Below are 55202 nucleotides of genomic sequence, written 5' to 3' on the forward strand. Positions count from 1 at the left end.
CGAGGAGACGACCAGCTGCTTGATGTTGAGGATCAGGTCGGTGACGTCCTCCTTGACGCCCGGCACGGTGGTGAACTCGTGCAGGACACCGTCGACCCGGATGCTGGTGACAGCAGCACCGGGGATCGACGACAGGAGGGTGCGGCGGAGGGAGTTGCCGAGGGTGTAGCCGAAGCCCGGCTCCAGCGGCTCGATCACGAACCGGGAGCGGAATTCGTCGACGACCTCTTCGGTCAACGAGGGACGCTGAGCAATCAGCACGAGGTATTGCCTCCAGTCTCTGGCGCCCGCTATCTGACGCCGTGGTCCCCGAAGGGTACGGGGGGTACGGCATCCTACGAAGCCGAACCGCCCGGCCTCGCCCGTCTGCAGCCCACCAAGACGGTTCGTAGGCGCATACTGGGGGCAATGACAAAGCCTGCTGCACCGAAGCGTCATCTGCCCACCAGCCCCTTCAAGGCCCCGGTCGAGCCGACTCCCAAGCACTTCGCCGTCGGCGACCAGGTCACCCATGACGTGTACGGCCTCGGCCGGGTGATCGGCGTCGAGGACGGAATCGCGGCACTCGTGGATTTCGGCTCCGCGCAGATGCGGATCTTGAGCCCGTACGCCAAGATGACCAAGTTGTAGGACCGCCGTGCCCGGTCACGGCACGCCAGGCCCCTTCCGGGACCTGAAACGAAAGCGAGACCTCTCATCGAACCGACGTCACTGTTCTCCGCGCTGGAGGGGCAGCCCCGCTCTGCCGCTCCCGTGTCGCCGCCTCCGGCGACAAACCCCTTCCAGGCCCCGGACTTCGGGGAGGACGAGGCTTTCCTGCCCGAGGACGTACAGGAGCCCGTCCGGGGCGCTCGTGCGGCGTGACCTGGGGCCGGCTCCCCGCGTCGGCGGTGAGCCGGGGCGCTCAGGCGCGGATCACTCGCCGATCTCGGTCTTGTAGCCGGCGGCGTCGAGGAGGCTGTCGAACTCCGACTTGTCGGACGGCTTGAGCCTGAAGATCCAGTTGTCGTAGGGCTCCTCGTTGAGGAGCTCAGGGCTGTCGGCCAGCTCCTCGTTGACCGCGATCACCTCGCCGCCGACCGGTGTGTAGACGTCCGTGGCGGCCTTCACCGACTCCAGGACACCGGCCGGCTCGTGCGCCTCGAAGACCTTGCCGACGCTGACCAGTTCCACGAACACCACGTCGCCGAGTGCTTTCTGGGCGTGATCGGTGATGCCCACCGTGATCGTGCCGTCCGATTCCCTGCGCGCCCACTCGTGCGTATCGGCGTACCGAAGCTCAGCCGGAATGTACGACATACGTGCTCCCCTGAAGCCGTAGGTGATCAACACGGCCATCCATGCCCGGGACCGGAGGGTGCGGGACGTCGTTTCCCCCGCATGGCCCACAAAGCCGGCACGCGGCCCGGCTGGGGCTCAGCCGGCCGTGCGGCCCGGGGCGGGCTGCATGTCGGCCGTCATCGGCGGTACGCGGTCGCCGCGACGGCGGGCAGGACGGCCAGGGCCAGGACACCGCCGGTGAGGGCCAGGGCTGGGTAGCCGGCCGCGGTCGCGATGACGCCGGAGCTGATGCCGCCGGTGGCACCGGCGATCGCTATGGAGACGTCCACCATGCCCTGGGTCCTGGCGCGGGTGGCGAGCGGAACCGTGTCGGTGATGATCGCCGTGCCCGACACCAGGCCGAAGTTCCAGCCGAGTCCCAGCAGGGCCAGGGCGAGCGCCAGCAGCGCGACGGAGTCGGCGGGGGCCAGGGCGGCGAGGACGCCGGCGGCCAGGAGGGTGAGACCGGAGGCGGCGGCGATCTTCATGCGGCCGTAGCGGTCCACCAGGCGCCCCGTGAGCGGTGACGGCAGGTACATGGCGCCGATGTGGATGGCGATGACGAGACCCGAGGCGGCGGTGCCATGGCCGTGGTCGTGCATGTGGACGGGCGTCATCGTCATGATCGCCACCATGACGAGCTGGGTGAGCACCATGACGAGTGCGCCCAGGACCACACCGCCGCGGCCCTCCTGCACGGAGGCCGCGGGCGCCTTCGCCCGGTCGGCCTGCTCGGTGGCGGCGAGGGCACGGGCCGTGAGCAGTGGGTCGGGACGCAGGCTGGTGGCCAGGACCACGGCCGCGAGAGCGTAGGCCGCTCCGGACAGCAGGAAGGGGCCGGCCAGGTTCGGAATGCCCAGGGTCTCGGCGAAGTCGCCGGTGGGTGCGGCGAGGTTGGGGCCGGCCACGCCGCCGAGGGTGGTGGCGACCAGGACCGTGGAGACGGCGCGGGCGCGGTGGGCGGGGTCGGCCAGGTCGGCTCCGGCGTAGCGGGCCTGGAGGTTGGTGGCGGTGCCGGCGCCGTAGACGAACAGGGCGAGGAACAGCAGCACGGGGCTGTCGAGTACGGCGGCCGTGATGACGCCGGCGCTGCCGACGGCTCCGGTGAGGTAGCCGATGGCCAGGCCGGGGCGGCGGCCGCGGGCCTGGGAGATACGGCCCACGGCGACGGCGGTGAGCGCGGATCCGGCGGTGAACAGGGCGCTGGGCAGTCCGGCGAGGCTGGTGGTGCCGAGCATGTCCTGGGCGAGCAGGGCGCCTACGGTGACACCGGCGGCGAGACCGGCACCGCTGAGGATCTGGGAGGCGACCAGGACGCGCAGGATGCGGCGTTGTGCCCGGGCGGCGTCGGGTATGCCGGGCAGGGAGGCAGCGGCGGCGGGCTCGGCTCGGGTCATGTCTCTCTTCCGGTGGCGGTGGGTGGCGTCAGGGAACCGTGGTGGCGCTGCACTCCAGGTGGACCGGCACCGCGGCTGTCACGCCAAGTCCCCGGCGTCGACAGGCAGTTCGGCCAGGCGCCACTCCAGCATCCCGTCGTCGAGGCGGATCGCGCGGCGCCCGCGGTCGGTCAGGAGCCGTACCGCGTCATGGGCGAGCACGCAGTACTCGCCGCGGCAGTACACGACGATCTCCGTCTCCTCGGGCAACTCGCTGATCCGGTCGGCCAGTTCGTCGACCGGGATGGAGTGGGCGCCGGGGATGTGCCCGGCCCGGTACTCCTCCACCGGCCGTACGTCCAGCACCACCACGTCGCCCGCCGCCACACGGGCGCGCAGCTCCTCGCGGCTGACCTGTGCCGCGGTGTCCTCGCCGAGGTAGGCGTCGCGGGCCGCGGGGACGGCGGCCTGGTGGGCTTCGGCGACCTTGCGCAGCAGCGCGAACAGCTGGGCCACGTCGTCGCCGGCGAGCCGGTAGTGGATGCGCACGCCTTCGCGGCGGGTGGCGACGAAACCGGCCAGCTTGAGCGTCTGGAGATGCGCCGAGGCCGTCGTCAGGTTGAGCCCCGCCGCCTTGGCCAGGGCGTCGACGGTGCGCTCGCCCTGGGCGAGCAGATCGAGCAGTTCCAGTCGCTTTCCGCTGGCCAGCGCCTTGCCGCTGGCTGCGAACGCGTCGTACAGCTGAGCCTTCGTACCGGCCGTCGTCTTTCCCATACCAGCATCCTCCACAAATCCATGGAATAGCGTATGGGAAGCCGGGAGCCATGGCCACACACGTGACAGGTCTGCGGGAGAACTGACGCTGTTCCTCGGCCTCGGCGCCTACGGCCGCCGGCGGACACCCCGCCGAGGACCGGCCGAAGTCTCCGTCAGCCGCTGGACCCCGGCCGTGAGCGCCGCCGTCACCGTCGGCGGCGGCACGTCCGGGGCTCCGGGGGTTTTCCGGGTGCCCTGGGTCCGGGCGCTCAGGGGGAGTTCGACCTGGACCCCGCCGGACGGGGTCAGGTTCACCGGGTTGCGGGGGCCGAGGCCGCGCAGGCCGGGCGGGATGTGGTCCAGGTCGGTGACGGACTCGAAGGCCGGGGCGAGGAGGGTGAGGCTGTGGGCCAGGGTGTCGGCCGCCGCACGGTTGGCGCCGCCCAGGAAGATCGCCCGGGGGGTCTCGGGTCTCAGGTGGCCGTGCAGGGAGACCGTCAAGGTCACGTGGGACAGGAAGTGCTGCAGGGCCGCGCAGGTGGGGACGGACATGCGGTGCGAGGGGATGTGGACCGGGTCGCCTGCGGGCTGGGTGAAGACCAGGCAGCTGGCGCCCGTGCGGGCAGCGACCTCGTGGGCCAGTTCCGCCGTGCCGCCCTCCCTGCTGCCGTGCAGGGCCAGCAGGCCGATGTCCGACCGGAGGGTCAGTGCGGCGGCGAACTCCACGCCCTCGATCAGCACGCGCTCGGTCGCCACCGCTAGCGCACCACCCGCACGGCCTTCGACACCGTCACCTGGTCCACCTCCGACACCCGCACCGTCACCTTCATCGTCCACGTTCCCGGGATCGGCAGGTTGAAGGCGTCGGCGGCCCAGTAGCCGCCCCGGTCGGTGACCTTGGTGTCCAGAGGGCCGATCCGCTGGGCCGGGAGGGTGAAGGTGATGCGCAGTTCGGGGACCGCGGAGAGGCCGCCGTCGGGGCCGTAGACCACCGCCTGGACGGAGTTCGTGCCGACCCGCCCGGGGTCCAGGGTGATCTGCACCTTGCCGTGGCCGCCGGGGGTGCCGACGTCGAAGGGGACCGTGGTGACCGAGGCCGCCCGGATGCCGTCCGGCGCCGGTGCCGACTCCGCCGCCTCGGCCGCCGCCCGGCCCGGCAGCGTGTTCGTCAGGAGGGTCGTCAGGACGAGGACCAGGGTGCCCACGGCCATCTCGGTCAGCACCCAGCGGCGGAGGCTGTGGGGGTGCGGGGCGGGGGCCGGTGCGGGGGCCGGTGCGGGGTCCGGCCCCGGGGGGAGCGGGGGGCCGCCGGCCGGCTGTGGGACTCGGGCCTGTTCCCGTGCCGCGGGCCGGGCCGCCAGGCGGGTCGTCCAGCGGCGGGAGCGGGACGCGGCCGCGAGCAGGAGGGCGACCGCCGCCAGCTTGGCCAGCAGGAGGCGGCCGTACGTCGTGTCGGTGAGCGCCTGCCAGGAGCCGAGGCCCCGCCAGGACTGGTAGACGCCGGTCGCCACCAGCACCGTCACCGAGGCGAAGGCCAGGCGGGAGAAGCGGGTGACGGCCTGGACCAGCGGGGCGGCCGGTTCCGGTGAGGCGCGGCGCAGCGTCAGCGCCAGGGCCGTCAGGCCGCCCAGCCAGGCAGCCATCGCCAGCAGGTGGAGGGTGGCGGAGGTGATCGCCGGCGGGACCTGGAGGCCCGCCGAGGCGTGTTCCGAGGCCGCCCAGGTCAGGGCGAGGGCGACGGAGAGGGCCGCGGCGGTCGCGAGGGCGGCCCGGCGGGGGATCCGGCGGCGCCATCTGCGCAGGGCCAGTGCGCAGGCTCCGGCCAGGAGCAGCAGGGCCAGACGGGTGAGGAGGAGTTCGCCGGGCCGGGTCGAGGCCGTACGGGTGAGGGAGGAGAGGGCGAACGCCGTCGTCGGGGCGGTGCCCTCCTCGTACGGGGTTCTCAGGAGGAAGAGGACCATGGTCGAGGCGAACAGGGCGCCCCAGGCGGCCGCCACCGGTGTGCGCAGGTGGGCGGGCCTCGGCGGGCGGCAGTACGCCACGAACGCCGCCGGACCCAGCAGGAGCGCCACGGCGAGGTAGGCGATGTAGCGCGCGATGTTGTAGAGGCTGGTCGTCGCCGGGTTCTCCGCACGGTCCGCGAGCACGCTCGTCGCCGTCGCCGTGCGTTTGCCGACCGAGAAGGTGAGCGCGCCGGACACCGGGTGGCTGTCGGCCGACACCACCCGCCAGGCCACCGTGTAGGTGCCGGTGCCCAGCCCGGCGGGCAGGGAGACCCGGACGGTGTCGGAGCGGCCGGCCGCGTGGTCCGCCTCGCTGGTGCGGACGCGATGGTTCTCGGGGTCGTAGACGCGCAGGGAGTCGGTCAGCAGGCCGACCGACTCCGTGAAGGCCAGGGTGACCTCGCGCGGCGCCGACTTGAGGACGCTCCCGTCGGCGGGGTCCGTCCCGCGCAGGGCCGCGTGCGCCGAGGCGGGCGCGGTCGTGCCGAGGAGGAGCAGGAGCAGGCCCGCGCCGAGGACGGTCAGCCGTCGCAGCCACCGGTGTTCGTCGCGCACCTCACCCCTCCGCCCCACTGCCCCTCCGTACAGATACGGAAGGATCGGCCGCCGCGCTCACCAGGTCGGCCGCACCGGCACCCCCGCCGTCCACCACCAGATCATGGCTCGTGATCCAGGAGCGGGGGCGGGGCGGGGAACACGCAGCCTCTCATGCCCTGAGGGCGATGGGGGGGGGAGGGCGACCGGCTCGTCAGGCGCGGTCACCCGGGAACGCTGCCTCCCGCTCCAGAAAGGCCAGTTGGGCACGCTTCTCGGGCAGGTACACGTCCGGGATGTCGACCTCCGGGAGGACCACCTCGGGGCCTCGCTCGAATCCCTGGCGTTCGAAGCGGGCGATCGCCCTGGTGTTGCGCACGTCCGGGTCGACCACGACCCGGCGGTGGTCCAGCTCCAGCAGGACGTACGACGTCATCGCGGTCAGCAGGGCCGCGCTCCAGCCGGGGCGCGGGCCGTCCGCGGCGGCGGGCGCGAGGAGGAGGTGGACGCCGATGTCGCCCGGGCGGACCTCGTAGCACTCACCGACCCGGTCGGCCTCGGGCTCGTAGGTCTGGAGCAGGGCGGCCGGTTCGCCGTCCTTGGAGACGAGGAGGGCGTGGTGGGTGTCGAGGCCGGCCATGTGGGCGTAGATCTCGGCCACCTGGTCCCGGGTGAGGCCGGTCATGCCCCAGAACGCGGCGCGCTCGTCGCTCACCCAGGCGTGGACCACCTCCGCGTCGGCCGCCGGGTCGAGGGGGCGGATGCGGACGGTGCCGTAGCCGTCGATCACCTGTTCATGGACGTGCGGGTCAGACATCGGTCTCCTTCTCCAGGCGGTCCCAGTCGGTGACGACGGGAGCGAGCTCTCCCCCGAGCCACAGGGGGAGTTGGTCACGGTGGTGCGGTGAGCCGGGGACGCCGGACGCGCCGAAGGGCACCACCCACCGGCTGTCCTCGCGGCGGGCCAGGTCCCAGACGTAACGGGCCGCCGGGCCCCGGGCGGCCAGGTCGGTCAGGCCGGCCACGGCGGAGGTGCACAGCACGCAGTCGTGGTCGCCGGACAGGCCCGGTTCGTCGTACGGCTGCTCGTCGGGCAGCGCCCGCCAGGGCGCGAGGCGGTGGGTGGCGCCCCACGGGCCCGCCGGAGTTCCGGCGGCGGCCTCCTCGACGGCGGCGCGTACGGCGGCGCGCCGGTCGACGCCGTACAACTCCTCGGCGCTCAGCAGGTGTTCCAGGGCGAAGGCGATGCGCGGAAGGAGGGCGAGCCAGGGGAGGAGGACCTCCGGGTAGGCGGGCACCTCGGTCAGCGCGGCGAACGCCGGGTGTGCGGCGAGGTGCCGTACGACCGCGCCGCGCACCGCCGCGTACGCCGCCGCGTCGGCGCTGTCCGCGTCCATGCGGCGGTTCCAGGCCAGGAGGCGGTCCCTGAGCCGGGCGGCCCCGGGGGTGAGGTCGTCGAGGCCGGCCAGGTGGTCCAGGAGGGGTGTGGCGGAGGCGAGGTGGGTGTCCGTGTGGATCGCGTGCAGGTCGGCGGCGGACCAGGCGGGGCGCTCGTCGAGGAGGGTGCGGATGCGGGTGGCGCGGTGCGGTGGCGCGAACTCGGTGCCGAGATGGGTGGCCGGGCCGCGCTGGTTGGCCATCACCGCGATGCCGTCGGTGAGTCCGGCCCGGGGCATCTCGTGCCATCCGTGCCACTCGTGGCCGGGCTGCCAGGCGGGAACCAGGCGGGTGCGGTTGGCCTCCGAGCGGAGGGGGACGCGGCCCGCGACCCGGTGCAGGGTGGCGCCCTCGGTGTCGGCTGCCTGTACGACGTTGACGGGCTCGGCCCAGGTGTCGAAGGCCGCGTCGATGTCGGTGACGCGGCGGGCCCGGAGGAGGGGGAGGAGGCTGCTGAAGCCGAGGTCTTCCGTGACACGGGGTGGATAGCGCAGGGCCAGGGCCGTCTCGGCGGCCGCCTCCGGCTGCGGCTGTGGATCCGCCTCGGCCTCGCCTCCGGCGACGACCCGGTTCCCGCCCGCGCCACCCGTGCAGCTCTCGTCGTCGGGTGCGGGCGGCCCCTGCTGGGCGTCTGCCCCGTCGGCGGCTCGCGGCCCGTCGTTCGCGGGCTCCGCCTCGGCTTCGCCGTCGTCGGACCGTCGTGGTTCCGTGGTTCCCAGGCCCTCCGGGCCTCCGGCTATCACCGGGCCCCGGTCCGTCTCGATGATCTCGATCTCCAGGGGGTGCTCCCCCGCGATCTCCACGGTCTCCGTGTGGCGTCGGGCGCGGTGCCAGGTGCCGTCGGGGCCGAGGGCTTCGACGCCCGCGCCCGTGCGGCGGAGGCGTTCGCGGTAGACGTCCTGGTAGTCGGCCATGGCGTTGGTGATGGACCAGGCGACCGTGCCGGTGTGGCCGAAGTGGGCGATGCCAGGGACGCCGGGGACGGCCAGGCCGACGACGTCGAACTCGGGGCAGGAGAGACGGATCTGCTGGTAGACGCCGGGGGCCTCGATGAAGCGGTGCGGGTCGCCGGCGAGAAGCGGCAGGCCCGTGAGGGTGCGCTCGCCCGAGAGGAGCCAGCCGTTGCTGCCCGCCGTGCCGGGGCCGTCGGTGGCGAACAGGCCGACCGCTTCCGGGCCGAGGTGCCGTATCGCCTCCTCGCGCCACAGCTTGGCCGGGAAGCCCGCGAAGAGGATGTGCGTGCCGAGCCAGATGCCCAGCGGGTTCCACGGCTGCCAGGGGGTGGGGGTGAGGCCCGTCCGGGTGAACTCGGGTGCGCGGCGGGCCCCTTCGGCCAGGCCCTCGTTGACGCCGTCCACGTACGCCCGGACCCAGTCCGCCGTCTCCGGGTCCCGGCTCTCCAGCGCGGTGAAACAGCGTCTCGCGGTGTCGTCGAGGCGGGCGCGGCGGGCGAAGACGTCCCAGGAGAGGGCGGCCGCGCCGAGGAAGGCTGCCGACGTGCCCTGGGAGCGGTGCCGTTCGACCTCCAACTGCCAGGCGCGGTCCAGGGCGGTGACACGGCCCTGGGCGTGGGCGAGGGCACGGACGCCGGAAGCGCGTAGGTGGGGGATGCCCCAGGCGTCGCGGTAGGTCTCGGTGGTCACCCTGGACACCTCTTCGCTTTAGGTTAGCCTTGCCTAAGTTTTCGTCAGGAATCGTACGCGAGGGGTGGAGACGCGATGGGGCAGGGGCGGGGCTGGGAGGGAGCGGTCCTACGACTGCTGCGCGCCAGGGACTTCGTGTGCACGGTCACCGAGGCCGAGGACGTCACCCCGCGCTACCGGCGGCTGCGGCTGACCGACGGCGGGCTGCTCGCCGTGACCGGCGTCCACCCCACGATGTGGGTACGCCTGTGGTTCTCCGACGCCGGCCGCCCGCACCAGCGGGCCTACACCCTGGTCGACCCGGACCCCGCGACCGGCACCTTCGGCCTGGAGTTCGCCCTGCATGACGGACGCGCCGCCGACTGGGCGCGGGCCGCGCGGCCCGGGGACACCATCGAGGCGACCGTCCAGGGCACCGGGTTCCAGCGTCCCGACCCCGCGCCCTCGCACATCGTCGCCATCGGGGACCCGGCCTCGCTGCCCGCGATCAACTCCCTGCTGGATGCCCTGCCTTCCGCCCCGGCGACGATCTGGTTCGAGGGCACCCTGGACGGCCTCCCCTGCCACGCCGACCCGGCCCGCCACGAGATCCGCGAGGTGCCCCGCCGCGACGCGGGCGCCCGGCTCACCGACCGGGTCCGCGCCGAGCTGCCCGTCGTGCTCGACGGCACCCCCGACCCGTACGTCTGGATCGCCTGCGACACGGCCACCACCCGCACGCTGGCCGCGTACGTGCGCAGGGAACTGGGCCTGCCGAGGACCCGGGTGCACGCCCAGGGGTACTGGCGCGCGTCCTGACACGCGAGGCGCGATCATCGACCCATGGACGTCACTCTGCACCTCGCCCAGGACCCCGAGGCCGACGCGCTGCTCGGGCGCAGCCCGCTCGCCGCGCTGACCGGCATGCTGCTCGACCAGCAGGTTCCGATGGAGTGGGCGTTCAAGGGGCCGGCGACCATCGCGCGGCGGATGGGCGCCGAGGACCTCGACGCGCACGAGATCGCCGTCATGGACCCGGAGGCGTTCGCCGCACTGCTCTCCGAGAAGCCCGCCGTGCATCGCTACCCGGGCTCGATGGCCAAGCGGGTCCAGCAGCTGTGCCAGTACCTCGTCGAGCACTACGACGGAGACGCCGAGCTGGTCTGGAAGGGCGTCACGGACGGGAAGGAGCTGCTGAAGCGGCTCCAGGACCTGCCCGGGTTCGGCAAGCAGAAGGCACAGATCTTCCTCGCTCTGCTCGGCAAGCAGCTGGGCGTCGCACCGACGGGGTGGCGGGAGGCCGCCGGGGCCTACGGCGAGGCGAAGTCCTTCCGGTCCGTCGCCGACATCACCGGGCCCGAGTCGCTGGCCAAGGTGCGCTACCACAAGCAGGAGATGAAGGCGGCGGCCAGGGCCGCGAAGGCCGCCGGGAAGTAGGGCCCGGCCGGGTGGCGGCGGCCCGCGCGGGCGGCGGCGGCTCAGCCACCTGGCCCACCCGGGTGGCCGGACGAGCCCGGGCGGTCCAAGCATGGAGCATGACCGAGGCACCCAGCGGTGACCCCTCCTGGGGTCGCGAGTACGACGACCGCAACATCCACGCGGGAGGGACCCCACAGGCGCACCACGAGCCCGAGCCACCCTTCGAGGGCCCCCTGCACGCCCTGTCCCGGGCCGCCTGGCAGGTCGTCCTGCTCACCGGCGTCGCCTCGCTGGTCCTCGGCGTCCTGGTGCTGGTCTGGCCGGGCCCCTCCCTCGTCGCCGTGGGTGTCCTGTTCGGCGTCTACCTCCTCGTCAGCGGCGTCTTCCAGCTGGTCTCCGCCTTCGGCACCCACAAGACGACCTCGCTGCGCGTGCTCGCCTTCATCAGCGGCGCCCTGTCGATCGTGCTGGGCCTGTTCTGCTTCCGCGGGCCCATGCAGTCGATCCTGCTGCTCGCCCTGTGGATCGGCATCAGCTGGGTGATCCGCGGGATCACCCAGACCCTGGCCGCCATCTCCGACAAGCGCATGCCGGCGCGGGGTTGGCAGATCTTCCTCGGGATCGTCACGTTCGCCGCCGGGATCGTGCTGATCGACTCGCCGTTCAGGTCGGTCGCCGTGCTGACCCTGGTCGGCGGGTGGTGGCTGGTGGTCGTCGGCGTCGTGGAGATCGTCACCGGGTTCCGCGTCCGCGGCCGCGCCCGGCAGGTTCCGCGCACGGTCTGATCCCCGTGGTACGACACGGTGCGACCTCTCCGGTGGGCCGAGCGGGCGAATCTCGCGGGCCGCGCGATGCGGTACGGCTGCCGGGCGGGCATGCAACCGCCGTGAGCAGGACCCCGAGCCCCACCCGGAGCCGTACCTGGCTGCGGGTGCTCGTGCTGCTCCTCGCCCTGTGGGTGCCCGGCGCCCATCTGCAGGCCCAGGCGGCGCCCGCCCCGGCCGCGTCCGCCGAGAGCGCCGAACACGACGTCCTGGACACGCTGCTACGGCCGCCCGCACGCGCCCTCCACCAGACCGACGCGCCCGAGCGCACCGCACCCGTGCCCGACCCGCCGGCGCCGGTCCGTCCGGCGCTGCGTCCGTGCCCCGCCGTACCCCGGCCGCCGTACGCCGTGCCGCTGCTCCGGACGGTGGTCCTGCGCTGCTGACCGTGCCCTGCCCCCAGGACAGTCAGCCCGACGCAAGGAACCGACCATGCCCACAGACCCGTACGCGGTCCTGCGCGCCCTGCTGCGCGCGGAGGCCAGACGCAGCGCACCGGCCGAGCCGGAGCGGAAGAGCCCGCAACCGCGGCAGCCGGCGGCCAAGGAGGACGGCCGCTGAGTCCCCGGCGGAGGCGGACCACCGCCTCCGCCGAACCACCGCGTGCGCCGGGCCACCACCTGTGCCAGGTCACCGCCTGCGCGGGATCACCGCCCGCGCCGGGTCACCGCCTGCGCCGGGCCGTGCCGAAGAGGGAGCGGGTGATCTCGCGGCCGATCCGGGTGCCGACCGAGCGGGCCAGGGACTTGACCATGCTGCTGCCGACGACCTGCTCGACGAGGGACGGCTCCTCCTCGGGAGCCTGCGCCGCCTTCCCGGCCCTCTCGGCCTTCCCGGCCCCCTCAGCCGCCTCGGCCCGAGGAGCCCGCGGCCGCTCGGCGCTCAGCTTCTCGTACGCCGACTCGCGATCCACAGCCTGTGCATAACGCCCGTGGACGCGGACTCCCGCACCGCACGGTCCAGCTCGGCCCCGTCGACCGGGCCCATCAGGGACTCCGGCGCGCGCAGCCGGGTGGCGGCGACCGGGGTGGGTGCGCCCGTCTCGCCGAGCGCGGTCACCACGGCCTCGCCCGTGCCCAGTCCGGTGAGGAGTTCCTGAGGAGGGCGCCGAGGTCGAGCGGGGGACCGGAGAAGGCGTACCCCGCCGCGATCTGCCGGGCCTCGGCGGGGAGTGTTTCGCTGTCACTCATCTCCGGCCCCTGTTCCCGATAGATGCCGCTATGATCCGTTTCGCCACGGCTTTTCCAGCGGCGCACTCCGCCGCCTTGGCTGCGCCCGGAACGTCTTGACCGGTAGGCTTTCCGTGTGATCTTCAAGCGCATCGGAAACGGCCGGCCGTACCCCGACCACGGCCGGGAAAGCACCCGGCAGTGGGCGGACGTCGCGCCGCGCCCGGTCCGCCTCGATCAGCTCGTGACGACCAAGGGGCAGCTCGACCTGGAGACCCTGCTGGCCGAGGACTCGACGTTCTACGGCGACCTCTTCGCGCACGTCGTGAAGTGGCAGGGCGATCTGTACCTGGAGGACGGCCTCCACCGCGCGGTCCGCGCCGCCCTCCAGCAGCGCCAGGTACTGCACGCGCGCGTACTCGAACTCGACTGACCGCGGCACGACACGGCGTTGACCCTTTCGGGTTCCGCTGAGCGGCGTCTACTGATCATCTAATAGGCATCGCCGCCCAGGCGCACTACGCTGCGCTCATGAGCATGCTGACTCCCCCCGGCATGGGCGGCCAGTACCGGATCACGGGGGACAAATACCCTCGGATGCGCCCTCCGCGGCGACGCGGCAGGCTCGTGTTCGCCGTAGTGGCGTCCGTCGCCGCGCTCGGCCTGATCGGCTGGGGCACGCTGCAGCTCATCGACGTCTTCACCGGCGGCGACAAGAAGACCTCGGCGTCCGGCACCAAGTCCCACTGCCGCACGAAGGCGAGCACCACCGCCGCCCGGGTGAAGGTGCCGCCCAAGCCCGGTGAGATCACCGTGAACGTCTACAACGCCACCGCGCACACCGGGCTCGCCAAGGACACCGCGGACGAGCTGAAGAAGCGCGGCTTCAAGATCGGTGACGTGGGCAACGCGTCCAAGGAGTTCGACAAGAAGATCAAGGGCGCCGGGGTGCTCCTCGGCCCCGCCTCCGCGCTGAACACCTCGCTGCCGGTGCTCGCCACCCAACTGCCCGCCGCCGAGCACCGCACCGACGCGGCTCGCAAGGGCGCCGATCTCGACCTGATCATCGGTGACGGCTTCAAGACCCTCACCCAGCGGACGGCCGCCGACCGGGCCCTGGCCGAACTGGCCAACCCGGAGCCGGCGGCCGCGACGAAGAAGAGCTGCTGAGGAACGAAGAGCCGCTGAGGAACGCCCGGAAAGGGCGCGGGGCCGTGTTCGACACGCGGCCCCGCCGCGCGTGACTACTCGGCCGCGCCGTAGAGCCGGTCCCCCGCGTCCCCGAGCCCGGGCACGATGTACCCGTGCTCGTTGAGGTGGTCGTCGACAGCCGCCGTGACGACCGTCACCGGCGTCCCCGCCAGCTCGCGCTCCATGACCGCGACGCCCTCGGGCGCGGCGAGCAGGACCACCGCGGTCACGTCGTCCGCACCGCGCTTGATCAGCTCCTGGATGGCGGCGACCAGCGTGCCGCCGGTGGCCAGCATCGGGTCCAGCACGTACACCTGGCGGCCCGAGAGGTCCTCGGGCATGCGCGAGGCGTACGTGGAGGCCTGCAGCGTCTCCTCGTTGCGGATCATGCCGAGGAAGCCCACCTCGGCGGTCGGCAGCAGCCGGACCATGCCGTCCAGCATGCCGAGACCGGCGCGCAGGATCGGCACGACCAGCGGACGCGGCCGGGCGAGCTTGACGCCGGTGGTCCGTGCGACCGGCGTCTGGATGTCGACCTGTTCGGTGCGCACGTCCCGCGTGGCCTCGTAGGCGAGCAGGGTGACCAGTTCGTCGGCGAGTCGCCGGAAGGTCGCGGAGTCGGTGCGCTGGTCGCGCAGCGTGGTGAGCTTGTGGGCGACCAGGGGGTGGTCGACGACGTGGAGACGCATGTCCCTAACAGTAACCGCGCTCGGTGGCCCCTGGCCCTGGCATCAAACCGCCCGTCCGAGGGAAAGTGGGAGGGACGGACCGGGGGTGGTGTGACTGTGCCAGACCTGCCTGACCGCAAGACCGACGCCGCCGAGGGCGCCGTGGGGCCGCAGCAGCCCGAGACGGACGCCCAGCGCCGGCGCCGCCGCGCCCAGTTCCTGCGCGAACTCGCCGAAGCCCGCGCGCTGCGCGAACGCGTCCAGCCCCGACGCGCCAAGGCCGCCCGACTGCGCCACGCCATGCGTATGCGGACTTTCCGCTGGTAGGCGGAGCCCGGTGAACGTGCGACGTCAAGGTGAGATCCAGGTGAGGAAGATCCTTGCCCGCTCCGGTGTTTGGGCGGTGGGCGTGCGTGGGTGCCGGGAAAAGCCGCGTACGATCCGCAGGTGGCGGCAACGAGTGCGCTGGTGAGTCCTTTTCCCCCGGGATGCGGACACACGATCAAAACAGCCAGACACAGGGAGCCGAAGACGTCCCCTGAACGCCTTGTTTCTGCCACGATTCCGAGTGGGTGGGGCTCGGAGCACAGCTCTCTCCGCCCAGAACCTCCGCCGGGGGGACCCCCAACCGGCACGCCTAAGACCAGTGGGAGAGTCACGGTGTACTTCGCCGCACTGCTCGCGCGCACCGAAGACGGGTGGGAAGCGAGCGACACAGAGCTCGACGATGTGGAGACCCTGTCGGATCTGGCCGACCTGGCCCGGGAAGCCACTGCCGACGAGGACACGGTGTTCGTCCTGATCGAACAGGAGGACTCCTGGTTCGGTCTCGTCCGCGTGGACGGCGAGGAGGACCCTCGCATCTTCGTCTCCGACGCGGCCGCCGCCGCCCGCAGCGCCTACGGTGAGCTGCTGCTCACCGACGAGCTGCTCGGCCGGGAGCCCGGCGCCGACGACGGCCCCGACCTGGACTCCCTGGACCTCGACGGCACCGAGGACGGCGAGTCCGAGGACGAGAACGAGGACGACGACGAGACCGCAGCCGGCGGGGTGCCGCACGGCCCGGTGGGCGACGGCAGCATCCTCGACGACCTGGGCGTCAGCGAGAAGGAACTGCGCGGCCTGGACCCGAACGAGGCGCTGGCCGAGATCGCCGAGGCCCTGGGCGCCTCGGAGGTGCTGGAGACCGTCCGCTGAGCGCTTCGCACACGGAAGGCGCACCGGACCCGGTACGCGACCGCTGGCGGGCCGCCATGCGGCTCGCCCTGGACGAGGCCGAGCTGGCCGTCCGGGGCGGGGACGTCCCCGTCGGAGCCGTCGTGCTGTCCCCGGACGGTACGACGGTGCTCGGGGCCGGGCACAACGAGCGCGAGGCCACCGGCGACCCCACGGCCCACGCGGAGGTCCTCGCCATCCGGCGGGCCGCAGCCAGGCTCGGGGAGTGGCGGCTGACCGGCTGCACGCTGGTGGTCACCCTGGAGCCCTGCACGATGTGCGCGGGCGCGCTCGTGCAGTCCCGGGTGGACCGGGTGGTCTACGGCGCCCGCGACGACAAGGCGGGAGCGGCCGGCTCCCTCTGGGACGTCGTACGCGACCGGCGGCTCAACCACCGGCCCGAGGTGATCGAGGGCGTCCTGGCCGAGGACTGCGCCCGGATGCTCACGGAGTTTTTCCGGGGCCGCTGAATACCGATTTCAAACCATGCCCCACCTTGCTGTAGGGTCTCCCTCGGTAGCGTGTCCGAGCGGCCGAAGGAGCTCGCCTCGAAAGCGAGTGTGGCGCAAGTCACCGAGGGTTCAAATCCCTCCGCTACCGCTGTAGAAGGGCCCCGTCGCGAGACGGGGCCCTTCGTGCATGACCGGACCGGGATCCGGCAAAGAACCCCGGCGGGCGGGCCGTTGGCCCCCGCGGGGGGCGTGAAGGTTACACTCGCGGCCGGCAACAGGGGTCCCACGGGGCACACAGGCACAGGGGAGGCCGCGGTGACGGTGAACGCCAAGAAGATCGCCGTGTACGTGCTCGTGGTCTTCGCGCTGTACGTGATCATCACGGATCCGGCGAAGGCGGCCGACTACGTCCAGATAGCCTTCGAGGGCATATCGGACGCGGCCAAGGCCATAGGCGACTTCATGACCTGGATCGCCGACGGAGCAAAGAACTGAGCGGAAAGCCGAGAGAGCTGAGGTACGCCCCATGATCCGCCACCTGGTCCTCTTCAAGCTCAACGAGGGCGTCGAGCGCGACGATCCGCAGGTCGTCGAGGGTGTCGCCGCCTTCCGGGCGCTCGGCGGCCAGATCGAGGAGCTGCGCTTCTGGGAGTGCGCCTGGAACATCAGCGACCGGCCGATCGCCTACGACTTCGCGATCAACTCGGCGGTCGAGGACACGGACGCCCTGAAGCGCTACCTGGAGCACCCGGCCCATCAGGCGGGTGTCGCACTGTGGCGGGAGTTCGCCACGTGGGTGATCGCCGACTACGAGTTCTGAGCCCCTCGCTCCGGGAGCCCTCCGCCGGGAACGGCGGGGGGCTTTCGTGCGTCTCGTGACCCAACTTGGCGCTGTCTGGCCACAACACGGTGTTATCCGGTGCTTGCACACAGTGCACATGTCTTGTGATGCTATGACCGCTTTTGACGGATGATTGACCGATGAAGAGGTGGCGTTGACCGTGTCGGCCAGTACTGCGCCGCCCCAGGACGAGGCGCCCGCCCCAGCCCCCGCCGCCGCTCCCCCCGGCCCCGCCACGGCCCCTCCCGCCCCCGAGAAGCGGCGCGGCGCCGACACCCGCGCCCTGACCCAGGTGCTCTTCGGCGAGCTGAAGGACCTCAGGCCGGGCACCCCGGAGCACAACCGCGTGCGCGGGGCGCTCATCGAGGCCAACCTCCCGCTCGTGCGCTATGCGGCCGCCCGCTTCCGCTCGCGCAACGAGCCGATGGAGGACGTCATCCAGGTCGGCACCATCGGCCTGATCAACGCCATCGACCGCTTCGATCCCGACCGGGGCGTCCAGTTCCCGACCTTCGCGATGCCGACCGTCGTCGGCGAGATCAAGCGGTACTTCCGGGACAACGTCCGCACGGTCCACGTACCGCGCCGGCTGCACGAACTGTGGGTGCAGGTCAACAGCGCCACCGAGGACCTCACCACGGCCTTCGGGCGCCAGCCGTCGACCGCCGAGATCGCCGAGCGCCTGCGGATCAGCGAGGACGAGGTGCTCTCCTGCATCGAGGCCGGGCGGTCGTACCACGCGACCTCCCTGGAGGCCGCACAGGAGGGTGACGGGCTGCCGGGCCTGCTGGACCGCATCGGCTACGAGGACCCGGCCCTGGACGGTGTGGAACACCGCGACCTGGTCCGCCATCTCCTCGTCCAACTCCCCGAACGCGAACAGAGAATCCTTCTTCTGCGCTACTACAGCAATCTCACCCAGTCTCAGATCAGCGCGGAACTCGGTGTGTCCCAGATGCATGTCTCTCGACTACTCGCGCGTAGCTTCCAGCGGCTGCGTTCCGCGAATCGGATCGAGGCATAACCGGCGCACGGGAGCACAGCTCGGAACACACCAGCTCGCACCCGTTCGCAAGCAGGATCGATCGGTAACCGGCGAGAGCTAATCGCTCACCAGGGCGGTTCCCGACAGTTGTGCGCCGAAAAACCGTCAGACCCCTTCTTTCCAGGGCCGATTCACATCTCCCATGTCGACATGTCACTACAGCGTGTTGCCGACATGTGACATTCTGCGGGAAGCGCGTTTGCCGGACCTCCGGCTCCGGTATTCAGGTGAAGGCTGCGTTGCTCGAAAGGCATCGCCGCCGCGACCGTCCCGCGACCCAAAGGGGGTGGCATGTCCGCAGACCAGGGCAGCTCGAAGGTGCTCACGCCCACGAGCGAGGCAGCGCCCAAGCAGCTCGACGCCATCGACGTGCTCGACGACGTCACGTCACTCGAGACCGTGCCGGCCCCGCCCGCCCAGGCTCCCGAGACCGCCCAGGCCGCCCCGGCCACGGCGGACATCGACACCCGCACCCTGTCCCGCTCCCTGTTCCTGCGGCTCGCCGCACTCGACGAGAACAGCCCCGAGCGCGCCTACGTCCGGGACACCCTGATCGAGCTGAACCTCCCGCTCGTGCGCTACGCGGCGGCCCGCTTCCGCTCGCGCAACGAGCCGATGGAGGACATCGTCCAGGTCGGCACCATCGGCCTGATCAAGGCGATCGACCGCTTCGACTGCGAACGGGGCGTGGAGTTCCCGACGTTCGCGATGCCGACGGTCGTGGGCGAGATCAAGCGCTTCTTCCGCGACACCTCGTGGTCGGTGCGCGTCCCGCGCCGGCTCCAGGAGCTGCGGCTGGCCCTCACCAAGGCCAGTGACGAGCTGTCCCAGAAACTGGACCGCTCCCCGACGGTGACCGAACTGGCCGCGGTCCTCGGCGTCTCCGAGGAGGACGTGGTCGACGGCCTCGCGGTCGGCAACGCCTACACCGCCTCCTCGCTCGACTCCCCGGCCCCCGAGGACGACGGCGGCGAGGGCTCCCTGGCCGACCGCCTCGGCTACGAGGACACCGCGCTGGAGGGTGTGGAGTACCGCGAGTCCCTCAAGCCCCTGCTGGCCAAGCTCCCGCCCCGGGAGCGCCGGATCATCATGCTGCGCTTCTTCGCCAACATGACCCAGTCCCAGATCGGCGAGGAGGTCGGCATCTCCCAGATGCACGTCTCCCGCCTGCTGACCCGGACCCTGGCCCAGCTGCGCGAGGGGCTCATCTCCGACTGAGGCTTCCCATCTGACGGAGCGTCAGTCACCATGGCCGGATGCTTCGCACCCGGACGCTTCGCGCGACGACATGGACACAGGGCCGCCGAGGCGCCGTCACGGCAGCGTCGGCGGCCGTCGTGTGCCTGGGTGTGACCCTGGCCGCGTGCGGAGGCGGGGGCCGGGACGGATACGTGGCGGTGGGCGGCGTACCGAGCCCGGCAGGTTCGCCGGGGGCGCCGACGGGAGCGGTGCGGATGGTCCCGCTGGACGGGTCGGCCGCACCCTCCGACTCACCGTCGGGCGCGGCTTCTTCGGATCCGCACCCCGACGCGACCGGGCCGGGCACCCCGTCGGCCGACGAGAGCACCGCACCCGGCCCCGCAGGCGCCTCGCCCGGCACCACCGGCAAGGGCACGACCGCTCCCTCTCCGGAGCAGCCGTCGTCCCCCGCCCCGGCGCCCAGCCGCACCGGGCCTCCCGCACCCGCCGACCTCGACTGGGGCGCCCCCTCGCGGGGGGACACGGACAGACGCTGGTGCGAGAAGGTGACCGTCGGCTTTCACAACTCCGGCGGGACAGCGGTGCGTTCGGGCACGGTGACGTTCGGCACACACATCATCGGTGCGCTCGGCATCGACTGGGGGACGGTCGACTCGACCGTGGACCTCCCGGCACCGATCGGACCGAGGGCGCGCACGAACCACACCTGGACGGTGTGCGTCGACGCCTGGCGCGTCCCGCTGGGCATGCACATCGAGACGCGGGACGTGTCCGTCCGGTGGAGCGAGTGACCCCGGGCCGGGGTCGCGCCCTTACTTGAGCGCCAGCCAGGCCACCGCCGCGACGACCGCCACGGCGACGACGACGCCGATGATCAGGCCGATGCGCGGGCCGGAGGAGGCCGCCTCCTGCTGCCGGGCCCCCTGCGGAGCCTCGTCGACGAACGCGCGGAACATCTGGGTGCTGCCGGCGGGGTCGTAGTTGCCCTGGGGGCCCTGGGTGTTAGCCATGGCCCGAGACACTAGCGAATCCAGGTGGCCTACCCAAGTGCGGGGCCACCGGGACAGAGGGGGGCAGGCCCCCCGCCCTCACCTGCACATTTACGATTGCAATACTTGCCTTTGCCAAGTTTTTGCGCCAGCCCACCCCGATTTGTTTGCCTGCAGCAACCAACAGATCTATGGTTGCCCCAAGCAACGAATGCGGGAGGTGTGATGGCCGAGCAGGCGCAGTTCGAAGAGCTGGCGCGTCAGCTCAGTGCCGTCGGAGCCGTGAAACGGGACATGGGGCGGATCCTGCCGCACGAGTGTCCGGCCGGCTCGGCCGCCGTGCTGACCCTGCTCGGTCGCCACGGCGACATGCGCATGAGCAAGCTCGCCGAGCTGCTCGCCGTGGACATGTCGGTCACCAGCCGGCATGTCGCGCACGTCGCCGCGCGCGGCTGGATCGAGCGGTCACCGGACCCCGCGGACAAGCGCTCGCGCATCCTGCGCCTGACGCCCACGGGCCTGGAGCAGCTCGACGAGCTGTCCCGGCGGACCACCCATCTGCTCGCCGACCGGCTGAGCGACTGGACCGACGAGGAGGTCGGCCAGCTCATCCGGCTGATGACGCGCCTGCGCGCCAGCTTCGGCGACTGCCGGTCCGCCCCGCCTCGGCTGCCCGCACCCGTAGTCGAAGAGACCACCCGTACACCCGCTCACACGTAAGAAAAGGAAGCCCATGGCAACGACCACACCAGCCGGTGTGCGGGCTCACGCCAAGCACGGGGGAGGCGCGCAAGGCGTCTCCGGGCACGCCCCGATGTCCCACCGGCAGATCATGGAGGCGCTCTCCGGGCTGCTGCTCGGCATGTTCGCCGCCATCCTGTCGTCCACCATCGTCTCCAACGCCCTGCCCGAGATCATCCAGGACCTCGGCGGCGGACAGAGCGCCTACACCTGGGTCGTCACGGCCGCGCTGCTGGCGATGACCGCCTCCACCCCGCTCTGGGGCAAGCTCGCCGACCTGGTCAGCAAGAAGGCGCTCGTCCAGATAGCCCTGGTCATCTACATAGCGGGCTCGGTCGTCGCCGGTCTGGCGCAGAACCCGGGCATGCTGATCGGCGCCCGGGTCATCCAGGGCCTCGGCGCCGGCGGTCTGACCGCGCTGGCCCAGATCATCATGGCCGCGATGATCTCCCCGCGTGAGCGCGGCCGGTACTCCGGCTACCTCGGCGCGACCTTCGCCGTCGCCACCGTCGGCGGCCCGCTCGTCGGCGGTGTCATCACCGACACCGACTGGCTCGGCTGGCGCTACTGCCTGTTCGTCGGTATCCCCTTCGCGCTGATCGCGCTGTTCGTGCTGCAGAAGACGCTGCACCTGCCGGAGACCAGGCGCAAGGTCAAGGTCGACTGGGCCGGCGCCTTCTTCATCACCGCCGCCGTCAGCCTGCTGCTGGTCTGGGTCACCTTCGCCGACGACAAGTACGACTGGCTGTCCTGGCAGACCTACACGATGGTCGGCGGCGCGCTGCTGCTCGCCCTGATCTTCCTCTTCGTCGAGACGAAGGCCAGCGAGCCGATCATCCCGCTGCGCCTCTTCAAGAACCGCACCATCGCGCTGGCCTCGGTCGCCTCCCTCTTCGTCGGCATCGCGATGTTCGCCGGCACGGTGTTCTTCAGCCAGTACTTCCAGCTGGCGCGCGACAAGTCCCCGACGATGTCCGGTGTCATGACGATCCCGATGATCGCCGGTCTGTTCGTCTCCTCCACCGTCTCCGGCCAGGTCATCACCAAGACCGGCAAGTGGAAGGCCTGGCTGGTCACCGGCGGTGTGCTGCTGACCGCCGGTCTGGGTCTGCTCGGCACCATGCGGTACGACACCGACTACTGGAAGATCGCGATCTTCATGGCGGTCATGGGCCTCGGCATCGGCATGATGATGCAGAACCTGGTCCTGTCCACCCAGAACCAGGTCGCCCCGCACGAACTCGGCGCCGCCAGCTCCGTCGTCACCTTCTTCCGCTCCCTCGGCGGCGCGGTGGGCGTCTCGGCGCTCGGCTCCGTGATGTCGACCCGGATCACCCACTACGCCAAGGACACCATCGGCCAGCTGACCCCCAAGGAGCAGCTGGCGGCCGCCAAGGCCAGCGGCTCCGGTCAGCTGCCGGACATGGACCTGCTGCCCGCGCACATCCGCGCCTGGCTGGAGGGCGCCTACGGGCACGGCATCGCCGACATCTTCCTGTACATCGCGCCGATCGCCTTCCTCGCCTTCCTGGTCACCCTGTTCATCAAGGAGGTCCCGCTGCGCACGACCGGCGCCCTGGCCCAGGCCGCGGAGGCCGGCAGGGCCGAGGCTCCGGCCGCCGCCACCGTCGCGCAGACCGCCCCCGCCGAGGAGAACGTGCCCAGCTGGGCCGCCCCGGTCGTGAGCACGCAGGACGGTACGGAGGCCGCCCCCACCGATCAGTTCACCGCCGTCGCCACCCTGCCCGCCCCCGACGAGCGCGCCTCCGGCGGCACCCCGGTCCACGGCTTCGTCCGCGGCGCCGAGAGCGCCCCGGTCCCGCAGGCCGCGGTCACCCTGATCTCCCTCGGCGGCCGCCAGCTGGGCCGCGCGGTCGCCCACGCCGACGGCTCCTACGGGCTGAGCGCACCGGGCACGGGGTCGTACGTGCTCATCGCCTCCGCCGACGGCTACCAGCCGCAGGCCTCCACGATCGTGGTGGGCGAGGACCCGCTGTCGTACGACATCCTGCTCAGCGGCACCAGCGGGCTGAGCGGTGTGGTCCGGGCGTCCGGGAGCGCGCTGCCGGTCAAGGACGCGATGGTGATCGTCACCGATGTGCGCGGGGACCTGCTGGCCACCGCGGCCAGCGGTGAGCAGGGCGAGTTCGCCTTCACCGAGCTGGTGCCGGGTGTGGTGACCGTCGCGGTGAACGCGGCCGGATTCCGTCCGCGCGCCCTGCCGGTCGAGATCGGTGCCACCGGCGTCACCCGGATCGAGCTGAACCTGGACGCCGGCGCCCAGCTGCAGGGTGTCGTCCGGGCCCCGCACGGCCCGCTGGCCGACGCCCGCGTGACCCTCGTGGACGCGGCGGGCAACGTGATCGGCACCGCCACCACCGGGACGGACGGCGCGTACGCCTTCGCCGACCTGGACAACGGCGAGTACACCGTCATCGCGACGGGCTACCCGCTGGCGGCCACCGCCCTGACCGTCTCCGGCACCGGAGTCGACGGCCACGACATCGAACTCGCTCACCCCGGCGAGTAGTCCGGCCCCGGCCCGTGGTGCGCGCACCGCCATGCGCGCGCCACGGGCCGGTTTCATTCGACCATTTTGTAAGCCTTTGTAATTCCTTGCAGGGAGAAAACGGGATGGGACTGACCGCGAGGATCCGCACCCGGGACGGATGGGCCGTGTCGCACGCGGTCGTCACGGTGACCGACATGACCGGTGCGCAGGTGCTGCGGGCCGAGGCGGACGCCGAGGGTGCCGTACGGGACGCCACCGGGCTGGCGCCGGGGGCGTACACGGTGATCGTGACCGCCGTCGGGTACGCGCCCGCCGCCTCCAGCGCGATCGTCACCGCGAGCGGCCGGGCCGAGGTCGGCACCGTGACCCTGGCCCGGCAGGGCGGCACCGAACTGCCGCCGCCCGGCCCGTGGACCATCGACCCGGTGCACTCCTCCGTCGCCGCCGTCGCCCAGCACCTGGGCATCTCCAGCGTGCACGGCCGGTTCACGGAGTTCGGCGGAGCCATCGAGATCGCCCCCGACGACGTCACCAAGTCCCGTGTGGAAGCGGTGATCCGGGCGGCTTCCGTCGACACCGGCAACGGGATGCGCGACACCCACCTGCGGTCCGCCGACTTCCTCGACGTCGAGCGGCACCCGGAGATCACCTTCCGGTCCACCGGCCTGGCCCAGGCGGGCCCGGACCGCTGGACGGTCCACGGCGAGCTGGCGATGCACGGAGTCGTACGGCCGGTCGACCTGGACCTGGCCTACCTCGGCACCGGCGCCGACCCGTGGGGCGGCACCCGGGCCGCCTTCCGCGCCACCGCCGAACTCCACCGCGAGGACTTCGCGATGAACTACAACCAGGTCCTCCAGGCGGGCATCGCCGCCATCGGCACGACCCTCAAGGTCGAGCTGGACATCCAGGCGGTCCAGGGCGAGGCACTGCCCGCCGCCTGAGGCACGCCGGTGAGCCTGAGCCCGGCAGGGTCAGGCTCACCGGGCCCTGCTCGCCCTAGGCTGCGGCCATGGCACCCCACATCGCGACGAACACCCGAGTCTCGCCGGCCGAACTGCTGGACTTCGTACGCCCCCGCCACCGCGCCATCCTGCTCACCCGCCGCACCGACGGCAGCCCCCAGGGCTCCCCGCTGACCTGCGGCGTGGACGACTCGGGCCGGATCGTGGTCTCCACCTACCCCGAGCGCGCCAAGACCCGCAACGCCAGGCGCGACCCCCGGGTCAGCCTGATCGTCCTGAGCGACGACTGGAACGGCCCCTGGGTCCAGATCGACGGCACTGCCGAGGTCCTCGACGCCCCCGACTCCGTCGAGCCGCTGGTCGAGTACTACCGCAACATCGCCGGCGAGCACCCCGACTGGGACGAGTACCGAGAGGCGATGATCAAGCAAGGCAAGTCGATCATCCGGGTCACTCCGCAGCGGTGGGGGCCGGTGGCGACCGGCGGCTTCCCGGCACGGCTGGTGGACGGGGAGTAGTCAGCCGCGCTCGACCATCGCCTCGATCCCGGCCACCAGCAGGTCCAGGGCGAAGGTGAAGTCACGGTCCAACATCTCGGCGACCGTGTCACCGCCGCGGGCGTCCATGATCTCCTTGGTCTCCTGGAGGTAGTCCGCGGCCTCGGGGTCCTCCCGGGCCGAACTCATGGCCTGCTGGAAGTAGTCGTCCGGCGGCAGCCCGGAGTCCTCGATCCGGGACTGGAAGTGGCCCTCCACCGTGCCGTAGCCGTACACGAACCGGAACACCGCCGAGATGGCACTGGTCACCCGGTGCGCGGGCAGCCCGGTGCGCCGGATGACCCGCTGCACACTGCGCGAGAAGGCGAGCGACTCGGGACCGATGTCGAGGTACCGGCCGGCCAGGGGCGACATCCACGGGTGGCGCACCAGCAGCGCCCGGTACTCGGCGGCCAGCGCCCGCAGCTGCTCCCGCCAGTCGGCGGTGTCCTCCGGCGCGGGCAGCCGCAGCTCGCCGTAGGCCGCGTCCAGGGCGAGTTCGAGCAGGTCGTCCTTGGTGTCGACGTACCAGTACAGGGACATCGCGGTGACGTTCAGCTCACCGGCGAGCCGCCGCATGGAGAACTTCGTCAGCCCCTCGGCGTCCAGCAGCCGCACGCTCACGGCGGTGATCCGCTCCCGGTCGAGCCCCGAGGGCTGTGCGCTGCGCCCACCACGCCGCGTCTTCCCCTCCAGCCACACACTGGCCCGCACCGACCGCGCACCCGCCTTCGCCATCGAGGCACCTTTCTGGAGATCCGGCCGCTTCCAACGATGCCAGGAGTGCAGCCGGCCTGGGGGCGCGGGGAACTGCGCGAACAGCCACGGCGCACCCGCAGCCGCACGCATACCCATCCCCCGGGGCTCTCAGGCGACATTCCGCTCCGCCCGTCGCAAAAGCCGTCCGCCATCGGTCCGCTCAGTCACCGGCCTTCTGCGTGAGGTCGTAGAAGGTGGCCGAACCGACCGTCACCTTCTTGAAGTTGCTCTCGACCCACGAGGTGATCCGGGACGACGTACCGCTGTTGCTGCCGCCCATGCCACCGCCCGTACCGCCGCCGGCGATGAAGTAGTGGATCTTTCCGTCCGCCACGTACTTCTTGAACCGGGCAAGCGTCGGGGACGGGTCGGTGCCGTTGAAGCCGCCGATCGCCATCACCGGGTCGCCGGTGGCCAGCTGGTAGCTCGCGGCGTTCTGGGAGCCGATGGAGGCGGCGGCCCAGGTGTACGTGTCCGCGTCCTTCTCCAGCAGCTTCCTGGCCGCGGAGCTGACGTTCGCTCCGGTCAGCAGGCCGCCGGCGCCACCGCCGCCGGCACCGCCCGTACGGCCGCCTTCACCCAGCCCGCCGGCACCCGGGAACCCGTTGCCGTTCTGCTGGTTCTGACCCTGACTTCGGCCCTGCCCCTGGCTGTTGCCGTTCTGGCCGGGCATGCCCCCGCCGGGGAAGCCCTGGCCCTGGCCGCCCGGCATGCTCCCGTTGCCGTTCTGCTGCCCCTGCCGGCCCGGCATTCCGCCGCCGAAGCCGCCGGGCGCCCCGCCGCCGTTGCCGGCGCCCGGACGTCCGCCGCCGAAGCCCATCATGCTCGCGCCCGCCGGACCGGCCGTGGGGATGGAGCCGGTGTGCGCGGAGTTCACCGTGCTGAGGGTGTACGCCGTCGGACCGGCGAGCGCGGCCACCAGGCCCACCGCCGCCGCACCGAGGGCGAGCTGCCGCGAGATGCGGCCGGCGAAGACCAGTCCGAACGCGGCCGCGAGCCCGCCGGTCAGGACCAGCCACCTCAGCCAGGGCAGGTAGGTGGAAGTACGGTTGAGCAGGACGTATCCCCAGGCGGCCGCGGCCACCACGGCGGCGGCGAGCGTGAGCGACGCCCAGGTCTCCCTCCGCTTCTCCCACAGCAGCCCGGCGCCCATGCCGGTGACGGCCGCGATGTAGGGGGCGAGGGCCACCGTGTAGTACTGGTGGAAGATGCCCGCCATGTAGCTGAAGACCACCATGGTGATCAGCAGCGAGCCGCCCCACACCAGGAACGAGGCGCGCGTGACGGACGTACGGCGCGCCTTGCGGGTCGCCCAGAGGCCGGCCACCAGCAGGATCAGCGCGGCCGGGAGCAGCCAGGAGATCTGGCTGCCGATCTCGGAGCTGAACATCCGGTCCCAGCCGGTGGCGCCCCAGCGGCCGGAACCGTTGCCGCCGCCCCCGCCGCCGACGCTGCCGGTCTCGTCGCCGTTGATCCGGCCGAGGCCGTTGTAGCCGAAGGTCAGCTCCAGGAAGCTGTTGTTCTGCGAGCCCCCGATGTAGGGGCGCGAGGAGGCCGGCCACAGCTCGACGATCGCGACCCACCAGCCGCCGGCCACGACGAGCGCGACGGTCGCCAGGCCCAGCTGCACCAGCCGCTTGCGCAGCCTCACCGGACCGCAGACCGCGTAGACGACGGCCAGCGGCGGCAGGATGAGGAAGGCCTGCAGGGTCTTGGCGAGGAACGCGAAGCCGATCGCGGCACCCGCCCACACCAGCCACCGGGTCCGCCCGTCCTCGACGGCACGGACGACGAAGTAGCAGGCCAGCGCCATCAGCAGGGCCAGCAGCGCGTCCGGGTTGTTGAACCGGAACATCAGCGCCGCGACGGGGGTGAGCGCGAGCACCGCGCCCGCGATCAGTCCGGCCGCGGGACTGAACCGGCGCCGTACACCCGCGTACACGACCGCCACCGTGCCGACGCCCATGAGGACCTCGGGGGTGAGGACCGCCCATGAGTTCAGGCCGAAGATCCGCACCGACAGCCCCATCGGCCACATGAAGGCCGACGGCTTGTCGACGGTGATGGCGTTGCCCGCGTCCAGCGAACCGAAGAAGAACGCCTTCCAGGACCTGCTGCCCGCCTGGACGGCCGCCGAGTAGAAGGAGTTGGCGTAACCGGAGGCGCTCAGGTTGTAGAGGTAGGTGACGAGGGTGAGGGCCAGCAGGCCGAGGAAGGCCGGGCGTGCCCAGCGCGGGTCCTCGGGGCGGCCGCGCCACAGTCTCCGTACGAGCGGCTGCCGCACCTCACCGGCCTGCGGGGGAGCGGCCGGCGGCGGGCCCCCGGCGCCGGGAGTGTCCTGCCGGGTGGTCGGCTGGTCGTAGTGGGTGGTCATCGGGGGTCCCCCGGGTCGGTGTCGTGAGGGCGTACGGGCTGCAGCCGCATGGTGGTGTCCCGCCAGCCGTCGTCCACGGCTTCACCGGCACGTACCTGGGTGGTCCGGTACGGCTGCCGGTACGGCACCGGGCGCGGCGGGAGCGGTGCGTACGGAGCCGTCGTGGTGCAGGCGGGCGAGGACGGGTGGTGTGTCGCCACCACCGTCGATTCCGGGCCGGGCTCCCGGCGGTCCGGGAACACCCAGGCGCGGAAGAGCAGGAAGCGCAGGACGGTCGCCGCGAGGTTGGCGGCGATGAGCACCGCCAGCTCGGTGGAGTGCGCCGGGTGGCCGGTGGCCGCGTTCAGGGCGGCCAGGGAGCCGCTGGTCAGGGCGAGCCCGATACCGAAGACGACCAGGCCCTGCGCCTGGTGCCGGACGGCGCCGCCCCGGCCGCGCACGCCGAAGGTCAGCCGGCGGTTGGCGGCCGTGTTGGCGATCGCCGAGACCAGCAGGGCGAGCGCGTTGGCGACCTGCGCTCCGGAGAACTGCCGGAAGACGCTGTAGAGCACGAGGTAGAAGAGCGTCGACAGGCCGCCGACCACACAGAACCCGACGAGCTGGCGGGCCAGTCCCCTGGGCACGTCCTGGATGTCGCGGTCGCGCGGGTCGTCGCCGAAGGGCCGGGTGAGCCGGTCCAGCGGCAGCGAACCGCCGGCCAGCGCCTTGCCGATGCGCCACACGCCCCTGAGGTCGTCGGTGGCCGTCCTGACGATGTGCACGGTGGACTCGGGATCGTCGACCCAGTCGACCGGCACCTCGTGGATCCTGAGCCCCGCCCGCTCGGCGAGCACCAGCATCTCGGTGTCGAAGAACCAGCCGGTGTCCTCCACCAGCGGCAGCAGCACCTGGGCGACATCGCGCCGGATGGCCTTGAAGCCGCACTGCGCGTCCGAGAAGCGGGCCTGCAGCGAACCGCGCAGGATCATGTTGTAGGCCCGGCTGATGAACTCACGCTTGGGGCCGCGCACGACCCGGGAGGTACGGGCGAGCCGGGAGCCGATCGCCAGGTCCGAGTGGCCCGAGATCAGCGGCGCCACCAGCGGCAGCAGGGCGTTGAGGTCGGTGGACAGGTCGACGTCCATGTACGCGAGGATCGGCGCGTCGGACGCGGACCACACGGTCCGCAGGGCGCGCCCGCGGCCCTTCTGCTCCAGCCGGAAGTTGGCGACCTCGGAGATCTCCGCATCCAGCCGCGCCGCCACCAGCGGGGTGCTGTCCGTGGACGCGTTGTCCGCGATCGTGATCCGGAAGGCGTACGGGAAGGTGCGCGTGAGGTGATCGTGCAGTCTGAGCACGCACGGCTGGAGGTCCTTCTCCTCGTTGTAGACGGGGATCACTACGTCCAGGACAGGCGTACCGGCGTTTCCGGCCGGGAGGTGCTCCCGCGCCGGCAGGGTGCCGGGAGAAGAGTCGGTTCGCATGGAACCGACTCTCGTCAGGCGCCCTGTTGCACCGATGTGGTGGCACTGTGCTGTGCCTGTGAGTGCTGTTGCCAGCTCATTTCCGACCGCGGCTGCGGGGCGAGCGCCGGCAGATGCACCGTGAACACGGTCCTCCCGGGCCCGCTGTCCACGGTCACGGCACCGCCGTGCGCGGCCGCGACGGCCTGCACGATGGCGAGCCCGAGCCCGGTGGAGCCGGTGGCGCGGGAGCGCGCGGAGTCCCCGCGCGCGAACCGCTCGAAGACGTGCGGGAGCAGTTCGGGCGGAATCCCCTGCCCGTTGTCCTCGACGTCGATGCACATCCAGGGACCACGCCGCTGCACGCGCGCGGTGACCGTCGTACCCGGTGGGGTGTGGTTGCGGGCGTTGCCCAGCAGATTGACGAGCACCTGCTGCAGCCGGGCCGCGTCCGCGGACACGAGCGCGGGCTCGTCGGGCAGGTCGAGCCGCCAGTTGTGGTCCATGCCGGCCGCGCGGGCGTCGCTGATGGTGTCCACGACGAGCGGGACGAGGTCGCTCTGCTCGAACTGCAGCGGCCGGCCTGCGTCCAGCCGGGCGAGGAGCAGCAGGTCCTCCACGAGGAGGGTCATCCGTCCGGCCTCGGACTCGATCCGCCCCAGCGCGTGCCGGGTGTCGGGCCCGACCTGCTCCCGCCCGCGCCGGGTCAGCTCGGCGTAGCCGCGGATGGAGGCGAGCGGAGTGCGCAGCTCGTGGCTGGCGTCGGCGACGAACTGCCGGACCCGCATCTCGCTCTGCTGGCGGGAGTGCAGGGCGCCGTGGACGTGGTCGAGCATCCGGTTGAGCGCGGCGCCGACCTGGCCGACCTCGGTGTGCGGGTCGCACTCCGACTCCGGGACCCGCTCGCTGAGGTTCACCTCGCCGGTGTGCAGCGGGAGTTCGGAGACCCGGGTGGCGGTGGCGGCGACCCTGCGCAGGGGGCGGGTGGCCACGCCGACGATGACGAAACCGGCGAGGGAGGCGGCGAGCAGTCCCGCCAGGGTGACGCAGACCTCGACGACGATGAGGGTGTCGATGTTGTCGTCGACGTCCTTGGTGGGCAGGGCGACGTAGTAGGCGTCGCCGCCGTCGGGGCTCACCTTGTACCGGACCCGGTAGTCCCCGAGACCGGGGAGCTCCACCGTGTGCGCGTTGCTGTCCTTCGGCACCCCGGCGAGCGCCCGCTTCTGCGCGGCGGTGAGAGCGACGGCACTCATCTTGCGGAACCGGTTGTAGCTGTCGTTCAGCTGAACGGCCCTGCCGGCGCCGGCGATCGAGCCGTTCTGCACGTACGCCGCGACGGTGTAGGGCTGCGTCGGGCCGGAGGTCAGGAGGTGCTCGACACGTTCGCTCGGCGTACTGCCGGTGTCGGACGGTGCATCGGGTGCCGTCGGGGCGCCCGGCTGCGCGCCGCCCGGCAGCCGGCCGCCCGCCGCGCGCATGGCGATGTCGCGGACCTTGCCGTCCAGCTGGTCGTAGAGATGGGTGCGCAGCGCGAGCGTCGTCACGGTGCCGATCACCGCGCAGACCACGGCGATCAGCACCACGGACGCGACGACGAGCCGCGTCCGCAGGGTGCGCGGTTGTCCCTTCCCCGCTCTCGGCTTCGCCCGAGCGAGGGGACTGCCATTCCGCTTCTGCGGACGCGGCCGTCGTCGCCCGCTCATGACGCGGCGGGCTTGATCAGGTAGCCGGCGCCACGCCGGGTGTGGATCATGGGCTCGCGTCCGGCGTCGATCTTCCGCCGCAGATACGAGATGTACAGCTCGACCACGTTGGCCTGCCCGCCGAAGTCGTACGACCACACGCGGTCCAGGATCTGCGCCTTGCTGAGCACCCGCCGCGGATTGCGCATGAGGAAGCGGAGCAGCTCGAACTCTGTGGCGGTGAGGTGGATGGAGTCCCCGGCCCGCGAGACCTCGTGGCTGTCCTCGTCCAGGGTCAGGTCCCCGACGACGAGCACGGAGTCGGACCGCCGGTCGGCGGCCCCGGACCGGCGGATGAGCCCCCGCAGCCGCGCCACGACCTCTTCCAGGCTGAACGGCTTGGTGACGTAGTCGTCGCCGCCGGCGGTGAGGCCGGCGATACGGTCCTCGACGGCGTCCTTGGCGGTGAGGAAGAGGACGGGCACGTCGGGCAGTTCGCGGCGCAGCCGCCCGAGGACGGTCAGCCCGTCCATGTCCGGCAGCATCATGTCCAGCACGACGGCGTCGGGCCGGAACTCACGGGCCGTCTGGACGGCCCCCTGGCCGTCGCCCGCACTCCTGATCTGCCAGCCCTCGTATCGAAGGGCCATGCTCAGCAGTTCGGTGATCGACAGCTCGTCGTCCACCACAAGCACTCGGACGGGGCTCCCGTCCGGCCTCAGCAGTTCGGTGCGCCCCTGGGGCGAGGTCGTGGTCATGGCGGACACCATGTCGGGGTCCTCTGAGAACACGCTTTCACGAATCTGTGATTTCCCTAAGAAACACACAGGCGCCTCTCAGGGAATGCCTGGGAACCGCTCACGCACGCGCGAACCCGTGGCTGCTCTCGACCCGGGCGATGTGGATCACGTACCGGTCGTACCACCGCTCCCGACCGTGCCGCTTGGCGTCCAGGTGCTCGGGGTGCCGGCGCCACTCCTCGATACCGGCGAGGTCACGGAAGTAGGCGACGGAGATCGCGAGTCCGCCGGGCGTGTGGGCGAAGTCCTCGCCGAGGAAGCCGGGGACGCTCCGGACGAGGCCGGAGAGACGGCGGGCGGTGTCGGTGTAGCCGTCGGGGTCGAGGTCGGTACGGGCGGAGGTGAACACGACGACGTAGTAAGGGGGTTCGACGGGAGGGGTGGGGACGGGGGCGACAGGGGCGAGGTGGTTTTCGCTCATGTCGGCCACGATGCCCGCCGGCGGCGCCGGGGACCATGGACCTTGCCCGAAGGGATCCGTACGGGATCCAAGTCTTGACCTTCGGCCGGCGGGTCAGAAGAGCCCGTCCTGTCGGCGCCTGAACTCCCTTGCCGGGAAGGTGAGAACGCCGGGCTCCCCGGGCAGCGGCGTCAGCTCCCATCCGGTCATGAGCCGGGTGTCGAGGACGACGACCCCCCGCTCGCCGACCGCCAGATGCAGATCGGGCCCGGCGGCGGCGACCAGCTCACCGCTGACGGCCCCGCCGGGGACCAGCTCGACGACGTCACCGATGGCCGGCCTCGGGCGGGAGAGCCCGAAGTGCCCGACGTGATCGACGGGTTGGCACGGTGCGCGGGTCAACGACTCGGGCCACCCGCCGAGTACGACGGCACGCGCATGCAACTCCCTCACTTCCCCGGCCCTCTCCCCCTCGGTCTCCGGCAGCGCCGTCCGCACCGCACGCTTCGCGGCGTACGGGATCCGGTCCGGGACCTGGAGGGCGGCGCGCAGCAGCTCCTCGGTGCGCCGGGCCGCCATCAGCGGACCGGTGCCCAGCCAGCTGAAGCAGACGGCACCCTGCTCGAGCAGCCGCGCCGGACCGCGCTCGACGGCGGTGATGCCGACCTTGACCATGCCGGGCCCGAACCAGGCCAGATAGACGCGGTACGGCCGTGGATCGTCGGCCATCGTGTCGGCGGCCACGGAGTGCGCCCGGTCCAACCACGCACACTCCTCGCACCGGGCCCCCGTACTCCGCCCCGCCACCACGGCCCCCACCGGACACACATGCCCCCGCGCCCCCACGCACCGCCGCGCCGAACCCTCGGCGACACCGAACGCGACCCGCTTGCCCCACGGCAGCGCACTGCGCCGCCCGCCGTCCCAGACCAGCACGGGGCCGTCCGGGGTCCAGCGCAGTCCGGAGCATCTCCACATGTGTGCCATCGCTCTCGAGGTTAGAAGAGAGCACTGACATCGCCCCGCGGGCGGCCGGGAGGGTCCTACGACTCGGCGCGCACCTCGCCCTGCGCCACGGCCACCGGCGCCGCGTTCACCGCGCTCCGCCCCCGCCCCGCCAGCCGGCACGCCACACAGGCGGCGTGTCCCTGCCGGGCCCGGGTGTCGCGGACCCGCATCCCCCACTGGTCACGTGGCCGCACGCCCGGCGGCTTGCCCCAGCCGGACAGGTGGAGGAGCCAGGTGACCAGGGCGCTCACGGCCACGATCACCAGTCCGCCCACGACGGCCGGCAGGGAGGCTGTGCACACCCCCAGCCCCACCCCGCTGCTTCCGACCGCAGCGATGGCGACGCCGGTCCAACCGGCGATCGTGTGACCCTCGTCGTACAGACTCATGGAACCGCCTCCGGGGCAAGATCCCTCACGGGCTAAGACATTTACCACCCGAACATCTCACGAGCTAAGGGATTCCGAAAGATGGACGGCACACCCCGACCGCCCGCCACCCCGGGCCAGGCGCTGTCGGCGATGGACCACCTCATCGCCGCCCACCTGATCGGACAGCAGGAACTGGCCCGGCGGCTGGGACTGAACGTCACCGACCTGACCTGCTTCGCCTTCGTCCTGGAGGCCGGCGAGGACCTGCTCACGGCCGGCGACCTCGCGGCCCGCGCCCACGTGACCACGGGCGCGGTGACCGGCATCCTCAACCGCCTCGAACGCGCCGGCTACGTCACCCGCCGCCCCGACCCCGCGGACCGCCGCCGGGTGCGCGTGGCCGCCGTACCGGCCGCCGTGACCCGCGTTGAGGCCGTGTACGCGGGCCACTACCAGCGCCTCACGACCCTGTTCGCCGACTACTCCCCGACGGAGCTGGCGGTCATCACGGACTGGTTCACCCGGGCGACGGCACTGGCCCACGAGTACCTGGAGAAGCTGAACCGGAACGACCCGGAGGAGGAGTGCTGAGCCCCCCTCCTCTGGATATCCGCGCACCTGCACGTGGACGCCGCCCCGCACACCGTGGCGCTCTTCGCCCACCTGGCCTCGCTCGTCCTCGGCTTCGGAGCCGCCCTGACGGCCGACTACTGGGCACTCCTGTGGCTGACCGGCCGGTGCACCCTGCACGACGCCCTCACCAGCACGGCCCGCCTCCACGTCCCGATCTGGACCGGTCTGGCGGGGCTGGTGGTCAGCGGCGTGACGCTGCAGCCGGACCTCGGCTCCACCCCCACCCCCACCCCCACCCGCATCAAGCTGGGACTGGTGCTCGCCCTCGCCCAGCCCGGCCTGCTGGCCGGGCTCCTCGGCAGACGCATGGCACGGCGGAGCACCTCCAGCACGCTCAGGCCCTGCGCGGCGAGGGACTTGGCGACCTTCTCCCGCGTCATCTCCGCACCGCCGTCGCGGAACAGCAGCGTGGCATCGGTGGCCTCGTGCCCGATCACGAGCGTCCCGTGCCGGTTGCCGCGGGGGCCGTCGTCGTACGGGAAGAAGTGCACCCCACTGTGGTGCGTACCGATCTGCACGGCCTGCTCGGCGGTGCCGCTGCCGCCGTCGGCGCGCCAGCGCGGGCTGTGTCCGCGCACCGGCTGCCCCCACGGCGCGAGCGTCTGCACCGAGTGGCCCGCCGGCACGGTCACGGTGTCCGCCGTGCTCGCCGGGACCGCGGCGAAGCCCAGGCGCCCGCTCGCTTCGGCCTTCGGCTCCGGCCGCGCGGCGGCGGAGGCGGGGGCGGGGGCGGAGAGGCCGAGGAAGGCGGCGAGGGCCGCGGTGCCGCCGGCCATGACGTGGCGGCGCGACACGGAGGCGGCCACGACCTCGTCGAACGAAGGATCTTGCACTGACATGTTCGCCACCAAAGGGGAGTTGGCCCGCTGGGGCCAGGGGCCGGCCAGGAGTGAGGACGAGCGGCCCGCGTCGCGCGAACGCGGCGGGCGGGCAGCCCGGCCGAACGGCTGCGGGGGCTCGCGGCCTCGAATGCCCGGTCGGCGGACGGGAGTTGCCCGGGCGCGAGGCGTCCCGAGACGGCCGACGACGTCCCGCGAACGGGCGGGACCTCTCTGAGACGGCCGGGGCGAGGGTGATGAGGGACACCGTAAGAGGGGAGAGTCACGCCCGCGCGGCTGATCGTCCCCTTCACCTACGCGCGATAATCTCCCCGCTCAACTGCACTGATAGTGACCGAAAACTGATCGTGACTGAAACAGGGGGGACAGCAGGTGTCTGGTGATCAGGGGGGTGGCGGCGAGCCGTCCGGCAGAGAGCGGCTCGCCGCCGAGATGCGGCGGCTGAAGCAGGAGTCCGGGCTCAGTTTCGGGCGGCTGGCCGACAGGACCCACTACAGCCGTTCGTCCTGGGAACGCTTCCTGAACGGGAAGCAGTTGCCGACCTCGGTCGCCCTGCAGGAGTTCGCGGCCGTCATGGAGGCGGACGCGGAGTATCTGACGGGGCTGTTGGAACAAGCCACGGGAGCGGGGGACTTCGGGGACGAGACGGCGGTGGACGAGAGTCCTCCCGAAGCGCGGCCGCCCGCCGGGACCTCCGCCGACAAGGCCCCGGCGGACGACACCACGGTGGACGGTCCGCCACCGGAACCGGCCTCCGAGTCGGAGTCCGAGCCCGCGCCCGCCGACCGGGACGGGAAAGACACCACCCGGACCTGGCGGACCAACCTGCGCCGGGCCGGGCTCGTCGCCACCGGGGCCCTCGCGGGCAGCCTGGTCACCGTGGCCGTGCTCACCGGAGTGCAGGCCACCTCCCGCTCGGGCGGCACGGACTCCGCCTCCAGCGGGGAGAACCTCACCCAGCACAGCCCGAAGCCACCGCGCGCCGGCTGTTCCCACGACACCTGCCTGCGGCGCGACCCCCAGGCCATGGACTGCCAGTGGGACGCGACGACCGCCCGGGAGACCTGGCTGCGCGGCATGCACATAGAGCTGCGCTACAGCCGGGCCTGCGGTTCGGTCTGGGGCCGCATCGAGAACGGCGCGGTGGGCGACTCCGTCACCATCAAGGACAAGTACGACCTCCAGCAGTCCGCCACGATCCGGGTGGACCGCGACACGTACACGAGCATGCTCGCCGTGACCGACGAGGCGCCGCCCACCACGGTCACCATCTGCGGCACGATCCCGAAGTACCACGCGATGGAGTGCTCGCCCGAGGGCTCGATCCAGCCCTGATCTCCACTACGGCGTCCTGGAACGCGCGGCGCAGGGCCCGGGGGCTGCCTCCGGGCCCTTGCCCGTCAGTCCTAGGAGGCTCGCGAGAGGGCAGGTCCATGCCGGTGCCCAAGCACCGGCGCAGCCCGGCTCTACAGCTTGTCATCGCGTTCCAGGATCAGGCTGATCGAGCCGTCTTCGAGGTCGGTACCGCCGTCGAGGTGCTCGTGGTAGCCGCTGCGGAGCTCGGGACCGGCGAGGACGATGAGCCGCTCGGCCGGCTCCCGCAGTCCCGCGGCGTTGGCTGCGACGGTGATTTCCGTGGCCGAGCCGTACACCTTGATCCGGGCTTCGTCCATGCGGTCACGCCACAGCGGCCCCGGATCTCTCCCGGGCCATCAACCTCTGAAGTCTTGACGATGTTCTGACACGCGGCCCGTTGACGCCCCGTTCCACACGGCGTTGGATCATCTCTGCCCGTGCGGGTGTACGGGCAGAGAGCTGGGACGATGACCGAGGATGCCAGACCCGGGCTGATCAGGGTGGTGTACTTCCAGCGGACGTGCTCACTGATGATGGGCGCGAGCGCGGTGCTGTCCGAAGGGTTGCTGCTGCTCTTGATCGGCACGGCTCACCGGCTGGAGACCCTCCTGGTGGGAGCCGTCGCGGTGGCTCTTGTGTGCCTGGTGCTGCTGCCGCTGCGCCTCCGTCTCCCCGCCCGGCTTCGCCGCACGTACGAGCATGCCGCGCGGATCGACAGCGCCGAAGAACAGCCGCGCACCGGCCAGGACGCGGCGCAGCGGCTGTCGCTACGGCGCACGGCCGGACTCGTGGGTGGAGCGGTCGGCTGGATGATGCTCGTCGGCCTGGTATCGCATCAGCTGATGCCGCCCCTCATGCTGGTTCCGGTGGCCGTGGCCCAGTGGGCGCAGTCCCGGGCGACCGCGGAATGGGAGCGGGCGAACGCGGCAGACCTGTGGCAGACCGTGCCCGGGCTGCTGGGTGCCCGAGGCCCGGTGTTCCGTGTGCCGGCAGAGGGCGGTGTCTGAGGACACGGCCTCAGGGACAAGGCCGCCACGCCCGCCACCGCTTCCGGAGCGAGGTTGGATGGTCGGGTGACCAGCGGCTTGCCGTCTCGGGCGCGTCCGGCGGCAGGGCCTGGGCAGCCGGATCCGACGCCCGCGCCTTCGAACTGGTCTGAGCGTGTGAGATCAGGTGTTCGCACGGTGTGGTCCTCGCGCTTCGACGTGGGCGCCGTCCGAGAGTGGGTGCGTTCGAAAGGCATCCCCCACGCGACGAAGGACCCACATGCCCCAGCTGCCCCCCATCGGCGCTGAGATCCCGTGCAGCATGCTCGCGATCAACAGCCCGCTCCGGATCCGGACCGCGCTGGTCTCCGTGGACTTCAGAGGCGGTATCAAGCACCGCATCGACGTCAACCCCGACGACCCCGTCGACAGCGTGCGGATGAGGACGATCGGCTTCAGGATCAGCGCCGAACTGCCCAGCGACGACGGGCATCACGGGTCGATCGTGATCGAGCAGAACGATATCGACGCGGATCCGAAGAGCCTGCTGCGGCTGACCCAGCAGTTCCCGCCCAAGTACGAGCACATCATGGTCCTGGACTTCGCCATGATCGTCGAACAGTCGGGCAACGGCGACGAGCCGTTGGTCCTGACGACGAAGGACCCGGCGAAACTCATCGGCAACCTCACCCAGTACCCGCCGAGGGGTGACCTGTACCAACTGCAGAACCCGGTCGACCTGGTCGACCCGGACGCCCCTGACACCGTGGTCGCCACGCTTCAGAAGCTTCCGGTAAAGATCGGCGGTCTCTGAGCGACACAGCGAGACGCCCACCGCTGACCAGGTCAGCACCCGGCCCGCTGGTACGTGGCGGATCGTGCGGCCCGCCCTGCGGGCCGGTGGGGTCTGATCCTGCGTAGCCGCGCCGACCAGCTGCGGGAGGCCGCCGACCGTGCCTTGCCGCGCTGTTGGACATTCGCGCGGTCCGGGTCGCCGACCCCGACACGGAGCCTTCGACCGCGTCGGGGACGCACTCCGGGGTGACGACAACAGGCCGGACGATGACGACGGCGCGGCCGGCGTCCTCGCAGCCGTTTGATCGGCTCCGCACTCACCGGTTAGGTCGAACTGACGGCACTCGTCGTTGCGACCCAGCGATCCGCGGGGAAGGGCAGTGGAGGACAGCGACTGAAAGGTGAACAGCGTGCAGGCCAGTGTCGGTGACAGGATTCTTGTTCACGGTCGGATCGTGGGTCAGCACGATCGCACCGCAGAGATCATCGAGGTGCTCGGGCTGGATGGGGGGCCTCCCTACCGAGTCCGCTTCGAAGACGGGCACGAGACGCTGATGAGTCCAGGCCCGGACACTGTTGTCCGTCCCTTCGGCTCCGACGACTAGACAGCGCGCTGCCCCGGCGGTTGCCGTCAAAACTGCCGTCAAGGCAAAAGCCAGAGGCCCTGTGGATCGCTCCACAGGGCCTCTGAACTGTTGTGCACTCGGCAGGATTCGAACCTGCAACCTTCTGATCCGTAGTCAGATGCTCTATCCGTTAAGCTACGAGTGCTTATTTTTTGTCTTCGCTTCCGGCCCTTTCGGCCCGCTCGCGGCGACAGGAAGAACATTACATGACTGCCGCCGCCATGTGAAATCCGATTCGCACACCCCTTGCGACCTGCGAAAACGCCGATCGGGCGGGGATGAGGAAGATCCTCGGGCGGTCCGGGACCGGCCACGGAACACCCCGGGAACGCCGAAGCCCCGGTCCTGGGGACCGGGGCTTCGGGATCGGTGCGGAGGCGGAGGGATTTGAACCCTCGATGGGCTTTGAGGCCCAAACCGCATTAGCAGTGCGGCGCCATAGACCGGACTAGGCGACGCCTCCAGCACAACCACTCACGCGAGCGCGCGATTGGTGCGTGCAGATGATGACACAGTCGAGCGTGCTGTCACCAATCGGGTCCCACGGTACTAGGCGCGGGGGCCGCAGGGCAAAGGGCTTCGCCCGGCGGGGCGGCAGGTCCGGGGCCCGGCGCAACGTCCGGGGGGCGCGAGCGTTGGGCAGGGCATGGTCTCTGTCCTGTCGGTCGTCCCGCGGGGCGCACTGGTGGCGTCCCGCACCGCCGCCGCTGCCGCCTCGGTCTCGCTCTCGGCCCTGTCGCTGGCCGGCCCGGCCGCCGTACCCGCCGCCGCTGCCGCGCACCCCGCGCCCGCCGCGCCCGCCCTGCCCCCACCCGTGCGGCCCGAGGACCGGGCCGGTGATCACCTCACCGTCGTCGTGGAGCACGCCGGCGCGGGGCGGGACGGGACGTACGAGGTGTCCTGTCATCCCGGGGCCGGGAATCACCCGGACGTAGCGGGGGCCTGCCGGGTGCTCGACTCGAACACGCACTGGGGGCGGGACACCTTCGCCCCGGTGGCCCCCGGCAGCAGCTGCACCATGCTCTACGGCGGCCCGGCCACCGCCCACGTCACCGGCACCTGGGCGGGCCGCCCGGTCGACGCCTCGTACGACCGCAGCAACGGGTGCGAGATCGGGCGGTGGGACCGGATGGTGCCCCTGCTGCCGAGGGTCGGTTCGGCCTCGGGTTCGCCCTCGGATTCGCTCCAGTAGGGGCTTCGGTGCTCCTCAGGTGTTTCTTGGCGGAATCAGCGGCCTCGTAAAGGTCCCGCGAAGGTCCTGGGGAGCCGGAGCCGGAAGCGGGGTGCCCACCGGGCATACGGTCACATGTTCGCCGTCACTTCCTCGTGCGACCTCCCTCTCATCCGGCGTCGCGAGCGCAACCCGTGCCCTTAGACTCCCTCGCGTGACACGCTGCGGGCCGGTTGGCAAGATGGCCCGAGCGGTCGGAAAGCGGTAACAGGGAGGAAGCGTCTCGTGAGCAGCAGGCCATCCCGAGGCGCTGCTCGCCTCGCAGCCATACTCGACGCGCTGCCCGACGCGTTGGTGCTGGTCAACGCCAACGGAACCGTCGTCAACGCCAACACCATCGCCCTGGAGGCCTTCGAGGCCCCGGGCACCGCCCTCGTCGGGCGGGGGCTGCTCGATCTGCTGCCGCAGTTCGACTCCCGGCTCATCCCCGGCTCCATGCGGCGTCCCGATCACATGGATCCGCAGGGGCGGACCAAGCCCACGCGGATGATCGCGCGGCGGACCGACGGGTCGGAGTTCCCGGTCGAGGTCACGAGCGCGAACCTGGAGAACGGGCAGCAGGCGTACGACGGTTACGGCTACACCGGCGACGAGCTGCTCATGATCGTCGTGCGGGACCTGTCCGGGACCGTGGACACCGAGGCCGAGCTGGCCCGCTCGCAGCGGCAGACCGAGATGATCCTGCGGGCCGCGTCCGAGGGTGTCGTGGGCACCGACACCGACGGACGGATCGTGCTCGTCAATCCGGCCGCCGCCCAGATACTGGGCTACCGGGCCGGTGAGCTGGGCGGCAAGGAGCTGCACACCCTCGTGCTGCACTCCCGCCCCGACGGCTCCCCCTTCCCGTACGAGGAGTCCCCGCTCGCCGACACCCTGCGCTCCGGGCGCAAGCACCGGGTGCGCGGGCAGGTGCTGTGGTCCAAGGGCGACAAGAAGGTCGCGGTCGATCTGACCACCGCCCCCGTGCGCGACGGCGACCAGCTCGTCGGCGCCGTCATGACCTTCACGGATCGGCGGCCGTACGACGCCCTCGCCGAGGAGAAGGACGCGCAGGAGAAGGCGCACGCCGAGGAGCTGGAGCGGCTCTCCGAGGAGCACGCCTCCGACCTGACCGCGCTGCGCCAGAAGCACGTCACCGAGGTCGACGAACTGCGCGAGCAGCACCAGGAGGAGCTGGCGGCCGGCGAGGAGCGGTACGCCGCGCTCGCCGAGCGGGAGAAGGACCGGTACGAGGCCCTCTCCGGGCGGCACGAGCAGCTGCTGACGCTGCTCGGGCAGTCCCTGCGCGGACCGCTGGACGAGCTGCGGCGCGAGCTGTCCGCCCTGGCCGCGGACGACGCCGGGCAGCTGTGGCCCGAGGCCAACCAGGTGCTGCACCACCTCTCGGCCGGCTACTCGCGCATCACCACCCTCATCGACAACGTCCTCGGCTACCAGCGGCTGGACGCGGGCACCGAGGACATCAACCGTACGAAGGTGATGCTCGACGCCGTCGTCGCCGCCGGTGTGGACGGGGCCGTCGAGCTGATCGGGCCGGGCCGCGTCCAGTTCGCCGTGCACGCACCGCCCATCGAGGCCGAGGTCGACCCGCAGCGGCTCGCCACCGCGCTCGCGCATCTCGTCGCGGACGTGGCGGGCGTCGACGCCACCGGCAACACGCCCGTGTCCGCAGGCGGTTACCTGGACAACACCGTGGTGGTCGCGGCCGCGCAGCGCGGTGAGGTCGCGCGTATCGAGGTGCGCGGGCCGTACTCCGGGGGAGACCCGGTGCACGAGCCGATGGTGCGCGGGATCGTCCGGGCGCACGGCGGTGTGCTGCAGACGCACGAGGTGCCGGGCATGAGCGGCAGCGCGTACGTCCTCGAAGTGCCGCTCGGTGGTGGCGCCGGGGCGGTCGCCGGTCAGGCAGCGGACCCCGAGGACACCGCTGCCGACGCTGCCGGAACCGCCGAGCACACCTACGGAGGCGGTCGGCGGCGGGCCCGGCGGGCCTCCACCGACGCCTTCCTGGAGAGCGACACGCCCGCCGAGTCCGGTGACGGCGGGGCGGAGGCGTCCGTGCCGACCGGGCGGCGGCGCAGGCGTGCGGTGGCCGCCGTCGAGGCGGCTCCTCCGGTCATCGACGAGGCTGCGGAGAGCGCTTCCGGCGGGACCGGGCGACGGCGCGGACGGTCCGCCGAGACCGACACCGGTACGGAGCAGGACGGCGTGTCCGAGGGTGCCGTGATGACCGCGGCCGAGCATGCCGCGGGCACCGCAGCCACGGGCACCGGACTCGGCGGCGCCGTGCCGCCGCAGGGTGTGCCCGTACCCACGGGCCGCCGGGCCCGGCGGGACTCCGGCGCACCGCAGGCCGCCCTGCCGCCCGCGCTGCCCGCGGCCGGTACCGGGACCGCGCAGCCCGCTGCCGCCGAGGCGGCCGCGGACGAGCAGCCGACCGGGCGCCGCCGGCGTGCGCTGGCCGCCGCCGCGGAGCGGGCCGCCGCACAGGAGGCGGGAGCCCGTACGGTCTTCGCGCTGCCCCCGGCCGAGGCCGACCGTGCACCCGAATCCGCCGACTCGGCGGCCGGTGCGGGGACGGCCGTGGCCCCGGGCCCGGATGTCCCGCTTCCCGGGCAGGTGCGGGAGGCCGCGCAGGGAGTTCCCGGCGACGACGGCCGGCACGACGCCGTACCGCTCGACCAGGCCGAGGACCACACCCCGCCCCAGCCACACCCCACGACCGCACCGACCGGCCGACGTCGCCGGGCCGTGGCCCATCCGGGCGAGCCCATGGAGACGGCGGCCCCGGCGGCCGCTGCCGCTCCCGGTGCCCCCGGCCAGGCCGTTCCGGCGCTCCCGGTTCAGGCGACTCCCGTACCGACCGCTCCCGGGCAGCCGGTGCAGCCCGGCCAGGTTCCGCAGGCTGCGCAAGTCGCGGCGGGCCACCCGGCCCCGGGGCACGGGATTCCGGCGCAGGCCACGGGCGCGCCGGCGGGGGCCGCGGGCCAGCCCGGCGTCGTCGCTCCGGCCGGCGTCACGGCGCCCACCGGCGTCGTGGCTCAGCCCGGCGTCGTCGCTCAGCCCGGTGCAGCGGTACAGGCCGCCCCCGGGCAGCCGGTGGCCGTGCCCGCGCAGGGCACCGTCGGTCAGGGCGTGCCGGTTCCGCCTGGTCAGCCGGTTCCGGCGCAGGTGGCGCCGGGCCAGCCCGTACCCGCACAGCCGGCACCAGTCCAGCCCGTGCCGGCACAGGCGCAGCAGCTCCCCGCCGCCCCCACCCCGGCGGCACAGACCACCCCGTCCGCGGGCACCCCGGCCGCGCCCCAGCCCGGTCAGCCGCTCCCCGCGGAGGCTGTTCCCGGTCAGGTGCCGGCTGGCCAGGGTGCGCCGACGCCGGCCGCAGGCACCCCCGCTGCCGCCGCCGTCCCCGAGCAGTGGCCCGGCGCCGACGACACCTCCGGTGCGGGCGTCCCGGCACCGCAGACCGGCACCCCGGCACCCGGCACCCCGCTCCCGCCGGAACACGCCGGTGTCCGGCGGGCGGCGGCTCAGCCCCTGCCCGCAGAGGCCGCGGAGCCTGCGGTCGACCCCAACTCCACCCAGGGCCGGGCGATCAGTGTCCGCACGCTGGGGCAGGGCGTGCCGTTCGCGCGGCAGGCCGCTCAGGTGCAGCAGCCGACGGCGACCCCGCCCCCGCACGCGCCGGGCGGTTCCGGCCGCCGGCGGAAGCTGGGCACGCCGCCCGACCCGGCCGCGCGCCAGGAACCGCAGCCGGAGCAGGCGGCCCGTCCGCATCCGCCGGCCGAACCGGTGCCCGCGCAGCCCTCGCTCGCGGGGCAGTCCCGGCTCGCCCCGGCCACCGAGGGTGCCGGCCGGTCGTACGCCATAGGCGCTCCGGACGCGAACGCGGCCGAGGGGCCCGAGCCGCTGGACGGTCCCGGCGGGGCGGTCGAGATCGCGGACATGCCGCGGCCGCAGCCGATGGACGACGAGCTGCCCCCGGAGCCGCTGGACAATCCGCGCCGGCTGCTGGTGTGGCCCGCTCCGGACGTGACGACCCAGCAGGCGCTGAGCGACCGCGGCTACCGGCCGGTCGTCGTGCACTCCCGCGAGGAGGTCGACGCGCAGATCGCGGCTTTCCCGGCCGCGCTGTTCGTGGACCCGCTGACCGGGCCGATCACCCGTACCGCGCTGCAGTCGCTGCGCCAGGCGGCGGTCGCCGCCGAGGTGCCGGTGCTGGTCACGGCCGGGCTCGGGCAGGCGACGCGCGAGGCGGCGTACGGCGCCGATCCCGCCGTACTCCTGAAGGCGCTGGCGCCGCGCGACAGCGAGCAGCATCCGCCGCGGGTGCTGCTGATCGAGGAGCACGCGGAGATCGCGCTCGCGCTGACGTCGACGCTGGAGCGGCGCGGCATGCAGGTGGCGCGGGCCGCGAGCGACAACGACGCGGTGACGCTGGCGGGGCAGCTCAGGCCCAACCTCGTGGTGATGGACCTGATGCAGGTGCACCGGCGGCAGTCCGGGATCATCGACTGGCTGCGCACGAACGGCCAGCTCAACCGCACCCCGCTGGTCGTCTACACCGCCGCCGTCGACCCGGCCGACCTGCCGCGGCTGGCCTCGGGCGAGACGGTGCTGTTCCTCGCGGAGCGGTCGACCAGCAACGAGGTGCAGAGCCGGATCGTCGACCTGCTCTCGCGGATCGGGACCAACTAGCCCGTCCCCCGGGCGCCGGGATCAGCGTGCGATCAGCCGCCGGGCCGCTTCTCGGATCGAGGCGCGCAGGCGGTCCCGGTCGGTGTCCTCGGCGCCCACCACGATGCGCCGCATCTGGGGGACGACGGCGGCCCAGTTGGCCAGGGCGATGAGCAGGAAGAGCAGGTCGCGGGCCGGGATCGCGTCGGTGATCACACCCCGGTCCTGGCCGTCCCGCAGCGCGTCGATCTTCTTGCGGTAGTGCTCCCGGCGCGCGCTCTCGTCGGGCAGTTCGGCGTTCGCGCCGTACTCCAGGCCCTCCCAGAAGAGCAGGCGCAGCACCTCGGGATGGGCGGCGTGGTAGTCGATCACACGGTCGACCCAGCCCTCCATGTCATCGGGGTCGACGGGGACGGCGACGGCCAGATCGAGCATCGACTTCTGCAGGACCTGCGTGAACAGCTCCGCCTTGTTGCCGAAGTAGGCGTAGATCAGCTGCTTGTTGGCCTTGGCCTCGGCGGCGATGCGGTCGATGCGGGCGCCCGCGACGCCGTGCCGGGCGAACTCGGCGACCGCCGCGTCGAAGATGCGGGCCCTGGTGGCCTCGGGGTCCCTGACTGCTGCCATGCGGGCAGCGTACCGCCCTTGTAACCAACCGTTTGGTTGACAGGGAATTCCGGGAAGGCGCACTCTGTTGAGGCATCCAACCAACCAGTTAGTTGTTAGAGCCGGCTCAAAGGAGTAGCTCCGCCCATGCCGTCAGCGACCAGCACCACCCACCGGGCGCCCGAGGTCCGGGTCCCCGCCCCGGAACAGCCCGCCTCCGGGCGGCTCTTCCTCCTGCTCATCGCCGTCTGCACCGCCGTCACGGCCGCCAACATCTATCTCGCGGCCCCGCTGTTCCCCCTGATCGCCCACGACTTCGGCACGGTTCCCGCGGCCGTCACCTGGATCGCCTCGGTCGCCCAGTTCGGCTACGCGGCCGGCCTGCTCTTCTTCGCCCCGCTCGGGGACCGCGTCAACCGGCGCCCGCTGGTCGCCCTGCTCTCGGTGGCCACCGCCGCCGCGCTGGGGCTCGGCGCGGCCGCGCCCGGCACCGCCACCCTCGCGGTCGCCGTATTCGTCGCCGCGGCGGCGACCGTCATCCCCCAGCTGCTCGTCCCGCTGGTCGCCGAACGCGCCCCCGCCCACCACCGCGCCCGCCATGTCGCGGCCGTCATCGCCGGGCTGTTCACCGGCATCGTCGGCGCCCGGGTGGTCGGCGGACTCGCCGGGCAGGCCTTCGGCTGGCGCTGGGTGTTCGCCGGGTCCGGCGCGCTGACCCTCGTCCTGGGCCTGGCCACCGCACTGGCCCTGCCGTCGGAGCGGCGCCCCCGCACGGGAGCGCTGTTCTCGGGCATCGCCGAGCTGCCCGGACTCGTCCGCCGCTCGCCGGACCTGTGGCGGGCGTGCATACGCCAGGCCGGCATGTTCGGTGCCTGGAGCGCCCTGTGGACCTCGCTCGGCCTGCTGCTGACCGGCCCGGCGTACGGCCTGTCCACCGCGACCGCCGGTCTGTTCGGCCTCTTCGGCCTCACGGCCACCGCGGTGGCCCCGCTCGCGGGCGGTCTGGTCGACCGCTTCGGCGCCGCGAAGGTCGTACGGTCCGCGTATCTCCTCGCGGCCGTGTCCGTGCCGCTGTTCTGGCTCGGCGGGCAGGTACTGGCCGCGCTGTTCGTGGCCGCCGTCGCGATCCACGCCGCCCTGGTCGCCTCCCATGTCGCCAACCAGACGCTGGCCCTGACGACCACCTCCGCCCCGGCCACCGCCAACACCGCCTACGTCGTCGCCGGCTTCACCGGGGGCGCCCTCGCCTCGACCCTGGCGGGCCTGGCCTTCAGCCACTGGGGCTGGGGCGGGGTCAGCGCGGTGGCGGGGGTGTGGCTGGTGCTGGGATGGGCGACCACGGCGGTACGGCGCTGAGGCCCGCGCCTGCCGTACGGCCGCCCGTCCCTCGTCCGGTCAGCGGCCGGTGACCTCCTCGGTCAGCGGCCGCTGGCGTGCTCGGTCAGCGGCTTCAGAGGCTGGTGACGTCCAGCTCCCCCTCCGCGTACCGCCGGCGCAGCACCTTCTTGTCGAACTTGCCCACGCTCGTCTTCGGCACCGACTCGACGATCGTCCAGCGCTCGGGGAGCTGCCACCTGGCGATCTTCCCCTCCTCGGCGAGGAAGGTGCGGAGGGTCTCGAAGTCCGCGCTGGAGCCCTCCTTGAGGACCACCGTGGCCAGCGGACGCTCGCCCCACTTCTCGTCGGGTACGGCGACCACGGCGGCCTCGGCGACATCCGGGTGGGCCATCAGCGCGTTCTCCAGCTCGACCGAGGAGATCCACTCGCCGCCGGACTTGATGACGTCCTTGGCGCGGTCGGTGAGCGTCAGGAAGCCCTCGGCGGAGATGGTGCCGACGTCACCGGTCTTCAGCCAGCCGTCCTCGCTGAACTTGTCGGCGGGGCACAGCGGTTCGGCGTCGGGGCCGTTGTAGTAGGCGCCCGCGATCCAGGGGCCGCGCACCTCCAGCTCGCCCGCCGCCTCGCCGTCCCAGGGCAGGCGTTCGCCGCCGGGGCCGGTGAGGCGGGCCTCGACGCTCGCCGGGAAGCGGCCCTGGGTGACGCGGTACGCGAACTCCTGCTCGGTGCCGACCGCGTGGGCCGGCGGGCGGGCCACCGTGCCGAGCGGGGAGGTCTCCGTCATGCCCCAGGCGTGGCAGACCCGCATGCCGAGCTTGTCGAAGGCAGCCATCAGGGCGGGCGGACAGGCGGCGCCGCCGATGGTGACCTGGCCGAGGGTGGAGACGTCCCGGGGGCGGGCGGTGAGTTCGGCGAGCAGGCCCTGCCAGATGGTGGGGACGGCGGCCGCGTGCGTCGGGCGCTCCCCCTCGATCATCTCGGCGAGCGGGGCGGGCTGCAGGAAGCGGTCGGGCATCAGCAGGTTGACGCCGCTCATGAAGGTGGCGTGCGGCAGGCCCCAGGCGTTGACGTGGAACTGGGGGACCACGACCAGCGAGGTGTCCTGGTCGGTCAGACCCATCGACTCGGTCATGTTCACCTGCATGGAGTGCAGGTAGATCGAACGGTGGCTGTACACCACGCCCTTGGGGTCGCCGGTCGTGCCGGAGGTGTAGCACATCGCGGCGGCCTGGCGTTCGTCCAGCTCGGGCCAATCGTAGGCGGTGGGCCGGCCGGCGATCAGCTCCTCGTACTCGTGCACCCGTGCGGTCGCGCCGTCGAGCGGGGAACGGTCACCGGGGCCCGAGACGACGATGTGCTCCACCGTCGGCAGCTTGCCCAGCAGCGGCGCGATCAGCGGGATCAGCGAGCCGTTGACGATGATCACGCGGTCGGCGGCGTGGTTGACGATCCACGCCAGCTGCTCGGCCGGGAGGCGGAGGTTGAGGGTGTGCAGCACCGCGCCCATGGAGGGGATCGCGAAGTAGGCCTCGACGTGCTCGGCGTTGTTCCACATCAGCGTCGCGACCCGGTCGTCGCCCCGGACGCCGAGTTCGTCCCGCAGGGCGTGCGCCAGCTGGGCCGTACGGGCGCCGACCTCGGCGTAGGTGCGGCGCTGCGGCTCACCCTCGCCGGTCCAGGTGCTCACCCGCGACGTTCCGTGGACCGTCGCCCCGTGGGTCAGGATCCTCGAGATCAGCAGCGGTACGTCCTGCATGGTGCTCAGCACGGCGTCCTCCATGGCGACATTGCCTACGCGGGAGTAGAGGTTGCGCTGATTCTGCGCACATACCGCGCGGTATGTCACTAGGGGGAGCGAAACTGAGGCCCAGAGGCAGCCGGAATTACCTGACAGCCCCTCAGCGCACCAGTCCCAGCTCGGGATCCTCGCGCAGCTTGCCCAGGGCCCGGGAGACCGCGGACTTCACCGTGCCCACCGAGACTCCGAGCACCTCCGCCGTCTGGGCCTCGCTGAGGTCCTCGTAGTACCTGAGGACGACCATCGCCCGCTGTCGCGCGGGCAGCTTGGTGATCGCGCGCCACATGGCGTCGTGCAGCGCCTGCCGCTCGGCCGGGTCGTCCTCGCCGGGGACGGGCTCCGGCTCGGGCAGCTCGTCGCAGACGTACTCGTCCACTCTGCGCTTGCGCCACTGCGAGGTCCGCGTGTTCAGCAGGGCCCGGCGCACATAGCCGTCGAGCGCCCGGTGGTCCTCGATCCGCTCCCACGCCACATAGGTCTTGGCGAGCGCGGTCTGCAGCAGGTCCTCGGCGTCGCTCGGGTTCGCGGTCAGTGAGCGCGCGGTACGCAGCAGGACCGGCTGGCGGGCCCTCACGTACGAGGAGAACGACGGGTATGCGTGGGTCTGCCGCGCTGGTGCGGCGGCGGCCGAGGCGCTGGTGCAGACGAGTGTGGTCATGGCTCCACGCTAGGAGCGGACCGCACTCCGGCGGATCGGCCCCAGGTCCCGAAGCGGCGTCCCCCTCAGGTTGTAGGGGTGGGGTCGCCTACACCTACTGAAGGTGGACTGCGGGGTGACAGCGTCTGCGGGTTCCCCCCTGAGGACGCTCACCCGTCGGCCGCCAGGACCAGCCCCGACGTCGGCACCCCGGTGCCGGCCGTCACCAGGGTCCGGGCTGCCCCCGGTATCTGGTTCACCGCCGTGCCCCGCAGCTGACGCACCGCTTCCGCCACGCCGTTCATCCCGTGCAGGTAGGCCTCCCCGAGCTGGCCCCCGTGCGTGTTGATCGGCAGCCGCTCCTCGGCCACGAGATCAGCCGCCTCCCCCTTCCCGCAGAACCCGAACTCCTCCAGCTGCATCAGCACGAACGGTGTGAAGTGGTCGTACAGGATCGCCACGTCGATGTCGGCCGGGTCCAGTCCCGACGTCCGCCACAGCTGACGGGCCACCACGCCCATCTCCGGCAGGCCGGTCAGGTCGTCGCGGTAGAAGCTGGTCATCTGCTCCTGCGCGCGGCCGGCGCCCTGGGCCGCCGCCGCGATCACGGCTGGCGGATGCGGCAGGTCCCGGGCCCGCTCGACGGACGTCACCACCAGGGCCTGGCCGCCGTCGGTCTCCTGACAGCAGTCCAGCAGCCTCAGCGGCTCCACGATCCAGCGGGAGGCGGTGTGGTCGGCGAGGGTGATGGGGCGGCCGTGGAAGTAGGCCGCCGGGTTCGTCGCCGCGTACTTCCGGTCCACCACGGCCACGTGCCCGAACACCTCGGGGGTCAGCCCGTGGGCGTGCAGATACCGCTGGGCCGCCATCGCCACCCAGGAGGCCGGGGTGAGCAGCCCGAACGGCAGCGCCCAGCCGAGCGCCACGCCCTCCGCCGACGGCTCCCGGTGCTGCACGCCCGCGCCGAATCTGCGGCCCGACCGCTCGTTGAAGGCCCGGTAACAGACCACCACCTCGGCCACGCCGGTCGCCACCGCGAGCGCCGCCTGCTGGACGGTCGCGCAGGCCGCCCCGCCGCCGTAGTGGACGCGGGAGAAGAAGGACAGCTCGCCCATCCCGCAGGCCTGGGCCACGGTGATCTCCGGGCTGGTGTCCATCGTGAACGTCACCAGACCGTCCACGTCCGCCGGGGTGAGCCCCGCGTCGTCCAGCGCGGCCCCCACCGCCTCCACCGCCAGCCGCAGCTCGCTGCGGCCGGAGTCCTTGGAGAACTCGGTGGCCCCGATACCGGCGATCGCCGCCCGGCCGCCGAGGGAGTCCCGGGTGCGCACGCTCATGACGCGGCCTCCCCGCCCGGCACGAAGGACGGTGCCGGGAGGACGACCGTCACCGTGCCGGTCACATGCCGGCCGATGGCGTTGGCCCCGACCACGCGCACCGTCGCCGTGTCGCCGTCCACCGCCTCGACCCTGCCGGTCAGCACCATCGTGTCCCCCGGATAGTTGGGCGCCCCCAGTCTGATGGCGACCTTGCGGAGCACCGCGCGGGGGCCGAAGTGGTCCGTGATGTACCTGCCGACCAGCCCGTTCGTCGTCAGGATGTTCATGAAGACGTCGGGGGAGCCCTTCTGCCGGGCCAGCTCCGCGTCGTGGTGCACGTCCTGGTAGTCCCGGGAGGCGATCGCCCCGGCGACGATCAGCGTGCGGGTGATCGGGATCTCCAGCGGCGGCAGCTGGGCGCCCGCCACCGGCCGCGGTGTCCGCGTCTCACTCGCCATGTGCGATCAGCTCCCCCAGTTCCTGCAGTACTTCGGCCCCGCTTCCCAGGTGGGCGTCCAGCTGCCTGCCCCACAGGAAGTGCCGGTGCACCGGATGGTCCAGGTCGGCCCCGGCACCGCCGTGCAGATGCTGGCCGGTGTGCACGACCCGCTGCCCCGCCTCGGAGGCCCACCAGGCGGCGGTCAGCGCGTGCGTGGCGTACGGCAGCCCCGCGTCCCGGCGCCAGGCGGCCTCGTACGCCGTCACCCGTATCGCCTCGGTGTCCAGGTGGGCGTCGGCCGCCCGGAGTTGGACCGCCTGCCGGGTGGCGAGCGGGCGCCCGAACTGCTCCCTGGTGTTCGTGTGCGCCACCGCCCGCGCCAGCGACCCGGCGCACACCCCTGCCTGAAGTCCGGCGAAGGCGGTGCGGGCGGTGGCGAGGACGTCGGCAAAGGCGTCGGTGCCCGGGCCGCCGAGAGGTTCCGCCGGGGCGCGGTCGAGGGTGAGACGGGCCGCGGACCAGGGCGCCGTCAGCTCCACCGGGGTGAGCGCGGTGCCCTCGCCGAGCGGGGCCAGCCACAGGTGCCGGCCGGCGTCGGCGACCAGGACGTGGGTGGCGTCCCGGAGCCAGGGGACGACGGGGACGGAGCCGGTCAGCTCGCCTCGTGCTGCGGCCCGTACACCCGGTGCCGAGAGCGCCCCGGCGACCACCACCGAGCCGTCCTCGATGCCCGGCAGCAGCCGCTCCCGCTGCTCGGGCGTGCCGTGGGAGGCGACCGCCAGGAGGCCGTGCACGCATGTCGCCGCATAGGGCACCTGAGCCGTCGTGCGCCCCTGTTCCTCCAGGAGCAGCACGAGACCGAGCAGGCCCAGTTCGGTCACGGCGCCGACCAGGCCCGCCGTGCACAGGGCCTTGAACAGCTCGGGGTCGCTGCCGGTGCCGGCGGCCTTCAGCCGCTCGTGGCCGGCGAGGTCGCCGAAGATCCGCGCGGCCAGGTCACGGGCCTCGGCCTGGGCCTCGGTGGGGGTGAAGTCCATGTCACGCCTCGCCTTCGACGACCCGGAAGACCGGCAGGACCAGTGCTCCCCCGTCGTCCTCGCAGGACATGAACTCCGCCCGGACCGGCAGGCCGATGCGCACCTTGTCGTACGGCACCCCCACCACGTTGCTCACCATCCGCACACCCTCGGCCAGTTCGATCAGGCCGACCGCGTAAGGGGGATCGAAGGCCGGGAAGGGCGGGTGGTGCATCACCACGTACGAGTAGACCGTGCCCTCGCCGCTCGCCTCGACCGTGTCCCAGTCCGGGCAGCCGCAGGCGTTGCAGCCCGGCAGCCAGGGGTGGCGCAGGGTGCCGCAGCCCGTGCAGCGCTGGATGAGGAGCCGGTGCCCGGCCACGCCCTCCCAGAAGCCGGCGTTGTCCCGGTTGACCACCGGGCGGGGGCGCCGGGGGCGCTCGGCCGGGGGTGTGCGGCGGGCCGGGGCGTACTTGAGGATGCGGAAGCGGTGGGTGCCGGCGAGTTCGCCCTCCACCCGCACGTCCATGCGGGTCGTGACGAAGTACCCCGTGCCCAGCTTCGTCGTCTTGCGGTCGGAGACCGACTCGATCACCGCGTCGAAGGTGACCTCGTCGCCCGGGCGCAGGGGCCGCAGATACTCCTGCTCGCAGTCGGTGGCCACCACCGACGTACAGCCCGACTCGTCCAGCAGGGCGAGGAGTTCGTCGTAGGCGCCGGCGCGGCCCTGGTGGCCCGAGAGGCCGCCCATCGTCCACGCCTGGAGCATGGTGGGCGGGGCGACGGCGTCAGGTCCGCGGTACGCCGGGCCGGTGTCGCCCATCGCCTCGCACCAGTGCCGGATCATCGGCGCGTTCACCGGGTCCCTGCCCACGCCGGCGACGGCGGCAGGCCTGCCCTCGTAGGTCTTGAGCCGCCTGCCCACCTCGTCCGTCCGCTCGCTCACCTCCGCCCCCTCGTCATCCCGAGCCGCATCGTCGCGACGATCTCCCGCTGCACCTCGCTCACCCCGCCCCCGAACGTGTTGATCTGTGCCGCCCTGTTCAGCCGCTCCAGTTCGCCGCCCTCGAACGCCCCCGGTGATCCCGAGCGGACGAGTCCCGCATCTCCGACGATCTCCTGACACATGCGATACGTCGCGACAGCCGATTCCGTTCCCGCGACCTTCACCGCGCTGGCGTCGCCGGGGGCCGGCCGGCCCGCCCCCACGTCCCCCACCAGACGCCAGTTGAGCAGGCGCGATGCCGCCAGCCGGGCATGCACCTCGGCCAGCCGGGAACGCACCCACGGCTCGTCGATCCGGCGCCTGCCGGTCACCCGATCGGGGGTACGTGCGGCGGCGAGCGCCGCCGCGTAGAACTCCTCGGCCTGCATGCCGATGGCGGCGAGCGCGACCCGTTCGTGGTTGAGCTGGCTGGTCATCAGCGACCAGCCCTCGTTCTCGTCGCCGACCAGGTTCCGGGCCGGGACGCGGACACCGTCGTAGTACGTGGCCGTCGTCGTCTGCCCGCCCACGGTCTCGATCGGTGTCCAGGAGAAGCCCGGGGCGTCCGTGGGGACGAGGAGGAGGGAGATGCCGCGGTGCTTGGGCGCGTCCGGGTCGGTGCGGCAGGCGAGCCAGATCCAGTCGGCGTGCTGGGCGCCCGAGGTGAAGATCTTCTGCCCGTCGATCCGCCAGCCGTCGCCCTCCCGTACGGCCCGGGTCCGCAGCGAGGCGAGGTCGGTGCCGGCGGAGGGCTCGGTGTAGCCGATCGCGAAGACCAGGTCACCCGCGAGGATCCGGGGCAGGAAGTGGGCCTTCTGGCGCTCGCTGCCGTACTTCATCAGCGTGGGCCCGACGGTGTTGAGCGTGACCATGGAGACGGGGGCACCGGCCCGGTACGCCTCGTCGAAGAACACGAACTGCTCGTCCGCGCCCCGCCCCTGGCCGCCGTACTCGGCCGGCCAGCCGAGTCCCAGCCAGCCGTCGGCGCCGATGCGGCGCAACAGGGCGCGCCCGTCGGCCGGTTCACCCGCCTCGGGCATCACGGTGCGGAAGTAGGCGCGGAGTTCGGCGCGCAGCCGCTGCTGCCGCTCGGTGGGGGCGAGGTGCACGGCGGGCCCTCCCGGCCTCGCTTGCCTGACGGGACGATTTCTGACTGTCCGTCAGATGCTGCTCCCTGTCAAGGTCGCCCGCCCGGGACCGCGCACCGGAAAACGCCTGCGCGGCGGCACCGAAGCACCGCCGCGCAGACGCGTTACGACCCCGAAGCACACCCCACGAGGACCCTCAGCGAGAGGGGCCCCGCCCCCGGCTCACCACAGGTTGGTGAAGTGGACGGCGACGTTCTCGTTGCCCTGCTGGAGGGCTGTCCAGGCCGAACGGTTGACCTGTGCGGTGTTGCTCTGGTTCGAGGCACCGGAGCCGACCGCGTTCTGCTGGGTGGTGGACGAGTTTCCGCTGTTGTCGTGGCCGACACCGCTGCCGATGATGCTCGCCACGCCGGCGTTCGATCCGTTGTCCGCGAAGGCGCCGTTGTCCGCGGCAGCGACACCGGTGAAGAGGGCGGCTGCGAGCGGAAGAGCGGAGACGGCGGCGAGAACGCGGGCGGTACGGATGCTTGCCATGTTTGTTCCTCCAGAACAGAACATTCTCGGCGCCGAGGCCGAGGATGCGTCAATTGAGGCTTGCACCAAGGCAGTCGGCCGACCGCCTCGGGCTTTCGTGAACGACGTCGCGCATCCAGAGTTGCCCACCGAACCCTGGCGAACCACCTCGTAAGACCCGATTCGCACGCAAGCGTGATGACAAGTCGATAAACCCCTATCGCCATCTTTGGTCACCACACGCCACAACACGGCACAGACCAGACCTTCGCCCATCAAGGGCCGCAAGAGGTGAATCGTTCCGGCATGTTTCCGGCCAACCTTCCCGGCCCGGCGCGCCGACACGGCCCCCTCTTCCCTTTTTCGAACATGAGTACGAACATGGAGGCATGGCCACCACCGACCGGCAGGCCACGACGCTGGCCCTCGCGCACGCCCTGTCAGCCGCCGAACGCGGACTGGCCGTCATCCCCCTGTCCCGGACGAAACTCCCGGCCCTGCGCTCCCCGCACCGCGACGCCCCGGAACCGGTGGGGCCGCCCTGTCACGGCGAGTGCGGCCGATTCGGCCACGGCGTGTACGACGCCTCCACCGACCCGCTCCGCATCCGCGAACTGTTCGCCGCCGCGCCCTGGGCCACCGGCTACGGCATCGCCTGCGGGCTGCCCC

58 protein-coding genes, 3 tRNA genes and 2 pseudogenes (1 of these 63 running past the window's edge) are annotated in these 55202 nt (G+C 72.3%); 30 read left to right on the top strand and 33 right to left on the bottom strand.

The features are described 5' to 3' along the window. Positions 1–261: pseudogene (locus tag FB157_RS11780) on the bottom strand (DNA-directed RNA polymerase subunit alpha); the annotation flags it as partial. A gap of 147 nt (positions 262–408) precedes the next feature. On the opposite strand from FB157_RS11780, the gene FB157_RS11785 reads away from it, so the two are divergent. Continuing rightward, positions 409–630, top strand: coding sequence for a hypothetical protein (locus FB157_RS11785; RefSeq protein ID WP_145878721.1), 222 nt, complete (start codon positions 409–411; stop codon positions 628–630). A gap of 285 nt (positions 631–915) precedes the next feature. Here FB157_RS11785 and gcvH read toward each other — a convergent pair whose 3' ends face one another. From gcvH to FB157_RS11820, 7 genes are all read right to left on the bottom strand, one after another. Further along, positions 916–1299 (bottom strand): glycine cleavage system protein GcvH, encoded by a 384-nt coding sequence (gcvH, locus tag FB157_RS11790; protein WP_145878723.1) that lies wholly within the window; start codon positions 1297–1299, stop codon positions 916–918. A 158-nt stretch (positions 1300–1457) separates the two neighbouring features. Continuing rightward, a complete protein-coding gene (locus FB157_RS11795) occupies positions 1458–2717 on the bottom strand; it encodes an MFS transporter (RefSeq protein ID WP_145878725.1) in 1260 nt (419 codons plus the stop codon). A 78-nt stretch (positions 2718–2795) separates the two neighbouring features. After that, complete coding sequence (locus FB157_RS11800; RefSeq protein WP_145878727.1) at positions 2796–3470, bottom strand: metalloregulator ArsR/SmtB family transcription factor; 675 nt, start codon at positions 3468–3470, stop codon at positions 2796–2798. Positions 3471–3578: 108 nt separating this feature from the next. Next, positions 3579–4208 (bottom strand): poly-gamma-glutamate hydrolase family protein, encoded by a 630-nt coding sequence (locus FB157_RS11805; protein WP_186581464.1) that lies wholly within the window; start codon positions 4206–4208, stop codon positions 3579–3581. A gap of 2 nt (positions 4209–4210) precedes the next feature. After that, complete coding sequence (locus tag FB157_RS11810) at positions 4211–6010, bottom strand: copper resistance CopC/CopD family protein (protein WP_261386273.1); 1800 nt, start codon at positions 6008–6010, stop codon at positions 4211–4213. Between the two features lie 193 nt (positions 6011–6203). Continuing rightward, complete coding sequence (locus FB157_RS11815) at positions 6204–6806, bottom strand: GNAT family N-acetyltransferase (protein WP_145878731.1); 603 nt, start codon at positions 6804–6806, stop codon at positions 6204–6206. Continuing rightward, on the bottom strand, positions 6799–9069 hold the full coding sequence (locus FB157_RS11820) for a penicillin acylase family protein (RefSeq protein WP_145878733.1): 2271 nt from the start codon (positions 9067–9069) through the stop codon (positions 6799–6801). The genes FB157_RS11815 and FB157_RS11820 overlap by 8 nt, the downstream gene beginning before the upstream one ends. A gap of 75 nt (positions 9070–9144) precedes the next feature. Here FB157_RS11820 and FB157_RS11825 point away from each other — a divergent pair, with 75 nt between their 5' ends. The 5 genes from FB157_RS11825 to FB157_RS48330 all read left to right on the top strand — a co-directional run bounded on the left by FB157_RS11825 (position 9145) and on the right by FB157_RS48330 (position 11852). Continuing rightward, positions 9145–9867, top strand: coding sequence for a siderophore-interacting protein (locus FB157_RS11825; RefSeq protein WP_145878735.1), 723 nt, complete (start codon positions 9145–9147; stop codon positions 9865–9867). 24 nt (positions 9868–9891) lie between these two features. Beyond that, positions 9892–10485, top strand: a complete 594-nt coding sequence (locus FB157_RS11830) for an HhH-GPD-type base excision DNA repair protein (RefSeq protein ID WP_145878737.1) — start codon at positions 9892–9894, stop codon at positions 10483–10485. A 98-nt stretch (positions 10486–10583) separates the two neighbouring features. Further along, positions 10584–11252 (top strand): HdeD family acid-resistance protein, encoded by a 669-nt coding sequence (locus FB157_RS11835; protein ID WP_145878739.1) that lies wholly within the window; start codon positions 10584–10586, stop codon positions 11250–11252. A 101-nt stretch (positions 11253–11353) separates the two neighbouring features. Next, positions 11354–11677 carry a hypothetical protein gene (locus tag FB157_RS11840; RefSeq protein WP_261386274.1) on the top strand — a complete coding sequence of 108 codons (324 nt, stop codon included), beginning with the start codon at positions 11354–11356 and terminating at the stop codon, positions 11675–11677. 46 nt (positions 11678–11723) lie between these two features. Further along, positions 11724–11852, top strand: coding sequence for a hypothetical protein (locus FB157_RS48330; protein WP_261386275.1), 129 nt, complete (start codon positions 11724–11726; stop codon positions 11850–11852). A gap of 103 nt (positions 11853–11955) precedes the next feature. Here the strand turns inward: FB157_RS48330 and FB157_RS11845 are convergent. Together FB157_RS11845 and FB157_RS48335 are read right to left on the bottom strand one after the other, a co-directional pair. Continuing rightward, positions 11956–12389: pseudogene (locus FB157_RS11845) on the bottom strand (helicase HerA-like domain-containing protein); the annotation flags it as partial. Continuing rightward, positions 12347–12481, bottom strand: a complete 135-nt coding sequence (locus FB157_RS48335) for a hypothetical protein (RefSeq protein WP_261386276.1) — start codon at positions 12479–12481, stop codon at positions 12347–12349. The pseudogene FB157_RS11845 and the gene FB157_RS48335, both read right to left, overlap by 43 nt. 115 nt (positions 12482–12596) lie before the next feature. On the opposite strand from FB157_RS48335, the gene FB157_RS11850 reads away from it, so the two are divergent. Both FB157_RS11850 and FB157_RS11855 read left to right on the top strand, forming a co-directional pair. Then, positions 12597–12893 (top strand): type II toxin-antitoxin system VapB family antitoxin, encoded by a 297-nt coding sequence (locus FB157_RS11850; RefSeq protein WP_003999914.1) that lies wholly within the window; start codon positions 12597–12599, stop codon positions 12891–12893. 98 nt (positions 12894–12991) lie between these two features. Next, positions 12992–13630, top strand: coding sequence for a LytR C-terminal domain-containing protein (locus FB157_RS11855; protein ID WP_145878741.1), 639 nt, complete (start codon positions 12992–12994; stop codon positions 13628–13630). Between the two features lie 74 nt (positions 13631–13704). Here FB157_RS11855 and upp read toward each other — a convergent pair whose 3' ends face one another. Continuing rightward, positions 13705–14340, bottom strand: coding sequence for a uracil phosphoribosyltransferase (gene upp / locus FB157_RS11860; protein ID WP_145878743.1), 636 nt, complete (start codon positions 14338–14340; stop codon positions 13705–13707). Positions 14341–14445: 105 nt separating this feature from the next. On the opposite strand from upp, the gene FB157_RS11865 reads away from it, so the two are divergent. The 9 genes from FB157_RS11865 to FB157_RS11905 all read left to right on the top strand — a co-directional run bounded on the left by FB157_RS11865 (position 14446) and on the right by FB157_RS11905 (position 19863). Further along, positions 14446–14646, top strand: coding sequence for a hypothetical protein (locus FB157_RS11865; protein WP_145879393.1), 201 nt, complete (start codon positions 14446–14448; stop codon positions 14644–14646). A gap of 333 nt (positions 14647–14979) precedes the next feature. Then, entirely contained in the window at positions 14980–15516 is a 537-nt protein-coding gene (locus FB157_RS11870; protein ID WP_145878745.1) for a hypothetical protein, read from the top strand. A 56-nt stretch (positions 15517–15572) separates the two neighbouring features. After that, entirely contained in the window at positions 15573–16004 is a 432-nt protein-coding gene (tadA, locus tag FB157_RS11875; protein ID WP_261386277.1) for a tRNA adenosine(34) deaminase TadA, read from the top strand. 45 nt (positions 16005–16049) lie between these two features. Then, positions 16050–16134, top strand: a tRNA-Ser gene (locus tag FB157_RS11880). A gap of 167 nt (positions 16135–16301) precedes the next feature. Further along, positions 16302–16481: a hypothetical protein gene (locus FB157_RS11885; protein WP_145878749.1), complete on the top strand. Its 180-nt coding sequence runs from the start codon at positions 16302–16304 to the stop codon at positions 16479–16481. 31 nt (positions 16482–16512) lie between these two features. Then, positions 16513–16806 (top strand): Dabb family protein, encoded by a 294-nt coding sequence (locus FB157_RS11890; protein ID WP_145878751.1) that lies wholly within the window; start codon positions 16513–16515, stop codon positions 16804–16806. A gap of 175 nt (positions 16807–16981) precedes the next feature. Continuing rightward, a complete protein-coding gene (locus tag FB157_RS11895) occupies positions 16982–17851 on the top strand; it encodes an RNA polymerase sigma factor SigF (RefSeq protein WP_145879395.1) in 870 nt (289 codons plus the stop codon). Positions 17852–18163: 312 nt separating this feature from the next. Further along, positions 18164–19090 carry an RNA polymerase sigma factor SigF gene (locus tag FB157_RS11900; protein ID WP_145878753.1) on the top strand — a complete coding sequence of 309 codons (927 nt, stop codon included), beginning with the start codon at positions 18164–18166 and terminating at the stop codon, positions 19088–19090. A 38-nt stretch (positions 19091–19128) separates the two neighbouring features. Next, positions 19129–19863, top strand: a complete 735-nt coding sequence (locus FB157_RS11905; protein WP_145878755.1) for a hypothetical protein — start codon at positions 19129–19131, stop codon at positions 19861–19863. A 21-nt stretch (positions 19864–19884) separates the two neighbouring features. Here FB157_RS11905 and FB157_RS11910 read toward each other — a convergent pair whose 3' ends face one another. Next, the gene (locus FB157_RS11910) at positions 19885–20082 is read right to left on the bottom strand and encodes a hypothetical protein (protein ID WP_186581465.1); all 198 of its coding nucleotides are present in this window, start codon (positions 20080–20082) and stop codon (positions 19885–19887) included. Positions 20083–20286: 204 nt separating this feature from the next. Between FB157_RS11910 and FB157_RS11915 the strand changes: the two genes are divergently transcribed. The 4 genes from FB157_RS11915 (at position 20287) to FB157_RS11930 (ending at position 24797) form a co-directional block, all read left to right on the top strand. Continuing rightward, positions 20287–20781, top strand: coding sequence for a MarR family winged helix-turn-helix transcriptional regulator (locus FB157_RS11915; protein ID WP_145878758.1), 495 nt, complete (start codon positions 20287–20289; stop codon positions 20779–20781). 13 nt (positions 20782–20794) lie between these two features. Then, positions 20795–23332 (top strand): MFS transporter, encoded by a 2538-nt coding sequence (locus tag FB157_RS11920; RefSeq protein ID WP_145878760.1) that lies wholly within the window; start codon positions 20795–20797, stop codon positions 23330–23332. A gap of 104 nt (positions 23333–23436) precedes the next feature. Beyond that, a complete protein-coding gene (locus FB157_RS11925) occupies positions 23437–24258 on the top strand; it encodes a YceI family protein (RefSeq protein WP_145878762.1) in 822 nt (273 codons plus the stop codon). Positions 24259–24326: 68 nt separating this feature from the next. After that, positions 24327–24797 (top strand): PPOX class F420-dependent oxidoreductase, encoded by a 471-nt coding sequence (locus FB157_RS11930; protein WP_145878764.1) that lies wholly within the window; start codon positions 24327–24329, stop codon positions 24795–24797. Here the strand turns inward: FB157_RS11930 and FB157_RS11935 are convergent, their stop codons facing one another. The 8 genes from FB157_RS11935 to FB157_RS11970 form a co-directional block, all read right to left on the bottom strand. Next, complete coding sequence (locus FB157_RS11935; protein WP_186581466.1) at positions 24798–25553, bottom strand: TetR/AcrR family transcriptional regulator; 756 nt, start codon at positions 25551–25553, stop codon at positions 24798–24800. Positions 25554–25734: 181 nt separating this feature from the next. Continuing rightward, on the bottom strand, positions 25735–27948 hold the full coding sequence (locus tag FB157_RS11940) for a glycosyltransferase family 39 protein (RefSeq protein WP_145878766.1): 2214 nt from the start codon (positions 27946–27948) through the stop codon (positions 25735–25737). After that, the gene (locus tag FB157_RS11945) at positions 27945–29411 is read right to left on the bottom strand and encodes a bifunctional glycosyltransferase family 2/GtrA family protein (protein ID WP_145878768.1); all 1467 of its coding nucleotides are present in this window, start codon (positions 29409–29411) and stop codon (positions 27945–27947) included. The genes FB157_RS11940 and FB157_RS11945 overlap by 4 nt, the downstream gene beginning before the upstream one ends. A 14-nt stretch (positions 29412–29425) precedes the next feature. After that, on the bottom strand, positions 29426–31096 hold the full coding sequence (locus tag FB157_RS11950; protein ID WP_145878770.1) for a HAMP domain-containing sensor histidine kinase: 1671 nt from the start codon (positions 31094–31096) through the stop codon (positions 29426–29428). Then, the gene (locus FB157_RS11955) at positions 31093–31833 is read right to left on the bottom strand and encodes a response regulator transcription factor (RefSeq protein WP_186581467.1); all 741 of its coding nucleotides are present in this window, start codon (positions 31831–31833) and stop codon (positions 31093–31095) included. The genes FB157_RS11950 and FB157_RS11955 overlap by 4 nt, the downstream gene beginning before the upstream one ends. 100 nt (positions 31834–31933) lie before the next feature. Beyond that, complete coding sequence (locus FB157_RS11960) at positions 31934–32296, bottom strand: antibiotic biosynthesis monooxygenase (protein WP_145878774.1); 363 nt, start codon at positions 32294–32296, stop codon at positions 31934–31936. 93 nt (positions 32297–32389) lie between these two features. Continuing rightward, positions 32390–33262: a DUF2797 domain-containing protein gene (locus FB157_RS11965; RefSeq protein WP_145878775.1), complete on the bottom strand. Its 873-nt coding sequence runs from the start codon at positions 33260–33262 to the stop codon at positions 32390–32392. Between the two features lie 56 nt (positions 33263–33318). Beyond that, the gene (locus FB157_RS11970; RefSeq protein ID WP_145878777.1) at positions 33319–33672 is read right to left on the bottom strand and encodes an HGxxPAAW family protein; all 354 of its coding nucleotides are present in this window, start codon (positions 33670–33672) and stop codon (positions 33319–33321) included. Between the two features lie 81 nt (positions 33673–33753). On the opposite strand from FB157_RS11970, the gene FB157_RS11975 reads away from it, so the two are divergent. Then, positions 33754–34245: a helix-turn-helix domain-containing protein gene (locus FB157_RS11975; RefSeq protein WP_145878779.1), complete on the top strand. Its 492-nt coding sequence runs from the start codon at positions 33754–33756 to the stop codon at positions 34243–34245. A gap of 116 nt (positions 34246–34361) precedes the next feature. On the opposite strand, the gene FB157_RS11980 is transcribed toward FB157_RS11975, so the two are convergent. Further along, positions 34362–35126, bottom strand: a complete 765-nt coding sequence (locus tag FB157_RS11980; RefSeq protein WP_145878781.1) for an alkaline phosphatase PhoX — start codon at positions 35124–35126, stop codon at positions 34362–34364. Positions 35127–35498: 372 nt separating this feature from the next. Between FB157_RS11980 and FB157_RS11985 the strand changes: the two genes are divergently transcribed. Next, entirely contained in the window at positions 35499–36461 is a 963-nt protein-coding gene (locus tag FB157_RS11985; RefSeq protein WP_261386278.1) for an XRE family transcriptional regulator, read from the top strand. Positions 36462–36592: 131 nt separating this feature from the next. Here the strand turns inward: FB157_RS11985 and FB157_RS11990 are convergent, their stop codons facing one another. Further along, positions 36593–36799, bottom strand: coding sequence for a hypothetical protein (locus tag FB157_RS11990; RefSeq protein WP_145878783.1), 207 nt, complete (start codon positions 36797–36799; stop codon positions 36593–36595). Positions 36800–36949: 150 nt separating this feature from the next. On the opposite strand from FB157_RS11990, the gene FB157_RS11995 reads away from it, so the two are divergent. The 3 genes from FB157_RS11995 (at position 36950) to FB157_RS12005 (ending at position 38868) form a co-directional block, all read left to right on the top strand. Further along, positions 36950–37489, top strand: coding sequence for a hypothetical protein (locus tag FB157_RS11995; protein ID WP_145878784.1), 540 nt, complete (start codon positions 36950–36952; stop codon positions 37487–37489). Positions 37490–37748: 259 nt separating this feature from the next. Beyond that, a complete protein-coding gene (locus FB157_RS48340) occupies positions 37749–38282 on the top strand; it encodes a hypothetical protein (protein ID WP_261386279.1) in 534 nt (177 codons plus the stop codon). 391 nt (positions 38283–38673) lie between these two features. Continuing rightward, positions 38674–38868, top strand: coding sequence for a DUF1918 domain-containing protein (locus tag FB157_RS12005; RefSeq protein ID WP_145878785.1), 195 nt, complete (start codon positions 38674–38676; stop codon positions 38866–38868). A gap of 93 nt (positions 38869–38961) precedes the next feature. On the opposite strand, the gene FB157_RS12010 is transcribed toward FB157_RS12005, so the two are convergent. Beyond that, positions 38962–39034, bottom strand: a tRNA-Arg gene (locus FB157_RS12010). 227 nt (positions 39035–39261) lie between these two features. Continuing rightward, a tRNA-Ser gene (locus FB157_RS12015) sits at positions 39262–39352 on the bottom strand. Positions 39353–39535: 183 nt separating this feature from the next. On the opposite strand from FB157_RS12015, the gene FB157_RS12020 reads away from it, so the two are divergent. Next, positions 39536–40081 carry an SSI family serine proteinase inhibitor gene (locus FB157_RS12020; protein WP_145878787.1) on the top strand — a complete coding sequence of 182 codons (546 nt, stop codon included), beginning with the start codon at positions 39536–39538 and terminating at the stop codon, positions 40079–40081. Positions 40082–40345: 264 nt separating this feature from the next. Next, complete coding sequence (locus tag FB157_RS12025; protein WP_145878789.1) at positions 40346–44815, top strand: PAS domain-containing protein; 4470 nt, start codon at positions 40346–40348, stop codon at positions 44813–44815. A 21-nt stretch (positions 44816–44836) separates the two neighbouring features. Here the strand turns inward: FB157_RS12025 and FB157_RS12030 are convergent, their stop codons facing one another. Further along, on the bottom strand, positions 44837–45421 hold the full coding sequence (locus FB157_RS12030) for a TetR family transcriptional regulator (protein WP_145878791.1): 585 nt from the start codon (positions 45419–45421) through the stop codon (positions 44837–44839). A 126-nt stretch (positions 45422–45547) separates the two neighbouring features. Here FB157_RS12030 and FB157_RS12035 point away from each other — a divergent pair, with 126 nt between their 5' ends. Continuing rightward, entirely contained in the window at positions 45548–46756 is a 1209-nt protein-coding gene (locus FB157_RS12035; RefSeq protein ID WP_145878793.1) for an MFS transporter, read from the top strand. Between the two features lie 94 nt (positions 46757–46850). Here the strand turns inward: FB157_RS12035 and FB157_RS12040 are convergent, their stop codons facing one another. The 8 genes from FB157_RS12040 to FB157_RS12075 all read right to left on the bottom strand — a co-directional run bounded on the left by FB157_RS12040 (position 46851) and on the right by FB157_RS12075 (position 54554). Then, positions 46851–48506 carry a long-chain fatty acid--CoA ligase gene (locus FB157_RS12040; protein ID WP_145879403.1) on the bottom strand — a complete coding sequence of 552 codons (1656 nt, stop codon included), beginning with the start codon at positions 48504–48506 and terminating at the stop codon, positions 46851–46853. A 130-nt stretch (positions 48507–48636) separates the two neighbouring features. Then, the gene (locus FB157_RS12045; RefSeq protein ID WP_145878795.1) at positions 48637–49194 is read right to left on the bottom strand and encodes a SigE family RNA polymerase sigma factor; all 558 of its coding nucleotides are present in this window, start codon (positions 49192–49194) and stop codon (positions 48637–48639) included. Positions 49195–49343: 149 nt separating this feature from the next. After that, a complete protein-coding gene (locus FB157_RS12050) occupies positions 49344–50510 on the bottom strand; it encodes a lipid-transfer protein (protein ID WP_145878797.1) in 1167 nt (388 codons plus the stop codon). After that, a complete protein-coding gene (locus FB157_RS12055) occupies positions 50507–50950 on the bottom strand; it encodes a MaoC family dehydratase (protein WP_145878799.1) in 444 nt (147 codons plus the stop codon). The genes FB157_RS12050 and FB157_RS12055 overlap by 4 nt, the downstream gene beginning before the upstream one ends. After that, complete coding sequence (locus tag FB157_RS12060; RefSeq protein ID WP_145878802.1) at positions 50940–51968, bottom strand: acyl-CoA dehydrogenase family protein; 1029 nt, start codon at positions 51966–51968, stop codon at positions 50940–50942. The genes FB157_RS12055 and FB157_RS12060 overlap by 11 nt, the downstream gene beginning before the upstream one ends. Before the next feature lies 1 nt (position 51969). Further along, positions 51970–52893 carry a bifunctional MaoC family dehydratase N-terminal/OB-fold nucleic acid binding domain-containing protein gene (locus FB157_RS12065; RefSeq protein ID WP_145878803.1) on the bottom strand — a complete coding sequence of 308 codons (924 nt, stop codon included), beginning with the start codon at positions 52891–52893 and terminating at the stop codon, positions 51970–51972. After that, positions 52890–54041 (bottom strand): acyl-CoA dehydrogenase family protein, encoded by a 1152-nt coding sequence (locus tag FB157_RS12070; RefSeq protein WP_145878805.1) that lies wholly within the window; start codon positions 54039–54041, stop codon positions 52890–52892. The genes FB157_RS12065 and FB157_RS12070 overlap by 4 nt, the downstream gene beginning before the upstream one ends. Positions 54042–54242: 201 nt before the next feature. Further along, positions 54243–54554, bottom strand: coding sequence for a hypothetical protein (locus tag FB157_RS12075; RefSeq protein WP_145878808.1), 312 nt, complete (start codon positions 54552–54554; stop codon positions 54243–54245). A 368-nt stretch (positions 54555–54922) separates the two neighbouring features. Here FB157_RS12075 and FB157_RS12080 point away from each other — a divergent pair, with 368 nt between their 5' ends. Continuing rightward, on the top strand, positions 54923–55202 hold the start of the coding sequence (locus tag FB157_RS12080) for a bifunctional DNA primase/polymerase (protein WP_145878809.1). 593 nt of this gene lie beyond the right edge of the window; the window shows 280 of its 873 coding nt (coding positions 1–280); it begins with the start codon at positions 54923–54925; the stop codon falls past the right edge of the window.

This window comes from Streptomyces sp. BK340, from assembly GCF_007827595.1.
Classification (GTDB): Bacteria; Actinomycetota; Actinomycetes; order Streptomycetales; family Streptomycetaceae; genus Streptomyces.

Coding starts and splice junctions, on each gene's coding strand:
- FB157_RS11785 (WP_145878721.1), top strand. CDS start 409: ATGACAAAGCCTGCTGCACCGAAGCGTCATCTGCCCACCAGCCCCTTC.
- gcvH (WP_145878723.1), bottom strand. CDS start 1,299: ATGTCGTACATTCCGGCTGAGCTTCGGTACGCCGATACGCACGAGTGG.
- FB157_RS11795 (WP_145878725.1), bottom strand. CDS start 2,717: ATGACCCGAGCCGAGCCCGCCGCCGCTGCCTCCCTGCCCGGCATACCC.
- FB157_RS11800 (WP_145878727.1), bottom strand. CDS start 3,470: ATGGGAAAGACGACGGCCGGTACGAAGGCTCAGCTGTACGACGCGTTC.
- FB157_RS11815 (WP_145878731.1), bottom strand. CDS start 6,806: ATGTCTGACCCGCACGTCCATGAACAGGTGATCGACGGCTACGGCACC.
- FB157_RS11825 (WP_145878735.1), top strand. CDS start 9,145: ATGGGGCAGGGGCGGGGCTGGGAGGGAGCGGTCCTACGACTGCTGCGC.
- FB157_RS11830 (WP_145878737.1), top strand. CDS start 9,892: ATGGACGTCACTCTGCACCTCGCCCAGGACCCCGAGGCCGACGCGCTG.
- FB157_RS11835 (WP_145878739.1), top strand. CDS start 10,584: ATGACCGAGGCACCCAGCGGTGACCCCTCCTGGGGTCGCGAGTACGAC.
- FB157_RS48330 (WP_261386275.1), top strand. CDS start 11,724: ATGCCCACAGACCCGTACGCGGTCCTGCGCGCCCTGCTGCGCGCGGAG.
- FB157_RS48335 (WP_261386276.1), bottom strand. CDS start 12,481: ATGAGTGACAGCGAAACACTCCCCGCCGAGGCCCGGCAGATCGCGGCG.
- FB157_RS11855 (WP_145878741.1), top strand. CDS start 12,992: ATGAGCATGCTGACTCCCCCCGGCATGGGCGGCCAGTACCGGATCACG.
- upp (WP_145878743.1), bottom strand. CDS start 14,340: ATGCGTCTCCACGTCGTCGACCACCCCCTGGTCGCCCACAAGCTCACC.
- tadA (WP_261386277.1), top strand. CDS start 15,573: ATGCGGCTCGCCCTGGACGAGGCCGAGCTGGCCGTCCGGGGCGGGGAC.
- FB157_RS11890 (WP_145878751.1), top strand. CDS start 16,513: ATGATCCGCCACCTGGTCCTCTTCAAGCTCAACGAGGGCGTCGAGCGC.
- FB157_RS11900 (WP_145878753.1), top strand. CDS start 18,164: ATGTCCGCAGACCAGGGCAGCTCGAAGGTGCTCACGCCCACGAGCGAG.
- FB157_RS11905 (WP_145878755.1), top strand. CDS start 19,129: ATGCTTCGCACCCGGACGCTTCGCGCGACGACATGGACACAGGGCCGC.
- FB157_RS11910 (WP_186581465.1), bottom strand. CDS start 20,082: ATGGCTAACACCCAGGGCCCCCAGGGCAACTACGACCCCGCCGGCAGC.
- FB157_RS11915 (WP_145878758.1), top strand. CDS start 20,287: ATGGCCGAGCAGGCGCAGTTCGAAGAGCTGGCGCGTCAGCTCAGTGCC.
- FB157_RS11920 (WP_145878760.1), top strand. CDS start 20,795: ATGGCAACGACCACACCAGCCGGTGTGCGGGCTCACGCCAAGCACGGG.
- FB157_RS11925 (WP_145878762.1), top strand. CDS start 23,437: ATGGGACTGACCGCGAGGATCCGCACCCGGGACGGATGGGCCGTGTCG.
- FB157_RS11930 (WP_145878764.1), top strand. CDS start 24,327: ATGGCACCCCACATCGCGACGAACACCCGAGTCTCGCCGGCCGAACTG.
- FB157_RS11935 (WP_186581466.1), bottom strand. CDS start 25,553: ATGGCGAAGGCGGGTGCGCGGTCGGTGCGGGCCAGTGTGTGGCTGGAG.
- FB157_RS11940 (WP_145878766.1), bottom strand. CDS start 27,948: ATGACCACCCACTACGACCAGCCGACCACCCGGCAGGACACTCCCGGC.
- FB157_RS11945 (WP_145878768.1), bottom strand. CDS start 29,411: ATGCGAACCGACTCTTCTCCCGGCACCCTGCCGGCGCGGGAGCACCTC.
- FB157_RS11950 (WP_145878770.1), bottom strand. CDS start 31,096: ATGAGCGGGCGACGACGGCCGCGTCCGCAGAAGCGGAATGGCAGTCCC.
- FB157_RS11955 (WP_186581467.1), bottom strand. CDS start 31,833: ATGACCACGACCTCGCCCCAGGGGCGCACCGAACTGCTGAGGCCGGAC.
- FB157_RS11960 (WP_145878774.1), bottom strand. CDS start 32,296: ATGAGCGAAAACCACCTCGCCCCTGTCGCCCCCGTCCCCACCCCTCCC.
- FB157_RS11965 (WP_145878775.1), bottom strand. CDS start 33,262: ATGGCACACATGTGGAGATGCTCCGGACTGCGCTGGACCCCGGACGGC.
- FB157_RS11970 (WP_145878777.1), bottom strand. CDS start 33,672: ATGAGTCTGTACGACGAGGGTCACACGATCGCCGGTTGGACCGGCGTC.
- FB157_RS11975 (WP_145878779.1), top strand. CDS start 33,754: ATGGACGGCACACCCCGACCGCCCGCCACCCCGGGCCAGGCGCTGTCG.
- FB157_RS11980 (WP_145878781.1), bottom strand. CDS start 35,126: ATGTCAGTGCAAGATCCTTCGTTCGACGAGGTCGTGGCCGCCTCCGTG.
- FB157_RS11990 (WP_145878783.1), bottom strand. CDS start 36,799: ATGGACGAAGCCCGGATCAAGGTGTACGGCTCGGCCACGGAAATCACC.
- FB157_RS11995 (WP_145878784.1), top strand. CDS start 36,950: ATGACCGAGGATGCCAGACCCGGGCTGATCAGGGTGGTGTACTTCCAG.
- FB157_RS48340 (WP_261386279.1), top strand. CDS start 37,749: ATGCCCCAGCTGCCCCCCATCGGCGCTGAGATCCCGTGCAGCATGCTC.
- FB157_RS12020 (WP_145878787.1), top strand. CDS start 39,536: ATGGTCTCTGTCCTGTCGGTCGTCCCGCGGGGCGCACTGGTGGCGTCC.
- FB157_RS12030 (WP_145878791.1), bottom strand. CDS start 45,421: ATGGCAGCAGTCAGGGACCCCGAGGCCACCAGGGCCCGCATCTTCGAC.
- FB157_RS12035 (WP_145878793.1), top strand. CDS start 45,548: ATGCCGTCAGCGACCAGCACCACCCACCGGGCGCCCGAGGTCCGGGTC.
- FB157_RS12045 (WP_145878795.1), bottom strand. CDS start 49,194: ATGACCACACTCGTCTGCACCAGCGCCTCGGCCGCCGCCGCACCAGCG.
- FB157_RS12050 (WP_145878797.1), bottom strand. CDS start 50,510: ATGAGCGTGCGCACCCGGGACTCCCTCGGCGGCCGGGCGGCGATCGCC.
- FB157_RS12055 (WP_145878799.1), bottom strand. CDS start 50,950: ATGGCGAGTGAGACGCGGACACCGCGGCCGGTGGCGGGCGCCCAGCTG.
- FB157_RS12060 (WP_145878802.1), bottom strand. CDS start 51,968: ATGGACTTCACCCCCACCGAGGCCCAGGCCGAGGCCCGTGACCTGGCC.
- FB157_RS12075 (WP_145878808.1), bottom strand. CDS start 54,554: ATGGCAAGCATCCGTACCGCCCGCGTTCTCGCCGCCGTCTCCGCTCTT.